The organism is Actinacidiphila guanduensis, from assembly GCF_900103985.1.
Classification (GTDB): Bacteria; Actinomycetota; Actinomycetes; order Streptomycetales; family Streptomycetaceae; genus Actinacidiphila; species Actinacidiphila guanduensis.
In genome coordinates this window covers 571,573-629,243 of the sequence record NZ_FNIE01000003.1, presented here as the reverse complement: position 1 = coordinate 629,243, position 57,671 = coordinate 571,573, and the positions used below count along the sequence as shown (strand labels likewise).

The window sequence follows — 57,671 nt, the reverse complement described above, 5'->3', positions numbered from 1 at the left end:
GACCTGCCCCTGCCTGTCTCCGGCCATGTGATCCCGGTCCTTTCGTGGAGTGCCCACTTCCCATCATCGGGCTCGCATACTAATTTGTTCAACAGTCTGACGAATAGGAGCCGACCGCGATGTCTTCCGAGACGAACCTCACCCCTACCCCCGAGCACAAGTTCACCTTCGGCCTGTGGACGGTCGGCTGGCAGGGCCGTGACCCCTTCGGCGACGCCACCCGCGCGCCGCTGGACCCCGTCGAGTCCGTCAACCGCCTCGCCGAGCTGGGCGCGTACGGCGTGACCTTCCACGACGACGACCTGATCCCCTTCGGCTCCTCGGACGCCGAGCGGGACGCGATCGTCAAGCGCTTCCGGCAGGCGCTGGACGCCACCGGCATGAAGGTGCCGATGGCCACCACCAACCTGTTCACCCACCCGGTGTTCAAGGACGGCGGCTTCACCGCCAACGACCGCGAGGTCCGCCGCTACGCGCTGCGCAAGGTCATCCGCAACATCGACCTCGCGGTGGAGCTGGGCGCCACCACGTACGTCGCCTGGGGCGGCCGGGAGGGCGCCGAGTCCGGTGCCGCCAAGGACGTGCGCGTCGCGCTGGACCGGATGAAGGAAGCCTTCGACATCCTCGGCCAGTATGTCACCGAGCAGGGCTACGACCTGCGGTTCGCCGTGGAGCCCAAGCCCAACGAGCCGCGCGGCGACATCCTGCTGCCCACCGTCGGCCACGCGCTGGCGTTCATCAACTCCCTGGAGCGGCCCGAGCTCGTCGGCGTCAACCCCGAGGTGGGCCACGAGCAGATGGCCGGCCTGAACTTCCCGCACGGCATCGCCCAGGCGCTGTGGCACGGCAAGCTCTTCCACATCGACCTCAACGGCCAGAGCGGCATCAAGTACGACCAGGACCTGCGCTTCGGCGCCGGTGACCTGCGCTCCGCCTTCTGGCTGGTCGACCTGCTGGAGCGGGGCGGCTACGAGGGCCCGCGGCACTTCGACTTCAAGCCGCCGCGGACCGAGGACTACGACGGCGTGTGGGCGTCGGCGGCCGGCTGCATGCGCAACTACCTGATCCTCAAGGAGCGCGCCGCCGCCTTCCGCGCCGACCCGGCCGTCCAGGAGGCGCTGCGCGCCTCGCGCCTGGACGACCTGGCCCGCCCGACCCTGGCCGCCGGCGAGACGCTGGCCGACCTGCTCGCCGACCGCAGCGCCTACGAGGACTTCGACGCCGACGGCCTGGCCGCCCGCGGCATGGCCTTCGAGGCGCTCGACCAGCTCGCGATGGACCACCTCACCGGCGTGCGCTGACCCCTCGGCGGCCCGCGGCGCGACGCGCTCCGCCGCGGGCCGGACCGCGGCCCGGCCGCGGACACAACCCAACGGAGAAGAGTCCCGGCCGGACCTGGGAACGGCCTGTGGACAGGCCCATAGCGGACTGTCCAAGGAAGAAATCATCCCCGGTTCAGCCGGGCCTCATCTCCGCGCGGTAGAACTCAGCACACGCTCACCTCGACCTCAGTGCGCCCTCAGCGCCGGTTCCTAGCGTGGCACGGCAGCGGGGCTCCCTTTCCGGAGCCGACCGCCACCCACCTGCCAACGACGAGGAATCGGATGTTCTTCACCTATCTGCGGCGCGAGTTGCGCCGCCGCCGCAAGGCGGCACTCGTGGTCGCCCTCGGCCTCGCGCTCGGCATCGGCCTCGTGATCACCGTCGACTCGGTCTCCTCCGGGATGGACCAGGCCCAGGGCAAGGTGCTCAAGTCCCTGTACGGGCTGGGCACCGACATGACGGTCACCAAGGCGGCCTCGGCGGCGAGCGCCACCACCCGTCCCCAGTTCAACTTCAACGCGAACAGTTCGGGAAGCTCGCAGAGCAGCGACCGGGTCCTGGTCCAGGGCTTCCAGACGCTGGCGTCCTCCACTGCGACCGAGGTCGGGGCCCAGCCGCACGTGGCCAAGGCCGTCGGCGGGCTCAACCTGCAGGTGCTGAAGATCAACGGCACCTTCACGCAAGGGCAGTTCCAGCCGGGCCAGGGGTCGGGCCAGGGTTCGAGCCAGGGCGGTCCTGGCGGCGGCCAGTCCCCGCAGGGCCAAGTCCGTGGCGGCGGCGCCCAGTTCGACGCCAACAGCTACTCCGTCTACGGCGTGGACGTCTCCGACCTCACCCTCGGCCCGCTCAGCTCCTCCAAGATCACCTCCGGTGCGGGGCTGACGGCGGCGGACGCCAAGGCCGCCGACGCCGTCGTCGACGCCTCCTACGCCAAGCAGAACAAGATCGCGGTCGGCTCCCAACTGACCATCAAGGGAACCAAGTTCAAGGTCGTCGGCATCTCCACCGCGGACAGCGGCGACGCGGCCGCCGACGTCTACCTGCCGCTGTCCCGGGCCCAGACGCTCGCGGACGCCAAGGACAAGATCACCACCGTCTACGTCAAGGCGTCCGACTCCCAGCAGATCTCCGCGGTGAAGTCCGCGATCCAGAAGGACGTGCCCGGCACCACCGTCACCACCTCCGCCGACCTCGCCTCCACCGTCTCCGGCTCGCTGTCCACCGCCTCCTCGCTCGCCTCCAACGTCGGGCGCTGGCTGTCGATCGCGGTCCTGATCGCCGCCTTCCTCGTCGCCGGACTGCTCACCTCCTCCGCGGTCAGCCGCCGGGTGCGCGAGTTCGGCACGCTCAAGGCGCTCGGCTGGAAGAGCGGCCGGGTCACCCGGCAGGTGATGGGCGAGGCCCTGGTCAACGGGCTGATCGGCGGCGCCCTCGGTATTGCGCTCGGCCTGGCCGGCGCCTACGCCGTCACCGCGATCAGCCCCACCCTCACCGCCCAGCTCGGCGGCGGGGGTTCGGCCCCTGGCGGCGGTGGACCCGGCGGGTTCGGCGGCGGCGCCCGGCAGGCAGCCGCCAGGACCGTCGACATCGCGCTGACCGCGCCGGTGAGCGTCGCCACCATCGTGCTCGCCGTCCTGCTCGCCCTCGGCGGCGGCCTGATCGCCGGCACCTTCGGTGGCTGGCGCGCCTCGCGCCTCCGCCCGGCCGACGCGCTGCGCCGGGTCGAGTAAGGGCCTGTCGCTCCGCACTCCCCAACGACCGCGACCTCCGCAGGAGTTCACCCCATGTACCAGCTCACCGGCGTCACCAAGCGCTACCGGCGGGGCAAGGACACCGTCGACGCCCTGCGCGGCATCGACCTCGCCATCGCCGACGGCGACCAGCTCGTCATCCAGGGCCCCACCGGCGGCGGCAAGTCCACGCTGCTGCAGATGCTCGGCGGCCTGGACCGCCCCACCAACGGCTCGGTGCTGCTCGACGGCACCGACCTGGCCCGCCTCGGCGAGACCCGGCTGACCCGCGTGCGGGCCCAGCAGATCGGGTTCATCTTCCAGAGCTTCAACCTGATCCCCACCCTCACCGCTCAGGAGAACGTGGAGACGGCGCTGGTGCCGCTCGGTGTCCACCCCGGGCAGCGGCGCCAACAGGCCGCCGAGGCACTGGAGTCGGTGGGCCTCGGCGAGCGCCTGTCGCACCTGCCCTCGGAGTTGTCCGGCGGCCAGCAGCAGCGCGTCGCCATCGCCCGCGCCCTGGTCAAACAGCCCAAGGTCCTCCTCGCCGACGAGCCCACGGGCAACCTCGACGAGGCCACGCGGGACGACATCATGTCCCTGCTGGAGGGCCTCTGGCGCGACCGCGGCCTCACGTTCGTGATCGTCACCCACGACTCGGCGATCGCCAAACGGGCCCCCCGCCTCGCCACGATCCGCAAGGGCACCCTGACGGTGCGGGAGTCGACCCCGAGCTGAGCGGTCCCCTGTGGGCGGGGGCGGCTCCCCGCCGCGGCGATTCGGCTACGGGGCGGCTAATCGCCGCTGGGGTTCGCCGTCGCCGCCGCGTGCAGCGGCGATTGGGCGATGGGGCGGCTAATCGCCGTTGGGGTTCGCCGCCGTCGCCGCGTGCAGGGCTCCTCCGACTGGTCGCGCAGTTCCCCGCGCCCCTGTACAGCCTGCCCTTGCGCGCAAAGCGAGCCCCGTACCACCCAGGGGCGCGGGGAACTGCGCGACCAGCCCAGGACCGGCCTGCGGCCGGGGACGCGGAGAAGCCCCTACGGCGGGTTGCCGTTGTTAGGGGGCGCTGGGGGCACCCCCAGGCGAAGCTCTGGGGGAGGAACTGCGCGACAAGCCACATCGGCGCGGCAGTCGGCAACGGCGGGGAACCCCAACGGCGAGAAGAACCCCCGCCTGCCTAAGCGGAGCGAAACGCGTTGTCGCGCAGCAAGCAGTAGTACGCCCCCGTACGTGCCGCGTAGCGCCAAGGCGTGGCCCCGATCCACCCGTCCACGTGGCGGAACTGCTCCACCGCCTCCGCGTAGCGCTGCTGCCGGTAGAGGTAGTACGCGAGGAGGTGGCGCAGCATGCGGACGCCGACCGTCTCGTGGGTGGCCGCGGCGGCGTCGGCGAGGCCCGCGTCGATGAGGGCGGTCAGCTCGGGGGAGCGGTCGTCGGGCGACGCCTTGAGGAACGGGCGGTGCTCGAACCAGCTGGTCAGCGGCAACCGGCTGAGCCCGGCGCCGGCCGGGGCGTACGCGGCTGCCTGCCGGGCGAAGGAGTCCGCCAGCTCCTTCGACCCCCGCCACTTGCCGCACCAGTACTGCAGGGCGCTGTCGTGGGCCGACTGGTGGTGCGGGTCCCGGATCACCACCTCGGTGAACAGCGCGCGCATCCGCTCGTGCGAGTAGCCCAGCCCGTACGCGGCGGGCAGCTCCACGGCGTACGGCGTCGGGTCGTTCGGCGCCGCCAGCTCCGCCGCACGGCGGCACGCGGCCTCGGCCTGCGGCAGCACCCGGCGGAACCCCCCGAACTGCTCCGGCGTCGTACCGGCCGCGCTCTGACCGCCGCGCAGCTTCCAGGCGAGGCGGATCAGGCCGTCCGCCTCGACGAGGGCCGCCCCGGGGTCGTCGGGGCGGGCCTGCTGCCACTGCCGGAGCCAGCCGTCGTCCTCGGCGGCGACCCGCCCGAGCGCGTACACCAGCGAGGCCCGCCGCTCCCAGTCCTCGCCGATCGCGGTGAAGAGATCGGCCGCCCGCGACCAGTCGCCCGCGCGTGCGGCGTCGGCGGCGGCCGTCTTCGCGGGGTCGGGCGGGAGCACGCCCTCCGTCATCTGGCGCTCGGGCGGCAGCATGCCGGGAGCAGGCGGGGCCGGCGGCAGGGCGCCCTTGTTACGGAGAGCGCGAGGACTGCGGAACAGGTCGAAGAAGGTCACGAGCGGGGTCCGTTCAGATGGTCGTCGTCGGCTTCACCGCGGCCCGGCCACCCGCCGACCCGGGGATCAGCGATCCCGCCCTCGCGGACGGGTACGGTGCCGGGCTCGGCCGGCTGCGCGCCGGAAGGGTGCCGCGGGCTCGGCGTGGTGGAAGGAAAGTCCGGGGCGGCGGCTCGGCTCGGCTGTGCGGCGGGGCGGGCAGGTGCGGCCGGTGCCGTGCCGGAGCCCGGTGCCGGGAGCCCGATCTCGGGGCCGGGCGCGGGGCTTGCTTCGTACGGGGGCTGAACTCCCGTGGGCTGCGGACCCGTTGCGGCAGCGAGCAGCGCGCGCAAAGGGGCCGTGTCCGGGAGGTCGGCGACAGCGGCCTCGACTGCCGGGCGCAGCGCCGTGTCGAAGCGGGCCGGGCGAACGCGGCGGACCGGGCCGGCGGACCAGGAGAGTTCGAAGCGGGCCGTCGAAGCGTCGACCAGGCCGATGAGGGCGTCCACCAGGGTGCCGCGGGCGAACTCGCGCGCCGCGCGCCCGGTCGCCGCGCCCGCCTCCTTCGACTTCGGCAGCCGCTCGGCAATCGCCCACAGCCGCCCGGCCTCGATCTCAGCGAGTACGGCGTCCAGCGAGACAGCACCTCCCGCAGCACCAGCACGGCCGGCCGGAGCCGCCCACCCACCAGGCCCGCCCGCAACACCCTTGCCCGGCAGCGGAGTTACCGGCCCTGTCACAGTCGAGCTCGGCCCCTTGCCCCACGCTGCTGCGGCGACCCCACTGCCCGGCGGCCGCGCCCACCCCGCGTGCGCCGGCCGCGCCGAGGCCCCGGCTGACATCGCCGCCCGCAGCGGCTCCGCCCGCTTCAGGCTTGCCGCGCGGCCCGCGTGTTCGGCCAGCTGGGCCCAGGGGACGCGGTGCATGGCGGCCGCGCGGTCGACCAGGGTGGCCGATTCGAGGGCGGTCAGGACGGCGGCGGGGGAGCGCAGGAGGCTCAGGGCGAGGGGGGCAGCGGGGTCGTCGGGGCGGCCGTCCGGCGGAAGGGACTCAATCAGGCGGACCCGGTCGGCGATCGGCGGGTGGGAGTCGTACGGCAAGAGCGGTTCGGCGGGCAGATCGGCGCGCAACGCGGCCACCTCGGCGGCTCGTTCGGGATCGGCGAGCAGCCGGCGGAAGCCGCCGTAGAACTCCCCGGCCGGTGGCAGCAGCGCGCTGTCCCAGCCCGCGGTGGCGTACCGCTCGACGTAGAAGTCGAACGCCCCGCTCAGCGCCGGGATCTCGCGCAGCGCCGCCGCGGTGGTGTCGCGCCCGCCCAGCCGCGCGGCGACCTGGTCCGCGGCCAGCTCCTGACGGCGGGCGACGGACTGCGAGACCCGCAGGTACATACGGGCGTAGCGCACGTACAGGTTGCCGACCGCCACGTGCAGCCGGTTGCCGCCGCGCGCGCTCGCACCGAAGGCGTCCACCGTGCGCAGGACACCCTCGCGGCCGCGCATCGTGACGCCGGACAGCCGCGTGTCCTGGTGGCCGTAGTGTCCGAACTCGTGGGCCAGCACCGAGCGCAGCCGCGGCAGCGTGAGTCCGGTGAGCAGCGGGACGCCCAGGTACATGCGGCGCTTGCCGCGGATCAGGCCGAGCAGGTGGGCGCGCTCACCGACGGCCGCGTTGACGTCCCCGGTGAGGGTGAGCGTGTCCGGCGGGCGGGTGCCGGCGGCACGGGCGGCGGCGCGCACCTCCGCCCACAGCTCGGGCTGCTCCCCGGGCGTGACCGGCACCCCGGCCGGGCCGTCCGCGCGCGGCCGCCGGAAGGCGAACATCCCGCGCACGATCGGCACGGTCACCGCCAGCGACACCGCCACCAGCTTGACCACGGCGAGCACCGCGTGGCCCTTGAGCCCGGCGACGACGAGGAAGGTGTCGAGCCCCAGCACCGCGGCCAGCAGCACCACACCCATCAGATAGAACCCGGCGAGCAGCAGCAGCGCCCGGAAGGCGCGGAACGTGGCAGCGGCGGCCCCAGGCGCGGATGCGGACGCGGGGACGGGCGCAGCGACGGGCGCGGCCACCGACGGGGTGCCGGGTACGGCCGCGGGGGCGGCGACCGGAGCCACGCCCGGCCCGGGGCCGTACGCGGGTGCGCCGGGACCGTACGGCCCGGCTTCGGGCGCCGTTTCCCCTACGGTGCCGGGCCCGGCTTCCGGCGGCGCTTTCCCTGCGGCGGCGGTACCGGCCTCGGGCCGCGGCCCGGATCCGGGCATGGACGAAGAGTCGGATGTGGCACGTGCCATGAGTGCTGGTCCCCCCCGGGACGTCGAAGAACCCCACCGCGGCCCCGCCCCCACGGGAACCGCCGTTCGATCGCCAGCGGATCATACGGCCACCGGATGAACGCCGCCTCCGGATTCCCGCACTCCGCCCCACCGTCCGCCCGCAGGGCCGCCCACCAACCCCCGCCCGGCCGCCCGCGGGGCACCGCGGGTGCGACATCGCGCCGCCGTGGCCGGTTAGGCTCGGCGGCATGAGCGACAGCGATCAGCCCACCCGGCAGAACGACGAGCACCCCTACCGGCACTTCGAGACCCTGGCGATCCACGCCGGTCAGCCGGCCGACGCCGCCACCGGTGCCGTGGTGACGCCGATCTACCAGGTGTCCACGTACAAGCAGGACGGGGTCGGCGGGCTGCGCGGCGGCTACGAGTACAGCCGCTCGGCCAACCCGACCCGCAGCGCCCTGGAGGAGAACCTCGCCGCGCTGGAAGGCGGCCGGCGCGGTCTCGCCTTCGCCTCCGGGCTCGCCGCCGAGGACTGCCTGCTGCGTACGGTGCTCTCGCCCGGCGACCACGTCGTCATCCCCGACGACGCCTACGGCGGCACCTTCCGGCTGTTCGCGAAGGTCGTCGAGCGGTGGGGCGTGCAGTGGTCGGTGGCCGACACCTCCGACGTGCAGGCGGTGCGTGACGCGGTGCGGCCCGAGACGCAGCTGATCTGGGTGGAGACCCCCTCCAACCCGCTGCTCGGCATCACCGACATCGCGGCCCTGGCCGGGGTGGCCCGGCACGCGGGGGTGCGCCTGGTGGTGGACAACACCTTCGCCAGCCCCTACCTGCAGCAGCCGCTCGCCCTCGGCGCGGACGTCGTCGTGCACTCCATGACCAAGTACATGGGCGGGCACTCCGACGTGGTCGGCGGCGCCCTGGTCACCTCCGACGCCGCGCTCGGCGAGGAGCTGGCCTACCACCAGAACGCGATGGGCGCGGTGGCCGGCCCCTTCGACGCCTGGCTGGTGATGCGCGGGCTGAAGACGCTCGCGGTGCGCATGGACCGGCACAGCGACAACGCCGGGCGGATCGCCGAGATGCTCGCCGCGCACCCGAAGGTCACCCGTGTCTACTACCCGGGGCTGCCCGAGCACCCCGGCCACGAGGTCGCCGCCAAGCAGATGAAGGGCTTCGGCGGCATGGTGTCCTTCCGCGTGGAGGGCGGCGAGCAGGCGGCGGTCGAGGTGTGCAACCGGGCGCGGCTGTTCACGCTCGGCGAGTCCCTCGGCGGCGTCGAGTCGCTGATCGAGCACCCCGGGCGGATGACGCACGCCTCCGTGGCGGGCTCCGCGCTGGAGGTCCCCTCCGACCTTGTCCGCATCTCGGTGGGCATCGAGGCGCTGGACGACCTCGTCGCCGACCTCCGCCAGGCGCTGGCCGGCTGAGCCGCCCGGCCCCTTCGGCACCACCGGCCGGCCCGCGGGACGAACCGCGGGCCGGCCGTTGCGCGCCTCCCGCGGGCCCCGTGCGCCCCAAGGTCCACTATTGACATGCATACCTCAGGTGCCACCTAATGGTCCCCTGGTGGGCACCGGTCCCGCCGGCGCCCCACGTGCGGGTGGGCAGCCTCTTCGCGCGTCGAACGGGAGTCCTCCGTTGCGGGTGTTACGTGCACGCATACCGGCCGGCGGCCGGCGTGGTTCCGCCGTCGTGGCCGCTCTCGGCGCGGCGGCGATTGCCGTCCTGGGGCTGTCGGCGCCGACCGCCTCGGCCCGGCCGGCCACCGCCGCGTCCTCCGACGTTTCCGCCGCTTCGTCCACCACCGCCGATGCCCCCAAGGGCGCCTTCGAGCGCACCTGCGACGCCGCCGGGCCCGGTGAGTTCTCCTGCTTCGCGCTGCGGCGCACCGATGTCGGCTCCGCCAAGGGGCTGCGCCCGGCGCTCGCCGCGCCGACCGGCTTCGGCCCGGCCGACCTGCAGAGCGCCTACGGCCTGCCGGCCGACGGCGGCGCGGGCCGCACCGTCGCCATCGTCGACGCCTACGACGACCCGACCGCCGAGGCCGACCTCGCCGTCTACCGGCAGCAGTACGGCCTGCCGGCCTGCACCACCGGCAACGGCTGCTTCCGCAAGGCCGACCAGCGCGGCGGCACCGGCTACCCGGCGCCCGACAGCGGCTGGGCCGGCGAGATCTCCCTCGACCTGGACATGGTCTCGGCCATCGCCCCCGACGCCCGCATCCTGCTGGTGGAGGCCGACGACTCCAGCGACACCGCACTCGGCGCCGCCGTGGACGAGGCGGTCGCGCTCGGCGCCCAGTACGTCTCCAACTCCTACGGCACCGACTACCGGTTCGGCAGCGGCGAGGACCCCTCGCAGACCACCGCGCTCGACCCGTACTACGACCACCCGGGCGTGGCGATCGTGGCCTCCTCCGGCGACTACGGCTACGGCGTCTCCTACCCGGCGGCTTCCCCGTACGTGACCTCGGTCGGCGGCACCTCGCTGGTGCGCGACCCCTCGGCCGCCCGCGGCTGGAGCGAGTCGGCGTGGAACGAGGCCGGCTCGGGCTGCTCGCTGTACGAGCCCAAGCCCGCCTTCCAGACCGACACCGGCTGCGCCGACCGTACGGTCGCGGACGTCTCCGCGGTGGCCGACCCGGCGACGGGCGTGGCCGTGTACCAGACCTTCGGCGCGGGCGGCTGGTCCCTGTACGGCGGCACCAGCGTCTCCTCGCCGATCATCGCCGGGGTGTACGCGGACGCCGCCGCCCCCGCCGCCGGCACGTACCCCAACTCCTACCCGTACGCCGCCGGTACGGGCCTGAACGACGTCAGCGGCGGCAGCAACGGCGACTGCTCGCCCTCCTACCTGTGCCACGGCGCCGCCGGCTACGACGGCCCCACCGGCCTGGGAACCCCCGCCGGCCTGCAGGCCTTCCGCACCGGCCCGCACGGGCAGCTGACCGGCACGGTCACCGACCGGGCGAGCGGCAAGGCGCTGGCGGGCGCGGTCGTCAGCGACGGCACCGATGTGGCGCGCACCGACGCCCAGGGCCGCTACACCCTGACCCTGCCGGCCGGCCGCCAGGACCTGAAGGTGACCGCCTTCGGCTACGCCGACGGCACCGCCTCGGGCGTCACCGTCACCCAAGGCGCCACCGCCACGAAGGACTTCGCGCTGCGGCAACTGCCCAGCGAGACCGTCTCGGGCACGGTGGCGGACGGCTCGGGCCACGACTGGCCGCTGTACGCGAAGATCACGGTGGACGGCAACCCCAACGCGGCCTTCACCGACCCCGTCACCGGCGCCTACCGGCTGACGCTCCCTCAGAACAGTGACTACACCCTGCACTTCGCGGCCGACGCGCCCGGCTACGACGCCGTCACGAAGGACATCCACGTCGCCCGCGCCTCCGTGCGAGCCGACGTGCCGATGACCGCGAACCCCTGGACCGCCACCGCCCCCGGCTACCGCCTCGGCCTCACCGGGCCCACCACGCCCTTCGACTCCACCACGTCCGCGCCGGACGGCTGGACCGTCGCCAACGCCCCGGACACCGACGGCGGATGGCAGTTCGACGACCCGGGCGGCCGGACCAACGAGACCGGCGGCACCGGCGGGTTCGCCATCGCCGACAGCAATCACTGGGGCTTCGGCAGCCACGTGGACACCTCGCTGATCAGCCCGGTGTTCGACTTCTCCGCCGACACCACGCCCGAAGTCGCCTTCGACACCATGTGGACGATCAACCCCACCTACGAGTCCTTCGGCATCGACGCCTCCGACGACGGTGGCGCCACCTGGAACAGCGTCTGGACGCCGGACCTCAGCGGCAACACCTACATCGCCACCGACGACCACCTCGACATCCCGCTCGCCGCCTACGCCGGCAAGTCCGCCGTCCAATTGCGGTTCCACTACGTCGCCAACGGCGGCTGGTACTGGGGACTCGACAACGTCTTCGTCGGACAGCGCGACTACCTGCCGGTCCCCGGCGGCCTGGTCACCGGCACCGTCAGCGACGCCAACACCGGCCAGGGCGCGGTGGACGCCACCGTCGCCGACCACGCCGACCCCTCCGTGCAGGCGCCCACCGTCCGCACCCCCGACGACCCCGGCCTCCCGGACGGCCACTACTCGCTGTTCGTCCCCGGCGCCGGCAGCCACCGGCTGACCGCGGCCAAGTTCCACTACTCCACCGCGGCCGAGACGGTGAAGGTACGCGGCAACAGCACCGTGGCCGCCTCCTACCGGTTGGCCGCCGGGCGGCTGCGGATCACCCCCGGCACCCTCGACGCCACCGCCGCCCAGGGCCGGCACACCACCCGGCAGGTGCGGATCACCAACACCGGGACCGCGACGGCCACCCTCACCGTCGGCGAGCAGGCCGCGGGCGCCCGGCCCGACGCCCCGGCCGGCGCCCCGGTGCGGCGCGTCACCGGCGACCACCCGACCGGCTTCATCCGGCCGCAGGCTGGACCCCCGACCACCACGTCGACCACCACGTCGACCACCACGTCGACCACCACCGCGGCCGAGCCGGCGGCCGTACCCGCCGCCGACCCCTGGCAGAGCGCCCCCGCGCTGCCCGTGGCCGTGATGGACAACGCCCTCGACAGCCACGACGGCAAGCTCTACTCGTCCTTCGGCGACGTGGGCCTGACCTTCAACGGCGAGGGCACCTTCTCCGACCTCTACGTCCTGGACCCGGCGGCCGGCGCCTGGACCCACCTCGCCTCCGCCCAGGACCCGCGCCAGGCCCCCGGCCACGGCTTCGTCGGCGACCGGCTCTACATCGCCGGCGGCTGGGGCACCGACGGCAACCCCGACCCCAAGCTTGAGGTCTACGACACCGCGAGCAACACCTGGACCACCGGCGCGGACGAGCCCCGCCCGCACGCCGGCGCCGGCAGCGCCGTCCTGGACGGGAAGCTCTACCTCGTCGGCGGCTGCGACATCGCCTGCGGCACCACCGACGTGAGCGCCTACGACCCGGCCACCGACAGCTGGACGCAGGCCGCGCCCTACCCCGAGCCCGTCTCCTGGACCTCCTGCGCGGGCATCGGCGGCAAGCTGTACTGCGCCGGCGGCGTCACCGACGGCGGCGACGTCCAGCACGCCTACGTCTACGACCCGGCGGCCGACGCCTGGTCCGCGCTGCCGGACATCCCGCTGCCGCTGTGGGGCTCGGCCTACGCCGCGGCGAACGGCCAACTGCTGGTCTCCGGCGGTGTCGACGGCGACGCGGTCACCAACCAGGGCTTCGCCTACGACCCCGCGGCCGGCACCTGGTCCGCCCTGCCCAACGCCACCACGCCCACCTACCGCGGCGGCGGCGCCCTCGGCTTCTACAAGGCCGGCGGCTCCACCGGCGGGGTCACGCCCACCACGGCCGTCGAGGCGCTCCCCGGCTTCGGCGTCGACACGGCGACGGACGTGCCCTGGCTCGGTGAGCGCACCCAGCGCCTCACCCTGCGCCCGGGCGCGAGCACGACACTCACGGTCTCCTTCGACGCCAAGGCCACCGCGCCCGGCGACCACACGGCCGCCCTGACCTTCGGCAGCACCACCCCCTACCCCCTGCCCGCCCTGCCGGTCACCTTCCACGTGACCAGGCACTGACCCCGGGGCCCTGCGGCCCTTCCACCGAACCCCCGCTGCCGGGCGCCCTGTCGAGGCCGCCCGGCAGCGGCGTTTCCGGTGCATCCCGCGGCTCGGGGCCGGTCGGGTCAGTTCTGCGGGGGCCACCAGGTGCCGGGCTCGGCCGGGGGAGGGGAGGACGGCCACATCAGGGCGGCCAGGACGATCGCAGTGACCACCGCGGCCAGCAGCAACGTCCACAGGGCTGCGTGCACGGCGCGGCGGCGGCGCAGGATGCGGTGGCCGCGGGCGGTGGCGGCCGCGGCCAGGCCCGCGGGCAGCAGCGGGTGCGGGGTGTCGAGCATGCGGCGGATCTCGTCGTCGCGGCGGTTCGGCGGGCTCATCGCGGCACCGCCCGGGTGGCGCCGAGCGGGGCGGGGCGGTTCGGCCGTGGGGCCGCGCTGCGCAGCGCGGCCGTCGCCCGTGCGGCGATGGCCCGCACCCGGTCCTCGGGCAGGCCCAGTTGGGCCGCGGCCTGCTCCTCGGCGACGCCCTCGAAGAACCGCAGGGTCACCACGGTCCGCTCCTGCGGCGAGAGCCCGTCCAGTACGCCGCCGTGCGGGCGGCGCCACCAGGGCCGGTGGACGAAGCGGCGGAACAGCTCGCGACGGGCCAGCTCGTAGGGGTCCTCGCCCCGCATCCGCAGCCAGCCCGCGTGCACGGCGGCCAACGTCGGCAGCAGCAGCCGCTCGGCGGCTGCCGGGTCCCCTGTGAGCAGAGTGGCGGAGTGCAGCAGGCGCCCGCCCGCACCCGCGACGAACGCCGCGAACTCGGCGTCCCTGCGGGTCTCCGCTGCCTCCCGGCGCCTGCCCACGCCCCCATGGCACGGCACCGGAGCCGCCAGGTCAAGGGTTCTGCACCCCTTGCCCCGCCGCCCGGCCCGCCCGTGCCCGCAGGGGCACCGCCGCCGCGCCGAGCCGGCCGCTCGCGGTCGGGCCGCCCCGCTGTCCCGGCCGCCGCAAGGAGCCCCCGCGCCGTACCGGCTCCGTTGCCGGGTGGTGCCGGCTGTCACCCGCGGTCAGCTGCGGAGTTCCGGCCCGTACCGGCTCTGCCGCCGGGCCGACTCGGCCACCGCTCGACGTTCGGCCGCCGTCCCGGCCACCGCGGGGCTCCGCCCGTACCGGCTCCGCCGTTCGCACCGGCCGGTACGCCGTTCGCCGCCGCCCCTGCCACCGCGAGGCGCCTGCACCCCGGCCGGCGGGCGCCGTTCAGGCGCCGCGGCCCACCGGGCTCGACTCGGTGTCCTCGCGCAGGCCCGCGTGCCAGTCGGCGAGCGCGCTGTTGAAGCGGACCAGCAGGTCGGTGAAGACCTCGCGCTCCTGGGGGGACCAGTCCTCGGTCACCTCGGCCATCAACTGGCGGCGGGAGGTGCGTACCTCCTCCAGCCGGCCGCGGCCGCGCGGGGACAGCGCGAGGACCACCGCCCGCCCGTCCTCGGGGTGCGAGGTCCGCTTCACCAGCCCGGTGTCGACCAGCGGCGCGACCTGCCGGGTCACTGTGGAGGAGTCGATGCCCATGGCCTCGGCCAGCGCCTTGACGCCCATCGGCCCCTCATGGTCGAGGCGGTTGAGCAGCAGGTAGGCGGCGCGGTCCATGGAGTTGCGGGCTCTGCCGACGCCGCCGAGTCTGGTCTGCTCGGCACGTCGGGCGAAGAGGGCGACCTGGTGCTGGAGGCGCTCGAGGAGTTCGGTCGAGGTCTCCGGAGGGTTGGACATGGCCTGGAAGCTCGCGTTCTGTCGTCGGGCCGGTGAGGGTTGGCGCGAAGGTGTCTTGTGGCTGGGACCTGGCGGGAGGTTGGGAGAAGAGTACGCGGACCCGGTGCCGGCGGGGTGCTTCTCGGTGAGTTCCCGCCGCCGCTCCCGCCGGGGCCGGGCCCGGGCGGGAGCCGCGGGGGGCTGCGACACTGTGCCCATGGACAACACGCCACCCCGGAGGATCACCCTCGACGACGTCCGCGGGGCGCACAAGATGCTCTCCGGGGTCGCCCGGATCACCCCCATGGAGACCTCGCGGCACCTGTCGTCGCTGGTCGGGGCGCCGGTGCACCTGAAGTGCGAGAACCTCCAGCGCACCGGCTCGTTCAAGATCCGCGGCGCCTACGTGCGCATCGCCGCGCTGCGGCCGGAGGAGCGCGCGGCCGGGGTCGTCGCGGCCAGCGCGGGCAACCACGCCCAGGGCGTCGCGCTCGCCGCCTCGCTGCTCGGGGTCCGCTCCACCGTCTTCATGCCGGTCGGCGCCCCGCTGCCGAAGATAGCCGCCACCCGCGAGTACGGCGCCGAGGTGCGGCTGGCCGGCGCGGTGGTGGACGAGACGCTGCGGGCCGCGATCGAGTACGCCGAGGAGACCGGCGCGGTCTTCATCCACCCCTTCGACCACGAGGACATCATCGCCGGTCAGGGCACCGTGGGGCTGGAGATCCTGGAGCAGTGCCCCGAGGTGCGGACCATCGTGGTCGGCATCGGCGGGGGCGGGCTCGCCGCGGGCATCGCGGTCGCGGTCAAGGCGCTGCGGCCGGACGTGCGGATCGTCGGCGTGCAGGCGGCGGGCGCGGCCGCCTACCCGCCCTCGCTCGCCGTCGGCCGCCCGCTGGCGCTGGACGCGGTGGCCACCATGGCCGACGGCATCATGGTCGGCCGCCCCGGCGACGTGCCGTTCGCGCTGATCAAGGACCTCGTCGACGACGTGGTCACCGTCTCGGAGGACGCCCTGTCCTCGGCGCTGCTGCTCTGCCTGGAGCGGGCCAAGCTCGTGGTGGAGCCGGCCGGGGCGAGCCCGGTGGCCGCGCTGCTGAGCGCGCCCGGCGACTTCGAGGGGCCGCTGGTGGCGCTGCTGTCCGGCGGGAACGTCGACCCGCTGCTGATGCAGCGCATTCTGCGGCACGGCATGTCCGCGGCCGGCCGCTACCTCTCCCTGCGGCTGCGGCTGACCGACCGCCCGGGCGCGCTGGCGACCCTGCTGGCCGTGCTGTCCGGCATGGACGCCAATGTGCTGGACGTCAGCCATGTGCGCACCGACCCGCTGCTCGGCCTCACCGAGGCCGAGGTCGAACTGCACCTGGAGACCAAGGGCCCCGAGCACCGGGCGTCGGTGGCCGCGGCCCTGGAGGACGCCGGCTACACGGTCATCGGGTGAGCGCGGCTTGAGATGCGCGGAGGCCGCCGCCCCGACGGGCAGCGGCCCCTGCATCCTTCCCCCTCCGGCCGCCGTGGCGCGGTCAGGCCGTCGCCGAGCGGTACTTGCGGACGGCGAGCGTGCGGAAGACGGCGATGATCACCACCGACCAGATCAGCGACGCCCACACCGGGTGCACCATCGGCCAGGCGTCGGAGGGCACCACACCGGGGTTGCCGAACAGCTTGCGGCACGCCTGCACGGTGGCGCTGAAGGGGTTCCACTCCGCGACGTGCCGCAGCCAGGGCGTCATGCCCTCCGGCGAGACGAACGCGTTGGAGACGAAGGTCACCGGGAACAGCCAGATCAGGCCGCCGGAGGTGGCCGCCTCCGGGGTGCGCACCGACAGGCCGATCAGCGCACCGATCCAGGAGAAGGCGTAGCCGAGCAGGAGCAGCAGCCCGAAGGCGGCGAACATCTTCGGCACGCCGTGGTGGATGCGCCAGCCGACCAGGACGCCGACCACGGCGAGCACCACCACGGTCATCGCGGTCTGCACCAGGTCGGCCAGGGTGCGGCCGGTGAGCACCGCGCCGCGGGACATCGGCAGCGAGCGGAACCGGTCGATCAGGCCCTTGTGCATGTCATCGGCGATGCCGGCGCCGGCGCCCGCGGTGGCGAAGGTGACGGTCTGCGCGAAAATGCCGGCCATCAGGAACTCGCGGTAGTCCGAGGCGCTGAAGGAGCCGCCGATGTTCACCGAGCCGCCGAAGACGTAGCTGAAGAGCACCACGAACATGATCGGCTGGAACAGGCCGAAGATGACGACCTCGGGGATGCGCATCATCCGCAGCAGGTTGCGCTTGGCGACGACCAGCGAGTCGTGCGCGGAGCCGAGCAGGCCGCCGCGCGCGGTCGGCGCGAGGGTGGGGCGGGGGGTGCCGGTGACGGCGCTCACTTGGCTGCCTCCTGTACGGCGGGCTCGGCGTCCTCGGGACCGGTGGACTCGGCGGTGGCTTCGGCGGCGTGGCCGGTGAGCGAGATGAACACGTCGTCCAGGGTGGGGCGGCGCAGGCCGATGTCGTCGATCTCGATGCCCTGGGCGTCCAGGTCGCGGATCACCTCGGCGAGCAGCTTGGCGCCGCCGCTGACCGGGACGGTGATCCGCCGGGTGTGCCGCTCGACGGAGGCATCCCCCTCGCCGTGCCGGGCGAGCACCTCGGACGCCTCGGCGATCCGCTGCGGGTCGTGCACGACGACCTCGACGCGCTCGCCGCCGGTCTGCGCCTTCAGCTCGTCGGAGGTGCCGCGGGCGATGACCAGGCCGTGGTCGATGACGCAGATGTCGTGCGCCAGGTGGTCGGCCTCCTCCAGGTACTGGGTGGTGAGCAGCAAGGTGGTGCCGCCGGCGACCAGTTCCTGGATCACCTCCCACAGTTGCTGGCGGTTGCGCGGGTCGAGGCCGGTGGTCGGCTCGTCCATGAACATCACCGGCGGGCTCACCACCAGCGCCGCGGCCAGGTCGAGCCGGCGGCGCATGCCGCCGGAGTAGGTCTTGGAGACGCGGTTGGCGGCGTCGGCGAGGTTGAAGCGCTCCAGCAGCTCCTCGGCCCGCCGCCGGGCGCTCTTGGCGTCCAGCTGGTACAGCCGGCCGACCATCTCCAGGTTCTCCCGGCCGGTGAGGTACTCGTCGACCGCGGCGAACTGGCCGGACAGGCCGATGTGCCGCCGCACCTCGTTGGGGTGCTTGAGCACGTCGATCCCCGCGACCGTGCATGTGCCGCTGTCGGGGCGCAGCAGCGTGGTCAGCACCCGCACGGCGGTGGTCTTCCCCGCGCCGTTGGGGCCGAGCAGGCCGAGCACGGTGCCCTCCGGCACGTCGAGGTCCACACCCCCCAGTGCCCTGACATCGCCGAAGGTCTTCACCAGACCCTCGGCATGGATAGCACCCGGCATGTCTTTGGCTCCCGTTGTCGTCGTCTCGAACGTTCCCGGCCGGCCGCTCGGCGCGGCTCGTGCCTCTTCGACCGGCCCCGCGGCCGGAACTCATCGCTCCGCGGGTGCCGGGGTTGCGCACCCGTGCTGCCACGGGTACGCGTCCTCGCGATGGGACGCGAGCATGGCAGACGCGATATATCGCGTCAACTCCTTTTCTGGTACCGGTTGCGGGCTTCGGCGAAAGCGCAGGTCAGAGGGAAAACGGAAGGGCCCCGTCCAAGCGGACGGGGCCCTTCGAGGCGTGTTTCGGCTCAGCCCGTGTAGGGCTTGACGTCGAGGATCCGCACCGAGGCGGTCTTGCCGTTCGGCAGCTCGTAGGTGGCGTCCTCGCCGGTCCGCTTGCCGGTGACGCCCTTGCCGAGCGGGGACTGCGGCGAGTACGTGTCGATCTCGCCGCCGACGCCCTCGCGGGAGCCGAGCAGGAAGGTCATCGTGTCGTCCGGGTCGCCGTCGAAGGCGATGGTGACGACCATGCCGGGGGCGACCACGCCGTCGTCGGCGGGCGCCTCGCCCACCTTCGCGGTCTCCAGGATCTGGGTGAGCTGGCGGATGCGCAGCTCGAGCTTGCCCTGGTCCTCGCGCGCCGCGTGGTACCCGGCGTTCTCCTTGAGATCGCCTTCCTGGCGGGCTTCCTCGATCTTGGCGACGATCTCGGCGCGCGCCGGACCAGACAGTTGCTCCAGCTCGGCCTTGAGCTGGTCGTACGCCGCCTGGGTGAGCCAGGTGACGTTGTCGCTGGTCTGGGTCACAGGTGCTCCTCGTCGGTACATGTGGTGCCGTGTGCCTGTCCTGCGGGCCTTCCGCGGACGGTACGCTCCCCGCGCTCCGGTACGGATTCCATTGCCAAGGGCACAGGGGGCGAAACCACGAGCCTAACAATTGCGCGGCCGCTGTGTCGCGAGTGCGGCTCCCCGCCGCGAGGGTTCCTGTCCCGTCGCCGGCAACCGCACCGATGCGGGCACCGGCGGGTGGTCCCGATGCCGGCCGAAGAGGGCTGGGCGGGGGACACCCCGCCACCGACGTGCGCTCAGTGGGCCTTGGAGCAGCCCACGAGTTCCCCCGTCGTGCCACGGGCGGTCGTGCGGAGGGTGATCACCGTGTCGATGTGGGAGCCGGTCTGCGTGATACGGACGGTCTTACGGCCGACCTCGTCGTGGTCCGCGTCCTCGGAGCGCACCGTGCACACCGCGTCGGTGTGCTTGCCCTTGTCGACCTCGAGGTGGATCTCCAGCGACTGGTCCGACACGGCCTGGAAGGCGACGACCTGCGCGCTGATCCTGCTCGCGTCCAGCGCCCGCCACCCGAAGAACACCACGGCGATCGCGGTCAGCGAGCCCAGTACGATGGCGGCGGCCCGCAGCTTGCGGTCCGCCCGGGCGTCTGCGGCGGCCCCGCCCCCGTAGCGGCCCTCGGGCACGGACGGCGCCGGACCCGGCTGCACGGCCGTCATGATCGTTCCTTCCGGTCGGAAACCGCGGAATGAAAGCCCCTCGTCTCCCGTCACTATAGGAGGCGACCCCACCGGCCGTGGGAGGGGGTCGAGACCGCCGTGAAGACCGGCATGGACCCGGTAGAGCCAAAGGGATCAGCCTTGACAGAGAAGCTTCGACTGATGGCCGTTCACGCCCATCCCGACGACGAGTCGAGCAAGGGCGCGGCCACCATGGCCCGGTACGTGGCCGAGGGGGTGGACGTCCTGGTCGCCACGTGCACCGGCGGGGAGCGCGGCTCCGTGCTCAACCCCAAGCTCCAGGGCGACCCGTACATCGAGGAGCACATCCACGAGGTGCGCCGCAAGGAGATGGACGAGGCGCGGGAGATCCTGGGCGTGCGCCAGGCCTGGCTCGGCTTCGTCGACTCCGGCCTGCCCGAGGGCGACCCGCTGCCGCCGCTGCCCGAGGGCTGCTTCGGCCTGCAGGACGTGGACACCGCCGCGGGCGCCCTGGTGCGCCTGGTACGCGAGTTCCGCCCGCACGTCATCACCACGTACGACGAGAACGGGGGCTACCCGCACCCCGACCACATCATGACGCACAAGATCTCGATGGTGGCGTTCGAGGCCGCGGGGGACCCCGAACGCTACCCCGAGGCCGGCGAGCCGTGGACGCCGCTGAAGCTCTACTACAACCAGGGCTTCAACCGGGAGCGGACCGTCGCCCTGCACGAGGCGCTGCTCGCCCGCGGCCTGGAGTCCCCGTACGGCGACTGGCTCAAGCGGTGGGACGAGTCCGACCGGCCCGAGCGGCAGATCACCACCCGGGTGCCGTGCGCGGACTACTTCGAGATCCGGGACAAGGCGCTGCTCGCGCACGCCACCCAGATCGACCCCGACGGCGGCTGGTTCCGGGTGCCGATGGACCTGCAGCGCGAGGTCTGGCCGACCGAGGACTACGAGCTGGCGCAGTCCCGGGTGGACGTCTCCCTGCCCGAGGACGACCTGTTCGCGGGCGTGCGCTGAGCCCGGCCGGGGGCGGCCGTAGATCGCCGGGGGGCTGAGCGACAATGGAGGGCGTGACTGACACGTACGCCCTCCACCAGCTCGTCCCGCTCGCCAAGGAGCTGGACGAGAACAAGGTGACGCCGGGGCTCCTCGGGTTCGTGGTCTTCGCCGTCCTCGCGGTCGGCGTCTGGTTCCTCATGAAGAGCATGAACAAGCACATGAAGCAGGTCGACTTCGAGGAGGAGCCGGCGCCACCGGCGGAGGCCGGGAAGGCGCCCGCGCCCCGCCGCTGAGCCGCCCCCACCGTCCCCGTCCGCCTCCGGAACGGCCCTGCGTCCGCGCGTCAGACCGCGGGGACGGACATCGTCATGCGGGCGCCGCGGGCCGGGGTCATGCCCAGCCGCCAGGCCTCCCAGGGGGAGCCGGGGACGATCGAGCCCCGGTCCAGCAGCAGGGCGTACGCCTCGGCGTACTCGGCGAGGTCCGGGTCCCGCGCGGGGTGGGGCGCGGCCAGCAGCGCCGCGAGTTCGGCGCTCGCGCGGGCCGCGCCGTCGGGCGTCGCCGGGTCGGGCGCGAGCAGCGGCAGCACCGTCGCCCGCAGGAAGACCGCCCAGTCGCGGCCGCGCAGGTCGCCGAGCCCGTCGAAGAGGTCGTACGCCTGGTCCAGCAGGGTGAGCGCTTCGAGCAGCCGCCCGTTGCCCGCGTCGATCACCGCCAGCTCCACGCACGACCACGCCTCGCCGTGGTCCACCCCGATCCGCCGGAAGTCCTGCCGCGCGTCCTGGAGCAGCTGGCGGGCGAAGCCGCTGTTGCGCAGATTGCCGGTGCGCTGCGCCCGCTGGTCGCGGGTGACCCGCGCCGAGTGGTGCCGGGCGCAGGCCAGCCCGTAGACGTCCCGCATCCGGGAGAACATGCTGCGCGCCCGCTCCAGGGTGCGCAGCGCCGCGTCCGTCCCGCCGCTCTCCTCCAGCGCGTGCCCGAGGTAGTACAGCGTCCACGCCTCGCCGCGGGCGTCCTCGGTGGCCCGGTGCCGCTGCACCGCCTCGTCCAACTCCCGTGCCGCCTCCCGTGCTTCGCCGCGCAGCAGCCGGGCGCGGGCCTGCTGGGTGAGGGTCCAGGCGGTGCCGCGCGGGTCGCGGGCCAGCGCGTACGCCTGCCCGGCCGCCCGCAGTTCGGCCTCCCCCTCCTCCACCATGCCCAACTGCAGGTACGCCTGGCCGAGTTGCAGGTGCGCCCAGCCCTGGCCCTGCACGCTCTCGTTCTCCCGGTGCAGCGCCAGGGACTCGCGCAGCAGCGGCAGCGCCTGGCCGATCCGGCCGGCGTCGCGCAGCACCGCGCCCAGCGCGTGCATCGTCCACGCCCGGTCCTCCTCCAGGCCGGGCGCTGACTGGATCTCCAGCGCCTCGCGCAGCCTGGCCTCCGCCTCACGCAGGTTGCCCTGCTGGTGCAGGGTGATGCCCAGGCTGTTGAGGGTGCGGGCGGCGCCCGAGGGGTGCTGCGCCTCGAAGTACAGGTCCACCACCGCGCTCAGGGTGGACTTCGAGCGGTCCAGCTCGCCCAGCTGCCGGGCCGCGATGCCGGTGCGCCACTGCACCGAGCGGACCAGCACCGAGCGGTCCTCGTCGCCGGAGCGGTCGCCCTGCTGGGCCTGCGCCATCTCGCTGATCTCGCCCAGCCGGTAGAGGTCCCCGCGCAGCAGGCAGTAGTCGCACAGCGCGCCCAACAGGGCTTGAACGGCGGCCGGTTCGACGCCCTGGGTGTCGCGCAGCGCCGCGGTGATGAAGCTGGACTCCTCGTCCAGCCAGCGCAGCGCCGACTCCAGCGAGGAGAAGCCGTGCTGGCCGAAGCGGCCGGCCCGGGTGGAGGTCTTCCCCTCCACCAGGCGGATCACGGTGTTGGCGAGGTCGGCGTAGGAGCGGATGAGCCGCTCGTGCGCCGCCGCCCGCTCGACCGGGTCCTCCTCGTCCAGCAGCCGCTCGGCGGCGAAGGCGCGCACCAGGTCGTGCGGGCGGTAGCGGCTGCCGCGGACGTGCTCGAGCAGGCCGGCGTCGGCGAGTTCGGCCAGCCGGCGGCCCGCCTCCTGCTCGTCGGTGGCCATCAGGGCGGCCGCCGCGGCCGCGCCGAAACTGGCCCGCCCGGCGAGGGCGAGGCGGCGCAGCAGCCGCCGGCCGGGCTCCGGCTGGTCGTGGTAGCGCAGCGCCAGCACCCGGTCCACGGCGTCGCGCGGCCCGAACACCTCGATGTCGTCGGCGAGTGCGGTGGCGCCGCCGTGCAGCGCCAGCCCCGAGGCGCAGATCCGCAGCGCGATCGGCAGCCCGTCGCACAACTCCCGCAGCCGCTCGGCCTCTTCGGGCCGCGGCGTGTCGGTGCCCGCCGCGTCCGCGATCTCGCCCAGCAGCTCGAAGGTGTCGTCCAGGTCCAACGGCCCCACCGGCAGGGCGTGCACGACGGCGTTCGGCAACCGCAGGTCGAAAGGCTCGCGGGCGGTGACCAGCACCAGGCTCTCGGAGCGCTCGGGCACCAGCGGGCGCACCTGCTCGGCGTCGGTCGCGTCGTCCAGGACGATCACCACCGGCACGCCGGTCAGGTGCTGCTGGTACTGCTCGGCCAGCCGGCGCAGGTGCTGCTCCTGGTTCTGCCGCTCCCGGAACAGCAGTTGGTCGCGCGGGGCGCCCAGCCGGTTGAGCAGGTGCAGCAGCGCGTCGCGCACCGGCAGCGGCGCGGGTCCCGCGCCGCGCAGGTCCACCACGCACGCGCCGCGGAACTGGTCCTTCAACTGCCGTGCCGCGCGCACCGCCAGGGTGCTGCGGCCACTGCCCGCCGGGCCGTGCAGCAGCACCACGGTCGGGCGGACCGCCGTGGACACCCGGGCCTGGTGCACCCATTGGGCGATCTGCGCGAGGTGGCCGCGGCGTCCGGCGAACGGTCCCTGGCTCTCCGGCAGTTGGGTGAAGGACTGCTCCAGCAGGGCGCGGGTGCGGGCGGCCGCGCTGCGGTCGCCGACAGAGCGGCGCGGCGGCGGGACCGGGGCCTTCGCCGCTTCCTTCACCGGCTGGGGGTGCTTCGCCGGCGGCTGCGGCGGGCGTTCGGCGGCCGTCGCCTCGGCCACGAACGGCCGGATGCCGCGCTGCTCCACCGCGGCCAGCCACGCCGCTCTCGCCCGTACCGCGGCCTCCGAGTCCGGGGCCCTGCGGCCGCGGCCGCGCAGCGCCGCGGCGCCGAAGGTGGCGGCGCCCGTCGCCGCGCCCGTCACCACCGCGGCGCCCGCGGACAGGCCGTGCCCGAAGTCCACGCCGAGCGAGACCGCGGCGGCGACCACCGCGGCCACGGCGGGTACGCCCGAGGCAGGCGCCCCCGCCTGCCGGGCCGCCCGGTACGCCTCGTGCTCCGCCTCCGCCGGGCCGGCCAGCGCGTCCAGCCGCCGCCGTCCCCGGTCCATCAGGGCCCGGGCCGCGTCCCCGCCGGTGCTCTCGGCGACCACGCGCCGCAGCACACGCTCCACCTCGACGCGGTCGTCCCCTCGCAACGCCCTTCGTGTGTCCGCCACTTCCCCTCCCGCCGCCGCACCCCGCTCCCACCCCCGAGGACACCCTCCGGGTCCTATGGGGTTCCCGCCCACACGTCCCCCCAACCCCTCACGGCGTTCCGCCTGCGCGGTACGGGGTTCCGCCTGCGCGGTACGAGGGCGGCATCCCACCGCCGGGGTTCCCGTCTCGTTGCCGACAGCCGCGCTGTTGTTGTTACGGTGCGGCTGCCCGCCGCGGGGGTTCCTGTCTCGTCCCCGCCTGCGGCCCGGTGCCTGGCTTGTCGCGCAGTTCCTCCGCCAGAGCTTCGCCTGGGAGGTACCCCCAGCGCCCCTTTCGGGGTCGCGTCTGCCCCCACCTGGCCGTTCCCGGCCGCGGGCCGGTGGCCGGTTGCTCGCGCAGTTCCCCGCGCCCCCAAGAACGGCAACCCGTCTGCCCCAGGGGGTCCGATCCCGTCGCAAGGCCGGTGGCCAGTTCCCGCGCAGTTCCCCGCGCCCCTTTCGGGTACGCGTTTGCCCGGACCTCGCCGTTGCCGGCTGCGGCCCGGTCCTGGGCTGGTCGCGTAGTTCCTCCTCCAGAGCTTCGCCTGGGAGGTACCCCCAGCGCGCCCTTGGGCGGTATCGGCTCGCTTTGCGCGCAAAGGGCAAGCTGTAATAGGGGCGCGGGGAACTGCGCGACCAGCCACGATGGCGCGGTACTCGGACCCATGGAGGAACCCCGGCGGCGGGGAGCCGCATCCGCACCGCCTGGCGGTAGTCGGCACCGTGGAGGAACCCCGGCGGCGGGGAGCCGCACCCGCACCGCCCCGGCGGAACGCCGCCTCAGTGGAGCGCGGAGCGCAAGGCGCGGGGGTCGGAGGTGGGGGCGTCGCAGACGAAGCGGCGGCAGACGTAGGCCGCGGCGCGGCCCCCGCGGGTGGGACGGTCGAGCAGGAGCGGGAACTCCGTGGAGCCCTCCTCGCCGAGCGCGACCACCGCGCCCGGCGCGGAGCCGAGCAGCGCCGTGCGGTGCAGCTCGTCGGTGAGCGCGTCCCCCGTCGGCCCGACGATCGCGACCTCGCGCGGCCCGTCGAGCGCCGCCTCGGCGACCGCGAGCCCCCAGCCGGCGAACCGCGGCGCCCGTTCGGCGAGCGTGCCGACCACGCCGAGCGCCCGCTCGGCCGCGGCCCGGTGCCGCTCGGACCCGGTGTGCGCGGAGTAGCTGAGCAGCGCGCCCGCCGCGGCGTTCCAGCCGGAGGGCGTCGCGTTGTCGGTGGGGTCCTGGGGCCGGCGGATCAGCGTCTCGGCGTCGTCCGCGGTGTCGTAGAGCGAGCCGTCGGCGCCGGTGAAGTGCCGCAGCACGGACTCCAGGAGCAGCCCGGCGAAGTCGAGCCAGACGCCCTCGCCGGTGACGGAGGCGAGCGCGAGGAAGCCCTCGGCGACGTCCCCGTAGTCCTCCAGGACGCCGGCGTGGACGCCCGCGGTGCCGTCGCGCGAGGTGCGCAGCAGCCGGCCGCGGTCGTCCAGGTGCTCGCGCACCAGCAGGTCGGCGGCGTCGACCGCGGCCTGCACCAGGTCGGGCCGGTCGAAGTAGGCGCCGGTCTCGGCGAGTGCGGCGATGGCGAGCCCGTTCCAGGCGGCGACCACCTTGTCGTCGCGCCCCGGGCGCGGCCGCCGGGCGCGGGCGGCGAGCAGCCGCTCGCGGACGGAGGCGACCCGGTCGGCGTCCACCACCCCGTTGCCCTGCGGGAGTTGCAGCACCGAGGCACCCTTCTCGAAGGTGCCCTCGTCGCTCACGCCGAAGTACGCGGCGGCGAACTCCCCGTCGGCCTCGCCGAGTTCGGCGGCCAGTTGGCCGGGCGTCCAGACGTAGAAGGCGCCTTCGACGCTGTGCCCGCTGCCGTCGTCGCTGTCGGCGTCCAGCGCGGAGGCGAACCCGCCCTCGGGCGTGGACAGTTCGCCGACGACGAAGTCCGCGGTCTCCAGGGCGACCCGGCGGGCCAGGTCGGAGCCGGTGGCCCGCCACAGGTGGGCGTACACCCGCATCAGCAGCGCGTTGTCGTAGAGCATCTTCTCGAAGTGCGGGACCGTCCAGGTGCGGTCGACGCTGTAGCGGGCGAAACCGCCGGCGAGCTGGTCGTAGATGCCGCCGCGGGCCATCGCCTCGCACGTGTCGCGGACCATCTGCAGCGCGCCCTCGGCGCCGGTGCGCGCGTGGTGGCGCAGCAGGAACTCCAGCGCCATGGACGGCGGGAACTTCGGGGCGCCGCCGAATCCGCCGTGCCGGGCGTCGTAGTCGCGGGTCAACCCCAGGAGAGCGGCGCCCAGTTCGCGCTCGCCCACCGCGCGGTCGGTGGTGCCGCCCAACGCGCCGGAGCGCTCGGAGAGTTCGCGCACGATGCGCGCGGCGACGTCGGCGACCTCCTCACGGCGGTCCCGCCAGGCGGCGACGACACCCTGCAGCACGTCCATGAACCCGGGCAGCCCCTGCCGGCCGGTGGGCGGGAAGTAGGTCCCGAAGTAGAAGGGCTCGGCCTCGGGCGTGAGGAAGACGGTCATGGGCCAGCCGCCCTGCCCGGTGGCCGCCTGCACCGCCTCCATGTAGACGGCGTCGACATCGGGCCGCTCCTCGCGGTCCACCTTCACGGCGACGAAGTGCTCGTTGAGGTACGTGGCCGTCGTCTCGTCCTCGAAGGACTCGTGCGCCATCACATGGCACCAGTGGCAACTGCTGTACCCGACGCTGAGCAGCACGGGCACCCCGCGCTTGCGCGCCTCGGCGAACGCCTCTTCGCCCCAGGGCCACCAGTCCACCGGATTGTCCGCGTGCTGCAGCAGATAAGGGGAGGTCGCACCAGCCAACCGGTTCATACGGCCCAGCCTCTCACAATGCCCGCCCCGGCCGGTGAGCCCGCGCGCCCACCACCCCACCCGGCCCAACCACCCCGCGTTCCCCGGGCCGCTTCCTCCCGACGGCACCGACCCCAGAGCCTCGGGACAGTAGGCTGAACCGAGCAGCGCCGGCCGCGCGGAAGCCCTTCGAAGGAGGTACACCGTGACCGCCGAGATGCTGGCGCCCGCGTGGATGCGTACGCAGATCAGCGCGGAGCAGTACGACTCCTGGTCCGAGGATCAGTGCGCGGGTATCGAGATCGTGGACGGGATGGCCGTCGTGCGTCCGAGCCGGTCCAAGCGGCACAACCGCTTGGCCAGGGTCCTGGCCAACGCGCTGGACGCCGCCGTGGGCCCGGAGTGGAACGCGGACACGGACTTCGACGTCCGGCTGCAGGACGTTCCGCTCACCAACCGCCGCCCTGACGTCGCCGTCTACCGTGCGGAGACCATCGACTTCACGCCGACCCGCCCCGAGCACGTGCTCCTGGTCGTCGAGGTCGTGTCGCCCGGCTCGGAGACCACCGACCGGATCGTGAAGGTGGACCAGTACGCCAAGGCCGGTATCCCCTTCTACTGGCGGATCGAACAGGCCGCGACCGGTGTGCCGATCGTCTGCACATACGTCCTCGACCCGGCCACCAAGGCCTACCGGGAGGGCGAGATGTTCATCGGCGTGATCAAAGCCGCCGCCCCCTTCCCCGTCACCGTGGACCTGGGCACCATCTGACAGCTCCCGTGACAGCTCCGGCATCCGTGCCGGCGCCCGGCCGCTGCCCTCCCCTGCGGTCGGGTGCCGTCCGGCCCTTCAGCGGGGGGAGGCCGCCGTGGGCGGCCTGAGCCGGCAGCCCGGCCGTGTCCAGCCGGTCCCGGTAGCCGGCAGCGACCGCGCTGCCGAGCAGCGCGACCACGATCGCCGAGCCGGTCTGCCGCAGCGTCTGCAGCAGGCCGGATCCGCTGCCGGCCCGGTCCCTGGGCAGGGCGCCCAGCGCGCTGTGTCCATCGCCGGCATCAGCGCCGTCCCGAAGCCGAAGCCGGCCACCGTCTGCCACAGCGCGCAGGCCCCGTACCCGTCGCCGCCGCCGGTGCCCGCGCCGAGGAAGGCCGCCCCGGCCAGGACGAGCAGCCCGGCGGCGACCACCGGACGCGGCCCGAGCCGCCGGGCCGGCACCCCGCTGATCCGGGCGGCGACCGCCAGGCCGCCCAACGTCGGCAGCAGCCGCACCCCGGTGCCCAGGGCGCCGTTGCCGAGGACCGTCTGCACGTAAGAGGGCAGGACGAAGAGCGGGCCGGTGAGGACGAAGGTGACCAGCGAGGCGGCCACCGCGTTCCCCAGGAAGCCGGGGCGGGACAGCAGCGACAGGTCCAGCATCGGCCGCCGCACCCCGCGATCGCGCAGCACCAGCCCCGTGATCAGGGCGGCCGCGCAGGCCGGGGCGAGCAGCACCAGCGGCCAGCCTTCGGCCAGCGACGGTCAGCGGCCACCGACTGCGACGGGTCGCCTGGGCGCCGGGCACGGCAAGAGCCCGCACCGCACCGCAAGGCCCCGCACCCCCAGTGCACCGCAAGGCCCGCACCCGCAGCGGCACGGCAAAGGCCCCGCACTCCGGGACGGGAGTGCGGGGCTTTCGGGGACGAGTGTCGAAGCCCTACCTGTGGGTGTACGCCACCAGCGAGATCCCCACGTAATGGATGATGAACGCGGCCAGCGTGAACGAGTGGAACACCTCGTGGAAGCCGAACCAGCGGGGCGAGGGGTTCGGCTTCTTGAAGCCGTAGACCGCGGCCCCCGTGCTGTAGAGGATGCCGCCGACGATCACGCACACCATGACGGCGACGCCGCCGGTGCGCATGAAGTCGGGCAGGAAGAATATGGCCACCCAGCCCAGCGCGATGTAGCAGGGCGTGTAGAGCCAGCGGGGCGCGCCGACCCAGAACACCCGGAAGGCGATGCCCGCCAGCGCGCCCGCCCACACCAGCCACAGCAGCAGCTCCGATGTGCCTCCCGGCAGCAGCAGGATCGTCAGCGGTGTGTAGGTGCCGGCGATGATCAGGAAGATGTTCGCGTGGTCAAGCCTGCGCAAAATTCCTGCGCCGCGCGGGCCCCAGTTGCCCCGGTGGTAGAGCGCGCTGACGCCGAAGAGGGCACACGCGGTCACCGTGAAGACGGCGCACGCGACCCGTCCGCGGGTGCTCTGCGCCATGGCGGTCAGCACCACCCCCGCTATCAGCACAGCGGGGAACATGCCTGCGTGCAACCACCCTCTGAGCTTGGGTTTCAGCGACTTCGGCAGGTCGACGGAATCGACGGCGGAGGGCACGTCGTCAGGTTCGTCCACGACTGTCATGCCGCAATGCTATCTACGTCACCGTAAGTTACCCATAAGTAGGAAGCTGACAGGGTGAGTGGCCCTGCTCACTTCGGGTGGTCTGGACAGAATCATTTGAAGGGGACCACACTCATATGAGTGCGATCGGTACCGGATGAGCGCCCGTCAGTCTCGCGCAGCCTCGCGCACGCGTCCGGACCGCAGCCCCCAAGGGGCCGAACAACACCCTCAACCCCACGCCGGTTCTGTGCGGACCCGGCGGAACGGAGCGATCGTGGCGCGCGGCATTACGGCTCCCACCAACCACGCAGAACTGATCCGCTGGGTCGGCGAGATCGCCGAACTCACCCGGCCCGACGAGGTCGTCTGGTGCGACGGCTCCGAGGAGGAGTACCGCCGGCTGGCCGGCGAACTCGTCGCCAAGGGCACCTTCACCCGGCTCGATCCGACCCTGCGCCCCAATTCCTACCTCGCCGTCTCCGACCCCACCGACGTGGCCAGGGTCGAGGACCGCACCTTCATCTGCTCGGCCCGCGAGGCCGACGCCGGGCCCACCAACAACTGGATGGCGCCCGACGAGATGCGCGAGGTCTTCACCGGCCGCGGCGGTGAGGGCGGCCTCTTCCGCGGCGCGATGCGCGGCCGGACGATGTACGTGGTGCCCTTCTGCATGGGCCCGCTCGGCTCCGAACTGTCCGCGATGGGCGTGGAGATCACCGACTCCGCCTACGTCGCCGTCTCGATGCGCACCATGACCCGCATGGGCAGCGCCGTACTGGACGCCCTGGGCACCGACGCCCCCTTCGTCAAGGCCGTGCACTCCGTGGGCGCCCCCCTCGCGCCCGGCCAGGCCGACGTGCCGTGGCCGTGCAACGCCACCAAGTACATCTCGCACTTCCCCGAGGACCGCGAGATCTGGTCCTACGGCTCCGGCTACGGCGGCAACGCGCTGCTCGGCAAGAAGTGCTACGCGCTGCGGATCGCCTCGGTGATGGGCCGCGACGAGGGCTGGCTCGCCGAGCACATGCTCATCCTCAAGCTCACCCCGCCGCAGGGCACCCCCCGCTACGTCGCCGCGGCCTTCCCCTCCGCCTGCGGCAAGACCAACCTCGCCATGCTGGAGCCCACCGTCTCCGGCTGGACGGTGGAGACCATCGGCGACGACATCGCCTGGATGCGCTTCGGCGAGGACGGCCGGCTGTACGCCATCAACCCCGAGGCCGGCTTCTTCGGCGTCGCCCCCGGCACCGGCGAGCACACCAACGCCAACGCGATGAAGACGATGTACGGCAACGCCGTCTTCACCAATGTCGCCCGCACCGACGACGGCGACGTGTGGTGGGAGGGCATGACCGAGGAGCCGCCGGCCCACCTCGTCGACTGGCGCGGCCAGGACTGGACCCCGGACAGCGGCACACCGGCCGCCCACCCCAACGCCCGCTTCACCGTGCCGGCCGCGCAGTGCCCGATCATCGCGCCCGAGTGGGAGGACCCGCGCGGCGTGCCGATCTCGGCGATCCTGTTCGGCGGCCGCCGCGCCTCGGCGGTCCCGCTGGTCACCGAGTCCTTCGACTGGCAGCACGGCGTCTTCCTCGGCGCGAACGTCGCCAGCGAGAAGACGGCCGCCGCCGAGGGCAAGGTCGGCGAACTGCGCCGCGACCCGTTCGCGATGCTCCCCTTCTGCGGCTACAACATGGGCGACTACTTCGCCCACTGGCTGCGGATGGGCAAGGAGCACGACGCCTCGAAACTGCCGCGGATCTACTACGTCAACTGGTTCCGCAAGGACGCCGCCGGGCGGTTCGTGTGGCCGGGCTTCGGCGAGAACAGCCGGGTGCTGAAGTGGATCGTGCAGCGCCTGAACGGCGAGGCCGAGGGCGTGCGCAGCCCCATCGGTGTCCTGCCGGCCGAGGGCGCCCTGGACCTCGACGGGCTGGACCTCAGCGCCGAGGACCGCGAGCTGCTGCTGACCGTGGACCCGGCCGTCTGGCGCCAGGAGGCCGCGCTGATCCCGCCGCACCTGGAGACCTTCGGCGACCACACCCCGCCCGAGCTGTGGCAGGAGTACGAGTCCCTGGTCGCGCGCCTGGGCTGAGCCCGGACGCCCGACAGGGCCGCAGCGCGACGACCGGCTCCGGGCGGTGCCGCCGCCCCGTGCCGGTCGCCCGCGCCGGCGGGGCGCTACGGCTGCGAGTAGCCGTCCAGGAAGCGCCCGATGCGCTGGATCGCGCTGCGCAGGTCCTCCGCCCGCGGCAGCGTCACGATCCGGAAGTGGTCTGGCTCGGGCCAGTTGAACCCGGTGCCGTGCACGATCATGATCTTCTCGGCGCGCAGCAGGTCCAGCACCATCTGCCGGTCGTCCTTGATCTTGTAGACCTGCGGGTCGAGCCGCGGGAAGGCGTACAGCGCGCCCTTCGGCTTGACGCAGGTGACGCCCGGGATGTCGAGCAGCGCCTCGTAGGCGGCGTCGCGCTGGGCGCGCAGCCGGCCGCCGGGCAGCACCAGCGAGGTGATCGACTGGTGGCCGCCGAGCGCGGTGGCGATCGCGTGCTGGGCCGGCATGTTGGCGCACAGCCGCATGTTCGCCAGGATCGTCAGGCCCTCGATGTAGTTGGCCGCGTGCTGCTTGGGGCCGCACACCGCCATCCAGCCGCTGCGGTAGCCCGCCACCCGGTACGCCTTGGAGAGCCCGTTGAAGGTGAGGGTGAGCAGGTCGGGGGCGATGGCGGAGGTGGGAGTGTGGGTGGCGTCGTCGTAGAGGATCTTGTCGTAGATCTCGTCGGAGCAGACGATCAGGTTGTGCCGGCGGGCGATGTCGGTCAGGCCGCGCAGCATCTCGTCGTCGTACAGGGCGCCGGTGGGGTTGTTGGGGTTGATGATCACCAGGGCCTTGGTGCGGTCGGTGACCTTGCGCTCGATGTCGGCGAGGTCCGGCATCCAGTCGGACTGCTCGTCGCACCGGTAGTGCACCGCGGTGCCGCCGGCCAGCGAGACCGAGGCCGTCCACAGCGGGTAGTCGGGGGCCGGGACGAGCACCTCGTCGCCGTCGTCGAGCAGCGCCTGCATGGACATCTGGATCAGCTCGGAGACGCCGTTGCCGAGGTAGATGTCCTCGACGTCGAGCGGGATGCCCTTGGTCTGGTAGTGCTGCATGACGGCGCGGCGGGCCGACAGCAGGCCCTTCGCGTCGCCGTAGCCGTGCGCGTCGCCGAGGGTGCGCAGCATGTCCTCGAGGATCTCCGGCGGGCACTCGAAGCCGAAGGGCGCCGGGTTGCCGGTGTTGAGCTTGAGGATGCGGTGCCCGGCCGCCTCCAGCCGCATCGCCTCCTCAAGAACCGGACCCCGGATCTCGTAGCAGACGTTGGCGAGTTTCGTGGACTGGATCACCTGCATGCCGGTCACCTTAACGACAGGTTTCGGCGGCCGCGCGGTGTTTTCCACCACGTGGACGGCGCGGACGGCGCGGGCACACGGTCGCGGCCGGGCCGCTACGGGCGGGCGGGGTTTCGCGGGCGGCGGGTTCTGGGAGACTGCGGGCATGGCGTCTCCACCGTCGCGGACCGGGCTGTCCGCCCCGGCCGCGGCCCCCTACGACGGCGCCGCCGGTTACGCGCGCGGGGCGCTGCTGGGCGACGAGCCCGTCTCCCGGCGCGAGGCGGACCTGCTGGGCGCGTGGACGGCCGCCGAGCAGCTGGCCACCCTGCTGGTCGACTCGCGCGCCTCCACCCCCTTCACCCTCGCGGTGGACGCCGGCTGGGGCATGGGCAAGAGCAGCCTGATGCGGATGGTCGACGCGCGCTTACGCCAGCACGGCGAGGTGCACACCGTCTGGTACAACGCGTGGAGCTCCACCGGCACCGACGCCCTGGAGGGGCTGATCAAGTCGGTGCTCGGCCAGTTCGACCGCAACGTGCTGCGGCGGGCGCTGCGCCGGGCCCGCGAGGGTGGCGCCCTGGTGCGCGCCGCCCAGCTGCTGAGCCTGCTGGTGGCCGGGCCGCTGGGGGCCGGCCGCCTGGTGGACGAGCTGTGGCGCAGCCTGTCGGTGGACGCCACCGCCCGCAACGGCATGCGCGACGCGCTGCGCCGGCTCGTCGACGAGTGGACGCGGAACGTGCCGTCCGGCACCCCGGACCGGATGCTCGTCGTCTTCATCGACGACCTCGACCGCTGCTCGCAGCCCACCGTGCTCGCCCTGTGCGAGGCGCTGAAGGTCTACCTGGACGTGCCCGGGCTCGCCTTCGTCATCGGCTGCGACAAGGCCGCGATCAGCCCCGACGGCCTGCTGCGCAACCTCGACCCGGCCGGCGCCGCCTTCATGGAGAAGATCTTCCAGACCAGCTACCGCATCCCGGCCGCGGGCAGTGCCGAGATCCACGGCTACGTGCGCTGGTGCGCCGCCCAGGCGGGCCTGGACCACCTGCTCGACGAGCGGCTGGTGCAGCTGCTCGCCGAGCGCGCCGCCCGCAACCCGCGCCGGGTCAAGCGCCTGGTCAACGGCCTGCTGCTGGAGGCCCGGCTGAACCCGATCTGGGCCGACATCCGGCTGGAGGCGGTGATCGGCACCCTGCTGGTGCAGTACCTCTACTCCGACTTCTACCGGCTGATGACCACCCCGGGCGGCTCCCGGCCCGGCACCGACGTCGTGCACGAGTTCCTCGGCTACCTCGACGTGCGCGGCAGGCTGCGCGGCACCGGGCCCTGGACCGAGCAGACCACCCGCGAGGTCGAGCGCTTCCTGAGCCCCTACGCCGTCCCGGTGCCCGACGTGCAGGGCCGCCCGGACGCCCTGGCCAACCTGGAGGGCCAGCTCCCCGAGGTGTTCCCGCAGCTCGCCGACGACCCCTCCTTCGTGGCGCTGCTCGGCGAGCTGATGGGCCTGTCCGAGATCGCCACGGTGCTGCGCCGGCTGCGCTACGGCATGGACGGCCCGGCGGCCGGCGGCTCGCCCTGGACCGGGGGAACGCAAGCGCAGGTGACGGGGCCACCGGATTACCCCACCGGCTACCCCACTGGCTATCCCGCCGGCTACGCCGCCGGCCCGGCGCTGCCCGGGCCGCGCGGGGCCGCGCCCGCCGGCACCGCGGGCGGCCGCCCGCAGACGGTGGCCTCCGGGCTCGACGACCTCGACGGCCCTGACGGGCGCGACGCGCGCGACCCCGGCCCGTACCCGCTCTATCCGCCACCCGGCGGCCTGCCGCAGCCGGGCGGCCCGCGGGCCGGGGGGAGCACGGTCCAGGCCCCGACCGTGGTACTCGCCGGCTTCACCGGCGCCGCCGCGGGACAGCTCGACTTCGCGCTCCAGCAGGCGGGCCTCGCGGTGGACTTCGCGTTCAACGACGTGGTGTGGCAGGCCGCGCTGCGGCGCGGCCCGCAGGCGGTGCTCTGCCACACCGGGGCGTTCACCGAGCGCGACCACGGCTTCGAGCTGGTCCGGGCCGCGCGGGCGGCCGGCTACAACGGCCCGGTCGTCTTCTACACCCCGCGGTTGACCCCCAACGAGCGGCGCGCGGCCGAGGAGCTGGCGGCCGCGGCGATCACCGACGACACGGAGTCGGCGGTGGCCGCCGTGGTCGCCGCCGTCGGCCCGGTGACCCCGGCCGCGGCCGCCGGGCCGCGCCCGTACGGCGACTCGGACGGTGCCGGGTTCAGCGCCGGTCCCCGGTCCGGTTCGACCGGTGGGCAGGGGTCCGGGCCGCGGCCGGACGGGCCGGTGCCCTCCTGACCGAGCGCCCCGCCAGCACCCCGGTGCGCCGGCCGTCCCGGACCGCGAAGCGGCCGTCCACCAGCACGTGCGGGATGCCCACCGGCAGCGCGCGGGGCCGCTCGAAGGTGGCGCCGGAGGCCACCGTGTCCGGGTCGAAGAGCACCAGGTCGGCCCGGTGGCCCTCGCGGACCAGGCCGCGGTCGGGCAGCCGCAGCCGGGCCGCGGGCCGCCCGCTCAGGTGCGCCACGCACTCCTCCAGCCCGAGCACCCCCAACTCCCGTACGTAGCGCCCCAGGTACTCGGGGAAGGTGCCGTACGCGCGCGGGTGCGGCTTCGCGCCGTGCAGGATGCCGTCGGAGCCGCCGGTGTGGGCGCGGTGCCGCATGATCGCCGCCACGTTCGCCTCGTCGCCCACGTGCTGCAGCACGGTGGTGCCCAGCCGGTCGGCGAGCAGCAGCGCACGGGCGGTGGCCCAGCTGTCGAGCCGGGTGCCGACGCGGCCGGCCAGCGCCGGGTCGCCCACCCCGGAGATCTCGATCGTGGACCAGTCCATGGGCACGCCGTGGCTGCCGTCGGAGCCCTCGACCTCCATGGCGTGCCGGATCGCCTCGGCCGTCGTCTCCTCGCGCAGCCGCTCCAGCGTCGCCGCCGGGCCGCCCTCGGCGGCCCAACTGGGCAGCAGCGCGGCCAGGGTGGTGCAGCCGGGGGTGTAGGGGTAGCTGTCGAGGGTGATGTCGGCGCCGTCGTCCAGGGCGCGGTCCAGCAGTGCCAGCAGGTCGCCGGCCCGGCCCCGGTTGACGTCGAAGTTCATCGTGGCGTGCGCCAGGTGCAGCGCGCAGCCGGCCGTGCGGGCGAGCGCGACCATCCCCTCGTAGGCGGCGAGCGCGCCCTTGCCGTAGGAGCGGTGGTGCGGGCAGTAGTAGCCGTCGTAGGCGGCCACCACCCGGCACAGCTCGGTGAGTTCGCCGTCGGAGGCGTACATGCCCGGGGTGTAGGTCAGGCCGGACGACATGCCGACGGCGCCCTCGGCCAGGCCGCGGGCCACCAGCTCCTTCATCCGCTCCAGCTCGCGCTCGGTCGGCGGCCGGTCGGCCCAGCCCATCACCACGGCCCGCACGGTGCCCTGCGGCACCAGGTAGGCGGCGTTGACGGCCACGCCCTCGTCCAGCCGGTCCAGGTACTCGCCGACCCCGCGCCAGGTGAAGTCGGCGTCCTCGCCGGGGCCGTTCCAGCCGGCGATCTGCTCGCGCAGCGGCGGCAGGACGGCGTCGTCCACCGGGGCGTAGGAGAGCCCGTCCTGGCCCAGCACCTCCAGCGTGACGCCCTGGGCGACTTTGGCCTCGTGGGAGGCGTCGGTGAGCAGGGCGAGGTCGCTGTGGGCGTGCATGTCGACGAAGCCGGGGGCCAGCACCAGCCCGTCGGCGTCCAGCACCTGGGCGGCGGACGGCCGGCGGCCGCCGCCTTCCGGAACGATCCGCGCGATCCGCCCGCCGTCGATCGCCACGTCGGCGGTGAACGCGGGCGCGCCGCTGCCGTCCACCACCCGGGCCCCGCGCAACACCAGCTCCATGAGCAGCCATCTTCCCCCACCGCCAGGAAAGGTACGTACCAATCCTGGCGGCGGGCCGTTTCTCTCGGGTCTCTCAGGTCTCTCGGGTCTGTCGGGTCTCGCGGGTCCGTTCGGTCCTCCGCGCCCGCTGCGTTCTCCGGGCTCTCCGCGTTCTTCGCGTTCTTCGCGCGCTCGGGGTCAGAAGAAGGTGCGGACGTAGGAGGTGACGGCGCCGTCCGCCGTCACCACCGGGATCAGCTGCCACTTGTCGAAGGTCGTGCACGGGTGGGACAGGCCGAGGCCGACCAGGTCGCCCACCTCCAGCCGGTCCTGCGGCGGCACCTGCAGCCAGGCGTGCTGGTCGGAGAGCTTGACCACCGCGAGCCCGCCGGGGGCCTCCCGCTGCGACCCGTCGCGCCCCGAGCGCACCAGCAGCGGCCGGGGCAGCCCGAGGTCGTAGGGGACGTCGCGCTTGCCCGCGTTGAGGAACGCCTGGTCGGGGGCGGGGCGGGAGACGACCTGCGCCCACAGCCGGAAGGCGGGCCGCAGCGCGCCCTCGGCGGGCACCCGGTTGAAGGGCGTCACCGCGCGGTAGTGGTCGTCGTCGTGCGTCAGATAGGCGCCCGAGCGCAGCAGCGGCAGCACCGGCCGGGACAGCTCGGGCATCTTGGCGAAGACGTCGGCGACCACGTCGAACCACGCCGAGCCGCCCGCGCTCACCACGATCGTGCCGGCGGCGGCGAAGTGCCCGGCCCGGTCCAGGGCCGCGGTCAGCGCCAGCAGGTCGCGCAGGTAGGCCGCCACCCGCTCCGGGTCGGCCTGCGGCACCTCGGCCTCGTAGCCGGCGACACCGACCGGCCGCAGCGTGGTCGTGGCCGCCGCGGCGGCCACGACCGCCGTCGCCTCGGCCGCAGTCCGCGCCCCGGTGCGCGCGCCTTCCCCGGCGCCCACCTCCACCACGACGTCCAGCCGCCGCTCGGTCCCCGCCGTGCGCAGGGCCGCGTCCATCAGCTCGACCCCGCGCACGGAGTCCACGTAGACGACGAGTTCGAAGTCCGGGTCGGCGTCCAGCTCGGCGCCGATCCAGCGCAGGGCGGCGGCGTCCACCACCTCGTTGGCCAGGAAGATCCGCGGCACGCCGAACGCCCGGGCCACCCGCACCTGGTGGGGCTGCGCGAGGGTGATGCCCCAGGCGCCGCGGGCGAGCTGGTCGGCGAAGAGCTGCGGGGCCATCGACGTCTTGCCGTGCGGGGCGAAGCGGAGTCCGTGCCCGGCGGTGTAGCGCTCCAGCTGGCCGAGGTTGTGGTCCAGTGCCTCCGCGGAGAGCGTGAGGACCGGGGTGGTGAAGCCGCCGTCGAACAGGCCGCGGCGCTGCGCGGCAAGTTCGGCCACAGTGAGCCCCTCGGCGTCCGGCGGGGTGCCTTTGAAGCGGTGGTCGACCCGCTCCTGGCCCAGCGCGGCCACCCGCTCGTCGATCTCCATCCACTCTCCTCATCCGTTGCACATGGTGCAACGGTCGTTGCGTATGCTGGCTTGAGCTGTCTAACATCCGAGTCGGCGCCGGGTCAACGGCGGCCGTGTGTCCGTCCCGAGGGGAGCGAGGCCCGCGTTGAGCGCAGCGAACACCTCGACGAACGCCGATGCGGGCGAGGCCGGGGACAGGACGGCCGGGCCCGGGGCGGGTGGCGCGGCCGGGGGCGTGAACGGCTCTGCGGCCGGCTCGGTGACTGGCTCTGCGGCCGGTGCAACTCCCGTCGCTGCGCCGGAGCTTGGGGTCGGCCACGCAATCGGTCACGCGGTCGGTCGTGCGCCCGGCCCTGTGCCCGGTCCCGCGCCCGGCGGCCCGGACGGGGGCGGGCCCCTCGACGTCGTCTGCCTCGGCGAGTCCATGGTCACCTTCGTACCCACCACGCCCGGCCCACTCGCCGACGTGCCCTCCTTCGACCGGGCGATCGGCGGCGCCGAGTCCAATGTGGCCTGCACCCTCGCCCGCGCCGGGCACCGGGTGCGCTGGGTGAGCCGGGTCGGCGCCGACGGCTTCGGCGACCACCTGCTCGCCGCCATCGCGGCCAGCGGGGTGGACGTCGGCGCCGTGCAGCGCGACCCGCACCTGCCGACCGGGATCTACTTCCGCACCGCGGGCGAGCGCAGCCAGACGCTGTCCGCCGAGCCCGGCCGCGGCGAGGTCGTCTACTACCGCAAGGGCTCGGCCGCCGCCGCGATGGCGCCCGGCCTCATCCGCGACGAGGACGTGTACGCCGGGCGGGTGCTGCATCTGACCGGCATCACCGGAGCGCTCTCGCCCACCTGCCGCGACCTGCTGCACCGGCTCACCGCCCGCACCCCGGGCCGCCCGCTGGTCTCCTTCGACGTCAACCACCGGCCCGCCCTGTGGCACGGCCAGGACCCGCTGCTGCTCGCCGAGTTCGCCCGCGGCTGCGACATCGTCTTCGTCGGCGAGGACGAGGCGCAGGCCGCCTGGGGCCTGCCCGACGCCGACGCGGTACGGGCCGCGCTGCCGGAACCGGCGGTGCTGGTGGTCAAGCAGGGCGCGCTGGGCGCGACGGCCTTCGCCTCGGCCGGGGCGGCGGCTGCGACCGGGACGGGCGCCGCCGAGACGCAGGGCAACGACCTTGTGGGGTACGGCAGTTCGGGAAGCACCACCGCGGGCGCCACCGCTTCCGGCCTCCCCGCTCCCGGCCGTACGGCCTCGGGCGCCGCTGCTGACCCCCGCGGTACAGGCCCCGCCGCTTCCGGCCGTACGGCCTCGGGCTTCGGCGTGCACCCCGACGGTACGGGCCCCGCCGGTTCCGGCTCCGCGGTCCCGGGCCGGGCTTCCGACGTACGGCTGCACGTGCCCGCGCCCGTCGTGGACGTCGTCGCGCACGTCGGCGCGGGCGACGCTTTCGCCGCCGGTTTCCTGTCCGCCACCCTGCGCGGACTGCCGCTGCGCGACCGGCTGCGGCACGGGCACCTGATGGCCGCGGCCGCGCTGACCGTGCCCGGCGACCTCGCGGAGCCACCCGCCCGCGACCGGGCCGACGCGCTGGTCGCGCTCGACGACGAGGCATGGGCCGCGCTGCACTTGGCGCCGGGCTGGACGACGGGGGAGGCGGGGTGAGCCAGACCGTCGACCGCGCGCTGAGCATCCTGCCGCTGCTCGCTGAGGGCCCGGCCGGGCTCGACCAGGTCGCCCGGCGGCTCGACGTGCACAAGTCCACCGCCCTGCGGCTGCTGCGCACCCTGCATGCGCACGGCCTGGTCCACCGCCAGCAGGACCAGCGCTACCGGCTGGGCGCCGCCCTGTTCGCGCTCGCCCAGCAGGCCATGGAGAGCCTCGACATCCGCGAGATCGCCCACCCCCACCTGGTCGCGCTCAACGAGGCCACCGGCCACACGGTGCACCTGGCGGTGCACGAGCAGGGCGAGGTGGTCTACATCGACAAGGTCGACAGCCGCTATCCGGTGCGGATGTACTCCCGGGTCGGCCGGCCGGTGGCGATCACGGTGGCCGCGGTGGCCAAGCTGCTCCTCGCCGACCTGCCCGAGCCCGAACGCCGCGCGCTCGCCGAGCGGTTGGAGTACCCGCGCTACACCCCCGGCTCCACCCCGGACGCGGCCGCCTTCCTCGCCGAACTGGCCCGGGTCCGCGAGCAGGGCTGGGCACAAGACCTCGGCGGCCACGAGGAGTCCATCAACTGCGTGGGCGCGCCGATCCGCGGCCCCGACGGTCGGGTGTGCGCGGCGATGTCGATCTCGGCGCCCAACGTCGTGGTCACCGCCGAGGAGTTGCTGCGGCTGCGGCCCCAAGTGCTGCGCACCGCCGAGGCGATCAGCCGCGAGCTGTCCGGGACCGCACCCGCCGGGCCCGCGAACTCCCCCTAGCCTCCGGCCCCTTGGCACTTCGGCCCCTCGACGGCTCCGTCCATTGCCGCGCTGTCGGCCGTGTCTGCCCGCCCCGGACTGCCTGCCCGAACCGCCCTCCTCCGCACCCTACTTCCCTGCCGCGCACACTCCGCTGCGAACTCTCCCGCTACGAACCACCGAGGACACCGACCGTGAGCGACCTGACCAAGACCGCGATCACCCCGCCCACCCACACCGCGCCGCCCGCGCGGTTCTCGCACGGCGTCCGCAAGGGCAACATCCTCCAAGTCGCGGGCCAGGTCGGCTTCCTGCCCGCGGTGGAGGGGCAGCCGCCGACGCCCGCGGGCCCGACGCTGCGCGAGCAGGTCCTGCAGACCCTGGCCAACGTCCGCTCCGTGCTGGAGGCCGGCGGCGCCACCTTCGAGGACGTCGTGATGGTCCGCGTCTACCTCACCGACACCGCGCACTTCGCGGAGTTCAACGCCCTCTACGACGACTTCTTCGCCGAGCTGGAGCAGCCGCCCGCCGCCCGCACCACGGTCTACGTGGGCCTGCCGGCCGGTCTGCTGGTCGAGATCGACGCGCTGGCCGTCCTGGGCTGACCCCGGACCGGCCGCCGGTCCGGTCGAACGGCCCGGCTGCCGGACCCGCTGCCGGTCCGAACACGCCGAACGGCGCCCCCCCGTTGCGCGGGGGACGCCGTTCGGTTGTTCCGGCCCTACTGCCGCACTGCTCCTGCGTTCTCGGGCGTTCTCGTGCGCTTTCGGGCGTCCCCGGCTTCCGCTCAGGCCATGCCGTGGACGTGCGCGCCCACCGTGTTGGACCAGGAGTTGCCGTTCGACGCGTCCCAGTTGGTGGACCAGGTCATCGCGCCGCGGATGGTGGGCCACTTGGCCGGCGGGTGGAAGGAGCCGCAGCCGGTGCCCTGGGCGAGGCAGTCCAGCGCGTTGTCCACCACGGACGGGGAGACGTAGCCGGAGCCGGCCGCGCTGGTGGACGCCGGGGTGCCGATGCCCACCTGCGAGGGCGCGAGGCCGGCCTGGATCGCGGTGCAGGCGAGCGTGGTGATGAAGTCCACCGTGCCCTGGCTGTAGACCCCGCCGTCGCAGCCGTTCATCGAACCGCTGTTGTAGTACTGGGTGTTGACGACGGTGAGGATGTCCTTGATCTTCAGCGCTGTGGCCAGGTAGTCGCTCGACGGCGAGAGCATGTCGATGGTCTGCGGGGCCATGGTGATGATCAGGCCCGAGCCCGCCTTCGCGCTGAGGTTGCGCAGCGCCTGCGACATGTACGTCGGGTCGATGCCGTTCTCCAGATCGATGTCGACCCCGTTGAAGCCGTAGGTCTGCATCAGGCTGTAGACACTGTTGGCGAAGTTGGTCGCCGAGGCGGAGTCGCGCACCGAGATGGTGCCGTTCTGCCCGCCGACGGAGATGACGACCTTCTTGCCGGCCGCCTGCTTGGCCGCGATGTCCGCCTTGAACTGCGCCGTGCTGTAGTTCAGCGACGGGTCAAGGGTGAAGGAGACCGCGCCGGGCGTGGTCGTGGCGTCGGCGAAGGCCACCGCGATGATGTCGTACTGGTTCTGCACCTGCGCGATGGTTTGCACGGCGGCGCCGTTGTTGAAGTCCTGCCAGTAGCCGGTCACCACGTGCTTGGGCAGGTTGCCCGCCGGCGGCGAGGTCGGGGGAGTGGTGGGCGGCGTCGTGGGCGGGGTGGTCGGCGGCGTGGTGGGGGGCGTGGTGGGCGGCGTCGTGCCGGTGCCGCCGGGGCCGGAGAGCGTCACGTCGTCGGCGTAGTAGGCGGGTTGGGCGTACCAGCCGTGGGTGTAGACGGTCACCGAGGTGGTGCTCGCGCCGGTGGTGAAGTTCACGCTGAGCTGGGTGTACGAGGAGGCGCCCGGGGTCCAGGTGGACGGGTCGGTGCCGCCGGTGCCGGTGGCGCCGAGGTAGACGTAGGAGCCCTCCACCCAGGCGCTCAGCGTGTACTGGGAGTTGGGCTGCACGCTGATCGTCTGCGAGCACTGGGCGTCGTCGCTGCCCGACGGCGTGGCCTTCAGCGCCGAACTGCCGGAGTGCACGGGGCTGCTGACCGTGGTGCCGCTGCCGGCACTGCACGTCCAGCCGGAGAGCCCGGACTCGTAGCCGGAGTTGGCCACCAGGTTGGTGGTGGCGGCGTCGGCGCTGCCGACGGTGACCAGGGCGACGCCGGAGCCGATCACGGCGGCGCCGCTCAGCCCGGCGAGCAGCCGGCGCCTGACGAGGGATCTGGAGCGGGCGGGGCGCCCTTGCTCTGCGTGCGGAGCACGTTCCACGACTGCCTCCTGGGGGCAAGGAGTTGGGGAGTGGCGGGGTGCGCGGGTGACGGGAGGGCGGATGGCGCGACGGACATGGAGGGCATCGATGGCATGGACACGAGGAACAGGGCCACCATGGAGAAAGCTGGTCCAGACCAATGGGGTTGTCAAGACCTCTGCCGGACACCGTCCGTTCACGGACCGATCCGCGACTTTCCGCGCCCGGCCCGCTACACATCGATAAGCTGACGACCGCGTATGGCCAGGTGGACCCCGTCGGACGGGTCCGCCGCGCGCAGATGGGGAGGGGAGCCGTATGCCGAGCGTGTTCACGGTGACCTCGGAGGACCTCGCGCTCCCGCTGGAGGAGCACATCATGCGCGCCTCGGCCGCCCTCGACGCGCACGGGCACGTCATCGCGCTCGCCCCCGACGACCCGGCCGACCCCGCCCGGCGCCGGATGCACACGGTCCGCTCCGCCCTGGAGGGCGACCGGATCGCGATCGTGCCGCTCACCCTGCCGCCGCTGGCCCGCACCCTGCTCGGCGAGCAGCTGCGCCAGCTGTCCGGCACCGACCTCGGCCCCGGCGTGCTCGCCGGCGCCGCCCGGCTGCTCTCGTACTACCTGCACTCCGGCGCGCTGCTCGCCTCGGTGGCCCGGCTCGACCGGGTACCCGTCGGTGTGGGCACCCACATGAAGTCCCTTGTGCCCGGGCGGCACTTCGCCGTCCTCGCGCACCCCGAGCCCTACCTCGGCGAGGCCGACCCCGCCCACGTGCCGCCCGGACCCTCGTACCGGACCCAGCTCGCCGTCGCCGGCAACGCCCTGGACCCCGCCTGGATCGCCGGCCCGCTGGCCGCCGGATGGGGCACCCAGCACCTTCGCGAGCTGCCGCTGCCCCCCGACTCCGCCCGCTGGTGGGGCACTTCGCGCCTGGTGGAGTTCACCGCCTACATCGGCGACGTCGGCATGCTCTACCAACTGGTCACCTCCGTACGGCGGGACACCTGCACCTGGTGCGGCCTGGAGGTGATCGGCGACCAGTGCCTCTTCTGCGCCACCCGGATCGGGGAGCGCGCCGCCCCGGCCAAGCACGCGGCCGCCGCCCGGCAGTCCGTCGAGACACCCCGCCGCCCCCAACTCGAACCCCACAAGCGATAGGTGCGACCGCACATGAACTCACGTCAGCGCCGTGGTGCCGTCCTGCTGGTGGTCTCCGTGATCTGCGCGGTGGCCGCCTTCGCCGGGGTCGTCGCCGTCGTCGGCGACGCGCGCTCACAGGTCGGCTCGAAGGTCACGGCGTACGAGTTGTCCGCGGACGTGCCCGCGTACACCGCGCTGGACACCGCCAAGCTGCACCGGATATCCGTGCCCAAGCGCTGGCTGCCCGACACCGCGGTGCGCGACCTCGGCCAGCTGCAGGGGAAGATCGCCGCGGTGCCGCTGAAGAAGGGCTCCCTGCTGGAGTCCGACATGGTCGCCGCCCGGCCCCGGCTGACGCCCGGCCAGATGGAGATCGCCATCATGATCGACGCGGAGACCGGTGTCGCCGGCAAGATCACCCCTGGCGCCCGGGTGAACATCTTCGCCACCTTCGCCGGCCGCAAGGACACCGACCCCGACGTCTCGAAGATCATCGTCACCGACGCGCAGGTGCTCGACGTCGGCGAGATCAAGGCGTTCGACAAGAACCAGGACGCTCAGCGGCTCTCCGAGGAGGGCGTCCCGATCACCTTCGCGCTCGACGCCGAGGACGCCCAACGCGTCGCCTACGCCGAGTCGTTCGCCGAACACGTCCGCCTGGCGCTGGTCGCCCCCGGCGACACCGCAGTGCCGCCGCAGAGCCAGCGCACCTACACCCTGGCCGGGGACACCGCCGGGAGCACCCGATGAGGCCCGGCCGGCCGCTGCGCCCGGCCGGCGAAGGGAGGCAGCCGTGACCGTGCGCATCCTGCCCGGCACCGGCGACGCGGACGCGGCCCGGGCCCTGACCGGGCTGCTCGGGCAGTTGCCCGGCGCCGAACCCGCGCCCCCCGCACGGGACTCCACCGCGCTGCTCGACACCCTCTCCCGCGCTGCCGAGACCGGCCTGGACGAACTCCCCGAGGTCGTCGTCGTCCACGACGTGATCGGCCCCATGCCCGCGCTCGACCTCGTCCGCGAGGTCGCCCTGCGCTTCCCCGCGGTCGGCGTGGTGCTGCTCACCGCCGACCCCGGCCCCGCCACACTCGCCGCCGCGATGACCGCCGGCGCCCGCGGCGTCGTCGGACTCCCGCTCAACTACGACGAGTTGGGCGCCCGCGTGGAGGCCGCCGCGTCCTGGGCGGGCGGCGTACGGCGGCACCTGGCCCCCGGCCGCACCGCCCTGCCCGCCGTCACCGGCGGCACCATGGTGGCGATCGCCGGCGCCAAGGGCGGGGTCGGCACCACCGTCATCGCCGTCCAACTCGCCCTGGCCGCCCACGCGTCCGGCCGCTCCACCGCCCTGGTCGACCTCGACCTGCAGGGCGGCGACGTCGCCTCCTACCTCGACGTGCAGTTCCGCCGCTCGGTCGCCGACCTCGCCGACATCGCCGACGTCTCCTCGCGCGTCCTCAACGACGCCATGTACGTCCACGAGTCCGGCCCCGCCCTGCTGCTCGCCCCCGCCGACGGCGAGCGCGGCGAGGAGGTCACCGACCGCTCGGTCCGGCTGGTCCTGGCCGCCCTGCGGCAGCGCTACGAGGTCGTCATCGTGGACTGCGGCACCCAGATGACCAGCGCCAACGCGGTCGCGGTGGAAACGGCGGACGCCGCCGTGCTCGTCACCACGCCCGACGTCGTCGCGGTGCGCGCGGCCAAGCGGATGGTCCGCATGTGGGACCGGCTGCAGATCCGCAAGCCGCAGGACACCACCTCGGTGGTCAACCGCCACACCCGCGGCAGCGAGATCCAGCCCTCGCTCGTCGCCCGCATCACCGGCACCCGCGTGGCCGGCTCCGTGATCCCCGCCGCCTTCCGGGAGTTGCAGGCCGTCATCGATGCCGGGCGCCTCCACGACCTCGACGCGCGCTCCACCGTACGGGCCGGCATCCGCGCCCTGGCCGGCGAACTCGGCCTGGCCACCGGGACGGCGCCGCCCGGCCGCCCCGGCAAGCGGCTGCGCCGCTCCGAACGCGACCGCGGCCAGGTCGTCCTGGAGACGCTCGGGATGACGCCGATCATCCTGATCACGCTCATCCTCGTCTGGCAGGCCGTCCTGGCCGGCTACACCTTCACCCTCGCGGGCAACGCCGCCGACGAGGCCGCCCGCGCCGCCGCCGTGGGCGCCGACCCCGGCGCCGCCGCCCGCAGCGACCTCCCCGGCGCCTGGTCCTCCTCCCTCCAGGGCCCCGACATCACCCACGACTCCGCGACCGCCCAGGTCACCGCCACCCTCGGCCTGAAGGTCCCCGTCCTCTTCCCGGGAGCCGTCGACTTCCCCCTCACCATCCACGCCCACGCCAGCACCCCCGACGAACAGCCCCCCACCCCATGACCGGCCCCAGCACGAGCTCACACGTCGGTTCGCCCTCCCCGACGAACCGCCCCGCGGCCGGAACGGGGACGAGCCCGAACTTGGGGTTGCCGTTCTTGGGGGCGCTGGGGGTACCTCCCAGGCGAAGCTCTGGGGGAGGAACTGCGCGCCCGGCCACGGGCGGGCCTGGGGTCGGGGACCGGCGGAAGTCGAACGGCGGGGCGCCGCAAGGGGCGCGGGGAACTGCGCGCCAAGCCACGAACCGGCCTCCGGCCGGGGAGCGGCGGAAGTCGAACGGCGGGGCGCCGCAAGGGGCGCTGGGGGTACCTCCCAGGCGAAGCTCTGGGGGAGGAACTGCGCGCCAAGCCGAGACGGACCGGCACCCGGCAACGGGGCCGAAGGGGCACCCCCTTCACCGCCCCCGCACCGACAACGGAGTGGCCTCGCTCGAATACCTCGGCATGCTCCCCTTCCTCCTCCTCATCGCCCTCGCCGGCATCCAGCTCGGCATCGTCGCCTACTGCGGCTCCCAGGCCGCGACAGCGGCCCGCACCGCGGCCCGCACCGCCGGCGAGGCCGGCCAGTACGGCGGCCCGGCCGCCGGCCGCGCCGCCGGCAGGGCGGCCGTCAGCGGCTGGGTGAAGCCCGCCATCGACTACCCCCGCGAGGACCCCGGCAGTATCACCGCCAGCGCCACCGTCCGCGTCCCGTCCGTCCTGCCCGGCGTGCACCTCTTCAAGCCGATACACCGCGACGCCACCATGCCGAAGGAGGACACGCCATGAGCCTGCGCGCCCGCCTGGCCGTGGAAGAGGCCGCCCCGCAGACGCAGGAGGGCCACCTCGTCGCCGTCTACCGGGCCAAGCTGCTCCAGGAGATCGACCTCGCCGAGATGTCCGCGCTCGCCCCCGCCGAGCGCCGGGCCCGCCTGGAGCGCGTGCTCGGGCACATCATCAGCCGCGAGGGCCCGGTCCTGTCGACCACCGAACGCGCCGCCCTGATCCGCCGCGTGGTCGACGAGGCACTCGGCCTCGGCATCCTCGAACCGCTGCTGGAGGACCCCAGCATCACCGAGATCATGGTCAACGGCCCCGACCGCATCTACGTCGAGCGCGGCGGCCGCGTCGAACAGGTCCCGGCCCGCTTCTCCTCCGCGGAGCAACTGCTGCAGACCATCGAGCGCATCGTCTCCACCGTCAACCGCCGCGTGGACGAGTCGAATCCGATGGTCGACGCCCGCCTGCCCTCCGGCGAGCGCGTCAACGTCATCATTCCGCCGCTCTCGCTGACCGGCCCCACCCTGACCATCCGCCGCTTCCCGCGCGCCTACACCCTGGCCGAGCTGATCGAACTCGGCACGCTGGACGAGCACATGCTGATGCTGCTCTCCTCCTTCGTGCGCGCCAAGTGCAACATCATCGTCAGCGGCGGCACCGGCTCCGGCAAGACCACCCTGCTCAACGCCCTGTCCGGGCTCATCCCCGACGGCGAGCGGATCATCACCGTCGAGGACGCCGCCGAACTCCAGTTGCAGCAGGAGCACGTGATCCGGCTGGAGTCGCGCCCGCCCAACGTCGAGGGCGAGGGCCGCGTCACCATCCGCGACCTGGTGCGCAACTCGCTGCGCATGCGCCCCGACCGGATCATCGTCGGTGAGGTCCGCGGCGGCGAGACCCTGGACATGCTCCAGGCGATGTCCACCGGCCACGACGGGTCGCTCGCCACCGTGCACGCCAACTCCGCGGAGGACGCGGTGCTGCGGCTGCAGACGCTCGCCTCCATGAGCGAGGTCAAGATCCCCTTCGAGGCGCTGCGCGACCAGATCAACTCCGCCGTCGACGTCATCGTCCAGCTGCACCGGCACGTCGACGGCACCCGCCGGATCGCCGAGATCGCCGCCCTGTCCTCGCGCGGCCGCTCCACCTTCCAACTCACCTCCGCCACCCGCTTCCGCGCCGAACCCCTGGGCGTCGACCGCATCGTGCGCGGCTGGTACGAGCACCACCCCGTCCCCCGCGAACTGGGCGAACGCCTCTACCTCGCCGGCGAGCACGTCCCGGCCGCCTTCGGCATCGGTGCCAGCGAACTCGAACTCGACAGCCGGGAGGCCAAGTGACCCCCGCCACCGCCGTGCCGGCGTCCGCGACCTGGACCACCGGCGCGGCCCGCTTCTCCTCCGGGCCCTACCCGCTGCTGGTGCTCGCCGCCACCGTGCTCGCCCTGGTGCTGGGCGTGTGGGGCCTGCACGCCTGGCGCGGCGGCCGCGCCGACCGCGCCGCCTTGGTCGAGCGGCTCGCTGGCGACCTCGGCGAGGAGCGGGCCCGGCAGCCCGCGTTCGCCGCCCTGGACCGGCGGGTGCGCCGCTACGCCTGGGGCCGCCGACTGGCCGGCCGGCTCGCCGCCACCGGAAGCACCCTGACCCCGGGCCAGTTCACCGCCGCCTTCGCCGGCATCGTGGCCGGCGCCTGGATCATCGCCGCCGTGGTGTTCGCGCCCTTCTTCGGGCCGATCGCCGCGATCCTCGCCGGGTGGGCCGGTTACTCCTACCTGGCCTGGCGGCGCCGGGTGCGCACCGAGCGGTTCATCGCCCAACTCCCCGACCTGGCCCGGGTGCTGGCCAACGCCACCCAGGCCGGCCTCGCCCTGCGCACAGCGGTCTCCATGGCCGCGGAAGAGCTGGACGCCCCGGCCGGCGAGGAGTTGCGCCAGGTCGCCGACGCCATGGCGCTCGGCCACTCCGTCGAGGACGCCCTCGGCGAACTCCAACTGCGCCTGCCCAGCCGGGAGCTGATCGTCCTGGTCTCCACCCTCGTGCTCTCCAGCCGGGCCGGCGGCTCGGTGGTGGAGTCCCTGCGCAACCTCACCGTCACCCTGGAGGAGCGCAAGGAGACCCGGCGCGAGGTGCGCACCCAGATGTCCCAGGTCACCGTCACCGCCTACGCGGTGCCCGTGATCGGCATCGGCTCGCTGCTGCTGCTCGACCGCATCATGCCCGGCTCGCTCGCCGCCCTCACCGGCTCCACCGTCGGCCGGATCTGTGTCCTGGTCGCCCTCGGGCTGTACGTGGTCGGCTTCGCCCTCATCCGGCGCATGTCCCGGATCGACGTGTGAGGAGCCCGCGATGACCCTGATCGGAGCCGGACTCGCCCTGTTGGCCGCCCTCGCCGTCGCCGGCGTCGTGTACGGCGTCGGCATGCTGCGCTCGCAGGTGCGCCTGCCCGACGACCTCGCGCTCGCCCTGGAGGTCGGCAGCACCCGCACCACCCGCGCCGGCAACGCCGTCGACCGGCTCGGCATCCGCTGGGCGCCCATGGTGATGCGCATGATGGGCCCGGCCCGCAACGCCAAGATGCGCGCCCGCATCGACCACGCCGGTCACCCCTACGGCCTCACCCTGGAGCGCTACGCCGCCCGGCGCGCCGTCTACGGCGCCCTCGGCGCCCTGGCCGCCCTGGTGCTGGTCAGCCGCGGCCACTGGCTCCTGGCGCTGCTGCTGCTCGCGTACGGCTGGTGGTGGGCCGACCTCGGCATCTGGCTCGCCGTCCGGCGTCGCCGCGAGGACATCGAGCGCACCCTGCCGGACTTCCTCGACGTGCTCGCGGTCGTGGTCAGCGCCGGCCTCGGCTTCCGGCAGGCACTGGAGCGCGTCACCGCGGTCTACGAGGGCCCCTGGTCCGACGAGATCCGCATCGCCCTGCGGCAGATGGACGTCGGGGTCAGCCGCCGCGACGCCTTCGACCAACTGCGCCGGCGCAACCGCAGCGACCAGGTGGGCCAGTTCGTCACCGCGCTCCAGCAGGGCGAGGAACTCGGCGCGCCGATCGCCCGCACCCTGCTCCAGATCGCCACGGACATGCGCAGGACCGAGGCGCAGAACGCCCGCCGCCGGGCGGCCCGCATGGTCCCGCGCGCCACCGGCGTCATCACCGTCCTGCTGGTGCCCGCCACGATGATCCTGCTGATCGCGGGCACGATCATCGGTTCGCAGATCCACTTCGGCGACGTCTTCGGGGGCGGGTGAGGACGTTGTTTTGCGTGAACGTGGTACGACACAGCGTGATTTCGCGGCATGCTGGCCGTCAGGGTGCGTCTCGGCCCGACACGACCAGCGAAAGGCGGTGCGCCGTGGACCTCCTCCCAGCCGATCGGCGGGGCACGGGCACCGCACGCAGCAGCCAGGTGATCAGGAATGGGGCGAGCAAGCATGAACAGGTGGCTACTCCACCGCTACACGGCGACCGAGATCTGGCTCCGCGCCCAGACCGACCGTCTGACCGACCGTCTGACGACCTCCACCCGGGGGGACCGCGGCCAGACCTCCTTCGAATACCTGGGCATCGCCGTGGTGATCGCAGTGATCATCGGCGTCCTGGCGGGGACGACGGACATCGGCGACAAGATCAAGAACGCGATCACCAGGACCATCAACAAGATCACCAACGCGGGCTGAGACGCCGTCCGCTGGGCCTGGGCGGCGATGGCGGGCAGACGGTGGGCATCTACATCGTGTCCATCGCGGCACTGTTCTTCCTGGCTTTCGCGTACTTCGCGGTGGGTCAGGCGGCGGTCAAGCGCAATGGGGCGCAGACCGCCGCGGACGCCGCCGCACTGGCCGCCGCGCGCGAGGAACGGGACCAGGGCAAGGACGCGTTCCTCGCCGCACTGAGCGCGGGAGACCTCGACGCCATCGGGAAACTGCTCGGTGGCGACAGCGGTGGCGGCGGCTGCGCGGGGGACATCGGCAGCGCGGCCTCCTCTCTGGCGGGCGCCAACGACGCCGAGGTCACCTCCTGTTCGGTGGTCGCCGGACCGCCGGGTGTCACAGTGTCCGTCCGCACGCTGAGCGCGGTGGGCAAGTCGGTGATCCCCGCGACCTCGACCCGGCACGCCGTCGCGTCGGCGACCGCGCTGATCGAACCGAGGTGCACCATCGGGGGGAAGCAGGGACACGGCATCCGGTTCAGGTGCGACGGCGGACCGTTGACCATCGATCCCACGGTGAACGGCTTCCGTCTGGACCTCTCGCAGCTCTACGCCATCCACCTCAGCAAATGATCCACGAACAAGCAGCCAGGGAACGGGGAACGATGGGACACGCGCGCAGGGCCACGACCGCCGTGACACTCGTCGCCGCCGCGGCCATCACGCTCACCGCGTGCGGCGGAGGCGGCGGCGGGTCGGACGACAAGCCGTCCGCCTCCTCGAACACGACGGTGAAGGCATCCAGCGGCAGCAAGGGAGGCGCCACGCCCTCGGCGACCCCGACGCAGGTACTCGCCCAGATGAAAGGCGCCCAGGGCATCACGATCACCATCAACTCCGCGGTGCGCGACTCGAGCGGGTTCGTCACGGTGCAAGGCGTCCTCACCAACGACAGCTCGGACATCTACGACGCGAACGAACTGCGCGGCAACGAGACGGCACTGGTCGCGTCGGGTGCGTCCGTGGCGGGTGCGGTGCTGGTGGACGAAGCCGGCAAGAAGCGCTACTACGTGCTGCGTGACACCGACGGGCGCTGCCTGTGCACGATGGGACTGGAGGACATCGAGCCCCAGGCGAGCCGCCCCTTCTTCGCACAGTTCCCCTCCCCACCCCCCACCACCACCTCCGTCGAGTTCGAGCTGCCGACCATGCCCCCGGCCAAGATCTCCCTCTCGGAGGGGTGACGCACGCGTGAGGAGTAGGACGCGCAGGACGCAGCGGGCGGCCGCGGCCGCCGCCGGGGCCGCCACCGCGGCCGTCTTCGTGCTCGCCACCGCCGGACCGGTGCGCGCCGACACCAACCCCCCGCCCACCGCCGGGGACGCCGCCCCGACCGCACCCGTGCCGATCGACCCGAACGCCCCGGGGCTGCGGCTGCCCCCGGGCGCGACCCTGGCCCCGGCCAAGGTGCTGGACATCGTCTCGGTCACCGACCAGGGCTCGGTGTCGGCGAGCCAGCCGGAGGAGCGGCAGGAGACGTCGAACTCCACGGTGACGTACGCCCTGCAGTCCGAGGTGCTCTTCACCAAGGACAGCGCCAAGCTCTCGCCGACCGCCGCCGACCGCATCCGGGCCATCGCCGGCGACATCAGCGCCCGCCATGTCACCTCGCCCATCCGGGTGTTCGGCTTCACCGACAACCTCGGCAGCAGCGAGCACGGCACCGTGCTCTCCAAGCAGCGTGCGCAGGCTGTCTACGCGGTGCTGGCCGCCCAGCTGAGCGCTCTCGGCGACCCCGACCACACCTTCCAGGTGCGTGGCTACGGCGAGGACTACCCCATCGCCGACAATTCCACCGAAGCCGGGCGCCGGGAGAACCGCCGGGTGGAGATCACTTTCACGCCACCTGCCTCGTAGTGTTCGATGCCGCGGCCTGAACGCGGTACGGTGTAACCCCCCCTCGGGCCGGTTCGCTCTCCCCCCCCTGCGAACCGGCCCGTTTTTTGCGCCCGCGATTTCCAGCCGCGCGGCCGGAAGCCGAGGGGTCCGGGGGAGTCGGCCAGCCAGGCAGCGAGAGGCCGAGGGAGCCGACAGTCAGGCAACCAGGAGCCGGGGAAGCCGGCAGCCAGGACAGCGAAGGGCCGGCGGAGCCGAGGGGCCAGGACAGCCGGGGGAGCCGACGGCACCCCGCTCAGTCCACCGCCAGCACCGCACCCCGCACCACGCCCCACCCCGCCATCGCCCCCGCCTCGGCCTCCAGTACGTGCCGGGCCCGCAGCCGCGGCCGGCCCACCCGCCCGGGCGGCATCGTCCGCACCGCGAGCACCCGCAACCGCCGGTCCAGGTAGGCGACGTCGATGGCGAACCGCATCCGCACGGTGTGGATGCTGGACGCGGGGGTGAGCAGCAGCGCGCCGGTGATGCCGTCGCTGCCGAGCAGGCCGCGGGTGCGGGCGCGGTAGGAGGCGGCGACTCGCAGCGGCACCGGCCCGTTCGGGGTGCGCAGCACCCGCTCGCCGTCCTGCCAACTGCGCCGCACGGCCCCTCCCCTGGCTGACGGCCGTCCGTGTACGGTCGGCCCGGTGCATGTCTATCTGATCGTGGGCGCCGCCGTCTGGGGAATGGCGAGCGGGCTGCTGCTGCCGCGCGCGGCCTACCGGCTGGCGGTCCCCGCGGAGCAGCCGTGGGCGCGGGCGTGCCCGGCCGCGCACCCTGTGGCCGGCTGGCTGGGCCCGGCCCGCTGCCGCGCCTGCGGTCCCCAGGAGGAGCGGTACGGCGCCGGGTACGGGATCGCGCTCGCCTGCGCGGTGGTGTGCGGGCTGCTCGCCTGGCGGGCGGGGGCGCACCCGGAACTCGCGGTGTGGCTGCTGCTGACACCGGCCGGCATCCTGCTCGCCCGGGTGGACCTGGCGGTCCATCGGCTGCCGGACGTGCTCACCCTGCCCGCCCTGGCGCTGACTGCGGTCCTGCTCGGCGGGGCCGCGCTGCTGACGCGCCACCAGGGGGACTGGCCGCGGGCCCTGATCGCGGCGGCGGCGCTCTTCGTGCTCTACGGGGTGCTGTTCTTCGTCAACCCGGCCGGGATGGGCTTCGGCGACGTCAAGCTCGCCCCCACCCTCGGCCTCGCGCTCGGCTGGTACGGCTGGCCCGCCGTCGTCGGCGGCACCTTCGCGGGCTTCCTGCTGGGCGCCGTGGTCGGCCTGGCGCTGATCGCCACCCGCCGCGCCACCCGCAAGACCGCCCTGCCCTTCGGCCCGTTCATGCTCACCGGAGCGCTGCTGGCGCTGCTGCTCGCGGCGTGAAGGTCCACGGCGTGACCGTCGGCCGCGTCAAGATCCACCGCGGGGAGCCGCCGCCGGGCCGGCGCACCCGCCTGCGGGCCGGGAAAAGGAAGCTCCCCGCCGCAAGGAGCCCTCGTGAAGGGACCCTTGCGGCGGGGAGCGGCCGGCCCTAGGCGTCGCTGCTGACCGACCAGAGGTTCACGCCCTCGGGCTCGACGGCGTGGCGGTCGATCTCCGCGAGCTCCTCGGCGGTGAGCGGGGCGGCGCCCACCGCGGCGACGTTCGCCTCCAGCTGGGCCACCGACGAGGCGCCGATCAGCGCGGAGGTGACCCGCGGGTCGCGCAGCACCCAGGACAGGGCGAGCTGGGCGAGCGACTGGCCGCGGGCGGCGGCCACGTCGTTCAGGGCCCGCAGCCGGGCGGTCGTCTCCTCGTTGACCAGCGCCGGGTCCAGCGACTTGCCCTGCGCGGCACGCGAGCCCTGCGGGATGCCGTTGAGGTAGCGGTCGGTGAGCAGGCCCTGGGCGAGCGGCACGAAGCCGATGCAGCCCATGCCCTCCTCGGCGAGGACGTCGAGCAGGCCCTCGTCCTCGATCCAGCGGTTGATCATGGAGTAGGACGGCTGGTGGATCAGCGCCGGCACGCCCATCTCGCGCAGGATGCGGGCCGCCTCGCGGGTGCGGTCGGGGCCGTAGGAGGAGATGCCGACGTAGAGCGCCTTGCCCTGCTGCACCGCGGTGGCCAGCGCGCCCATCGTCTCCTCCAGCGGAGTCTCCGGGTCGAAGCGGTGGCTGTAGAAGATGTCGACGTAGTCCAGGCCCATCCGGCCGAGCGACTGGTCGAGCGAGGCGAGCAGGTACTTGCGCGAGCCCCATTCGCCGTACGGGCCGGGCCACATGTCGTAGCCGGCCTTGGTGGAGATGACCAGCTCGTCGCGGTAGGGGCGGAAGTCCTGCGCGAAGAGGGTGCCGAAGTTGGCCTCGGCGGCGCCGTAGGGCGGACCGTAGTTGTTCGCCAGGTCGAAGTGGGTGATGCCGAGGTCGAAGGCGCGGCGCAGGATCGCCCGCTGGGAGTCCAGCGTGCGGTCGTCGCCGAAGTTGTGCCACAACCCGAGGGAGACGGCCGGGAGTTTCAGGCCGCTGCGGCCGGTGCGGCGGTACTCCATGGAGTCGTAACGCCCGTCGGCGGCGCGGTAGAGGTCTCTGATGTTCACATTCTCTGCTTATCACGCGCCGGCGTCGGCCCCGTGACCTGGGGGATCGCGGAAGAATCACACTCGGGCGGCGCACCGGCGGCGGGGGCGGTCAGGCGGCCGTCGCCCGCATCCGCTCGCGGTGCTCGCGGGCGATCGCCGTGAGCCGGTCCAGGGCGTCGCGGGTGCGGACCAGTTCGTCGATGTGGGCGGAGAGCCGGTCGCGCTCCTGGGCCAGGCGCTCCAGGGCCGCGTCGGAGTTCTCCTCGCTGGGCGCGTCCACGCAGGGCAGCACCGAGGCGATGGTGCGGCTGGACAGGCCTGCCGCGTAGAGCCGCTGGATGAAGTGCACCCGCTCGATGTCGTCCTCGGTGTAGTGGCGCTGGCCGCTGGGGCTGCGGCTGCTGGTGAGCAGGCCCTGCTCCTCGTAGTAGCGCAGCGAGCGCACGCTGACCCCGGTCCGTGCCGCGAGATCGCCGATCCGCATGCCCGCTCCCGTCCGCCGCGGTCCCACCGGAACGCGACTTGCCTCTGACATCGATGTGAGGTTCTAGCGTACCGGGACCGCCCCGGATTCCGGCCGGGGCCGACCCGAGGAGCATCCGGCCGATGAGCCCTGCCACCCTGTTCACTCCCCACCGCCTCGGCGGCCTGACGCTGCCCAACCGCGTCGTGATGGCCCCGATGACCCGGGTCCGCGCCGCCGCGGGGGGCCTGGCCACCGCGTCCATGGCGACCTACTACGCCCAGCGGGCCACCGCCGGGCTGATCGTCTCCGAGGGGGTGCAGCCCAGCCTGCTCGGCCAGTCCAACCCCGGCACGCCCGGCCTGCACACCGACGAGCAGACCGCGTCCTGGCGGCAGGTCACCGACGCCGTGCACGCCAACGGCGGCCGGATCTTCGCCCAGCTGATGCACGGCGGCCGCGTCTCGCACCCCGACACCACCGGGCTGGTCCCGGTCGGCCCGTCCGCGGTGCCGGCCGAGGGCAGCGTCTTCACCCCGAGCGGGCCGCAGCCCGCGCCCGTCCCGCGGGCCCTGACGACCGAGGAGGTGCCCGAGCAGGCCGCCTCCTACGGCCAGGCCGCCCGACGCGCCGCCGAGGCCGGCTTCGACGGGGTGGAGCTGCACGGCGCCAACGGCTACCTGATCTCGCAGTTCCTCTCCTCCAACGCCAACCTGCGCACCGACCGCTACGGCGGCCCGATCGCCCACCGCATCCGGTTCGCCGTGGAGGCCGCCGAGGCCGCCGTCGACGTGATCGGCGCCGACCGCACCGGGATCCGCCTCTCCCCGGGCGGCACCTTCTGGGGTGTGCGCGACAGCGAGGTGCCCGAGCTGTACGCGGCCCTGCTCGCCGAACTGGCCCGCCTCGGCCTGGCCTACGTCCACCTGGAGGCCACCGCCCCCGAGGAGGTGCTGCTGGGCCTGCGCCGCGCCTGGCCGGGCACCCTCGTGGTGAACCCGACGGTGCCCATGGGCGCGAAGGTGACCGGGCGCGACGACGCGGACCGCTGGCTGGGCCTGGGCGCCGACCTGATCGGCTTCGGCCGGGCCTTCCTGGCCAACCCCGACCTGGTCGAGCGGCTGCGCACCGGAGTGCCGCTGGCACCCCACGACGAGGCCACCTTCTACACCGGCGGCGACGCCGGATACCTGACCTACCCGTCATACGCGTACACCGCCTGAAACGCGCTGCGGGCGGCCGGGAAACGGGCCGGGCCGGTGCCCCCGCGGGGCGCCGACCCGGTTCGCTGGCAGGGGTGTTGGCGAAGTAATGTGGCGGCCCGGGGCGACGAGCGCAGGAGGGCTGGTACGCGATGAATCTGCGCGACCTGGTGTACGGGATGTACTCCCGCAGGGTGGAGCGCCGGCTCGACGCGACCCAGGTGCCCAAGCACATCGGCGTGATCCTCGACGGCAACCGGCGCTGGGCCAAGGCGGCCGGCGGCACCACGGTGCAGGGCCACCAGGCCGGCGCCGACAAGATCGCCGAGATGCTCGGCTGGTGCGAGGAGACCGGCGTCGAGGTGGTCACGCTGTGGCTGCTGTCCACCGACAACCTGGACCGCCCGTCCGAGGAGCTGGTGCCGCTGCTCGGCATCATCGAGGACGCCGTGAGCCGCCTCGCCGCGAGCGGCCGCTGGCGGGTGCACCACGTGGGCACCATGGACATGCTGCCCACCCGTACCCAGCTGGTGCTCAAGGAGGCCGAGCAGGCGACCTTCGCCCACACCGGCATCCTGGTCAACGTGGCGGTCGGCTACGGCGGCCGGCAGGAGATCGCCGACGCGGTCCGCTCGCTGCTGCACGAGCACGCCGGGCGCGGCACCACCATCGAGGACCTGGCCGGGCTGCTGGACGTCGAGCACATCGCCGAGCACCTCTACACCCGCGGCCAGCCCGACCCGGACCTGGTGATCCGCACCTCGGGGGAGCAGCGGCTGTCCGGCTTCATGC

49 protein-coding genes (2 of these 49 only partly in view) are annotated in these 57,671 nt (G+C 73.8%); 28 read left to right on the top strand and 21 right to left on the bottom strand.

The features are described 5' to 3' along the window. Positions 1-27, bottom strand: partial view of a xylulokinase gene (gene xylB, locus BLR33_RS09000; RefSeq protein WP_093783742.1) — the beginning only. It extends 1,386 nt beyond the left edge of the window; the window shows 27 of its 1,413 coding nt (coding positions 1-27); it begins with the start codon at positions 25-27; its stop codon lies beyond the left edge, outside the window. A gap of 92 nt (positions 28-119) precedes the next feature. Between xylB and xylA the strand changes: the two genes are divergently transcribed. From xylA to BLR33_RS08985, 3 genes are all read left to right on the top strand, one after another. After that, complete coding sequence (gene xylA / locus BLR33_RS08995; RefSeq protein ID WP_093783741.1) at positions 120-1,301, top strand: xylose isomerase; 1,182 nt, start codon at positions 120-122, stop codon at positions 1,299-1,301. 303 nt (positions 1,302-1,604) lie between these two features. Then, positions 1,605-3,053, top strand: coding sequence for an ABC transporter permease (locus BLR33_RS08990; protein WP_093783740.1), 1,449 nt, complete (start codon positions 1,605-1,607; stop codon positions 3,051-3,053). Between the two features lie 54 nt (positions 3,054-3,107). After that, a complete protein-coding gene (locus BLR33_RS08985; protein ID WP_093783739.1) occupies positions 3,108-3,791 on the top strand; it encodes an ABC transporter ATP-binding protein in 684 nt (227 codons plus the stop codon). A 439-nt stretch (positions 3,792-4,230) separates the two neighbouring features. On the opposite strand, the gene BLR33_RS08980 is transcribed toward BLR33_RS08985, so the two are convergent. Together BLR33_RS08980 and BLR33_RS08975 are read right to left on the bottom strand one after the other, a co-directional pair. After that, positions 4,231-5,247 carry a hypothetical protein gene (locus BLR33_RS08980; protein ID WP_093783738.1) on the bottom strand — a complete coding sequence of 339 codons (1,017 nt, stop codon included), beginning with the start codon at positions 5,245-5,247 and terminating at the stop codon, positions 4,231-4,233. Beyond that, a complete protein-coding gene (locus BLR33_RS08975; RefSeq protein ID WP_093783737.1) occupies positions 5,244-7,340 on the bottom strand; it encodes a M48 family metalloprotease in 2,097 nt (698 codons plus the stop codon). Before BLR33_RS08975 ends, BLR33_RS08980 begins: the two co-directional genes overlap by 4 nt. Before the next feature lie 407 nt (positions 7,341-7,747). Here BLR33_RS08975 and BLR33_RS08970 point away from each other — a divergent pair, with 407 nt between their 5' ends. Together BLR33_RS08970 and BLR33_RS08965 are read left to right on the top strand one after the other, a co-directional pair. After that, the gene (locus BLR33_RS08970) at positions 7,748-8,932 is read left to right on the top strand and encodes a cystathionine gamma-synthase (protein ID WP_093783736.1); all 1,185 of its coding nucleotides are present in this window, start codon (positions 7,748-7,750) and stop codon (positions 8,930-8,932) included. Between the two features lie 265 nt (positions 8,933-9,197). Beyond that, positions 9,198-13,112, top strand: a complete 3,915-nt coding sequence (locus BLR33_RS08965) for a Kelch repeat-containing protein (protein ID WP_265737022.1) — start codon at positions 9,198-9,200, stop codon at positions 13,110-13,112. A gap of 107 nt (positions 13,113-13,219) precedes the next feature. Here the strand turns inward: BLR33_RS08965 and BLR33_RS08960 are convergent, their stop codons facing one another. From BLR33_RS08960 to BLR33_RS08950, 3 genes are all read right to left on the bottom strand, one after another. Continuing rightward, positions 13,220-13,474, bottom strand: coding sequence for a hypothetical protein (locus BLR33_RS08960; protein ID WP_093783735.1), 255 nt, complete (start codon positions 13,472-13,474; stop codon positions 13,220-13,222). Further along, complete coding sequence (locus BLR33_RS08955; protein ID WP_093783734.1) at positions 13,471-13,944, bottom strand: sigma factor-like helix-turn-helix DNA-binding protein; 474 nt, start codon at positions 13,942-13,944, stop codon at positions 13,471-13,473. Before BLR33_RS08955 ends, BLR33_RS08960 begins: the two co-directional genes overlap by 4 nt. A gap of 394 nt (positions 13,945-14,338) precedes the next feature. After that, on the bottom strand, positions 14,339-14,845 hold the full coding sequence (locus BLR33_RS08950; RefSeq protein ID WP_093783733.1) for a MarR family winged helix-turn-helix transcriptional regulator: 507 nt from the start codon (positions 14,843-14,845) through the stop codon (positions 14,339-14,341). A gap of 196 nt (positions 14,846-15,041) precedes the next feature. On the opposite strand from BLR33_RS08950, the gene ilvA reads away from it, so the two are divergent. Beyond that, positions 15,042-16,262 carry a threonine ammonia-lyase gene (ilvA, locus tag BLR33_RS08945; RefSeq protein WP_093783732.1) on the top strand — a complete coding sequence of 407 codons (1,221 nt, stop codon included), beginning with the start codon at positions 15,042-15,044 and terminating at the stop codon, positions 16,260-16,262. An 82-nt stretch (positions 16,263-16,344) separates the two neighbouring features. On the opposite strand, the gene BLR33_RS08940 is transcribed toward ilvA, so the two are convergent. The 4 genes from BLR33_RS08940 to BLR33_RS08925 all read right to left on the bottom strand — a co-directional run bounded on the left by BLR33_RS08940 (position 16,345) and on the right by BLR33_RS08925 (position 19,689). Beyond that, on the bottom strand, positions 16,345-17,199 hold the full coding sequence (locus tag BLR33_RS08940) for an ABC transporter permease (protein WP_093783731.1): 855 nt from the start codon (positions 17,197-17,199) through the stop codon (positions 16,345-16,347). Continuing rightward, positions 17,196-18,197 (bottom strand): ATP-binding cassette domain-containing protein, encoded by a 1,002-nt coding sequence (locus tag BLR33_RS08935; RefSeq protein WP_093783730.1) that lies wholly within the window; start codon positions 18,195-18,197, stop codon positions 17,196-17,198. The genes BLR33_RS08940 and BLR33_RS08935 overlap by 4 nt, the downstream gene beginning before the upstream one ends. 293 nt (positions 18,198-18,490) lie before the next feature. Continuing rightward, positions 18,491-18,988: a transcription elongation factor GreA gene (gene greA, locus BLR33_RS08930; RefSeq protein WP_093783729.1), complete on the bottom strand. Its 498-nt coding sequence runs from the start codon at positions 18,986-18,988 to the stop codon at positions 18,491-18,493. A 278-nt stretch (positions 18,989-19,266) separates the two neighbouring features. Beyond that, positions 19,267-19,689, bottom strand: coding sequence for a DUF4307 domain-containing protein (locus tag BLR33_RS08925; protein ID WP_093783728.1), 423 nt, complete (start codon positions 19,687-19,689; stop codon positions 19,267-19,269). A 141-nt stretch (positions 19,690-19,830) separates the two neighbouring features. On the opposite strand from BLR33_RS08925, the gene mca reads away from it, so the two are divergent. Together mca and BLR33_RS08915 are read left to right on the top strand one after the other, a co-directional pair. Further along, on the top strand, positions 19,831-20,697 hold the full coding sequence (mca, locus tag BLR33_RS08920; protein WP_093783727.1) for a mycothiol conjugate amidase Mca: 867 nt from the start codon (positions 19,831-19,833) through the stop codon (positions 20,695-20,697). Between the two features lie 44 nt (positions 20,698-20,741). Then, entirely contained in the window at positions 20,742-20,972 is a 231-nt protein-coding gene (locus BLR33_RS08915) for a hypothetical protein (RefSeq protein WP_093783726.1), read from the top strand. A 50-nt stretch (positions 20,973-21,022) separates the two neighbouring features. Here the strand turns inward: BLR33_RS08915 and BLR33_RS08910 are convergent, their stop codons facing one another. Together BLR33_RS08910 and BLR33_RS08905 are read right to left on the bottom strand one after the other, a co-directional pair. After that, positions 21,023-24,226 (bottom strand): tetratricopeptide repeat protein, encoded by a 3,204-nt coding sequence (locus BLR33_RS08910; protein ID WP_245771271.1) that lies wholly within the window; start codon positions 24,224-24,226, stop codon positions 21,023-21,025. A gap of 798 nt (positions 24,227-25,024) precedes the next feature. Next, entirely contained in the window at positions 25,025-27,052 is a 2,028-nt protein-coding gene (locus tag BLR33_RS08905) for a thioredoxin domain-containing protein (protein ID WP_093783725.1), read from the bottom strand. A gap of 184 nt (positions 27,053-27,236) precedes the next feature. On the opposite strand from BLR33_RS08905, the gene BLR33_RS08900 reads away from it, so the two are divergent. Continuing rightward, positions 27,237-27,803, top strand: a complete 567-nt coding sequence (locus BLR33_RS08900; RefSeq protein WP_093783724.1) for a Uma2 family endonuclease — start codon at positions 27,237-27,239, stop codon at positions 27,801-27,803. A gap of 78 nt (positions 27,804-27,881) precedes the next feature. Here BLR33_RS08900 and BLR33_RS08895 read toward each other — a convergent pair whose 3' ends face one another. Both BLR33_RS08895 and trhA read right to left on the bottom strand, forming a co-directional pair. Further along, positions 27,882-28,520: an MFS transporter gene (locus BLR33_RS08895; RefSeq protein WP_093783723.1), complete on the bottom strand. Its 639-nt coding sequence runs from the start codon at positions 28,518-28,520 to the stop codon at positions 27,882-27,884. Between the two features lie 202 nt (positions 28,521-28,722). Continuing rightward, positions 28,723-29,421 carry a PAQR family membrane homeostasis protein TrhA gene (gene trhA / locus BLR33_RS08890; RefSeq protein WP_093783722.1) on the bottom strand — a complete coding sequence of 233 codons (699 nt, stop codon included), beginning with the start codon at positions 29,419-29,421 and terminating at the stop codon, positions 28,723-28,725. Positions 29,422-29,677: 256 nt separating this feature from the next. Here trhA and BLR33_RS08885 point away from each other — a divergent pair, with 256 nt between their 5' ends. After that, positions 29,678-31,498 carry a phosphoenolpyruvate carboxykinase (GTP) gene (locus BLR33_RS08885; RefSeq protein WP_093783721.1) on the top strand — a complete coding sequence of 607 codons (1,821 nt, stop codon included), beginning with the start codon at positions 29,678-29,680 and terminating at the stop codon, positions 31,496-31,498. Positions 31,499-31,584: 86 nt separating this feature from the next. On the opposite strand, the gene BLR33_RS08880 is transcribed toward BLR33_RS08885, so the two are convergent. Further along, a complete protein-coding gene (locus BLR33_RS08880) occupies positions 31,585-32,796 on the bottom strand; it encodes a pyridoxal phosphate-dependent aminotransferase (protein WP_093783720.1) in 1,212 nt (403 codons plus the stop codon). Between the two features lie 145 nt (positions 32,797-32,941). Between BLR33_RS08880 and BLR33_RS35990 the strand changes: the two genes are divergently transcribed. Next, entirely contained in the window at positions 32,942-35,125 is a 2,184-nt protein-coding gene (locus BLR33_RS35990) for a KAP family P-loop NTPase fold protein (protein WP_265737021.1), read from the top strand. On the opposite strand, the gene BLR33_RS08870 is transcribed toward BLR33_RS35990, so the two are convergent. After that, positions 35,049-36,677, bottom strand: a complete 1,629-nt coding sequence (locus tag BLR33_RS08870; RefSeq protein WP_093783719.1) for an N-acyl-D-amino-acid deacylase family protein — start codon at positions 36,675-36,677, stop codon at positions 35,049-35,051. The two genes, BLR33_RS35990 and BLR33_RS08870, sit on opposite strands and share 77 nt — an antisense overlap. 177 nt (positions 36,678-36,854) lie before the next feature. After that, the gene (locus tag BLR33_RS08865) at positions 36,855-38,138 is read right to left on the bottom strand and encodes an alanine racemase (RefSeq protein ID WP_093783718.1); all 1,284 of its coding nucleotides are present in this window, start codon (positions 38,136-38,138) and stop codon (positions 36,855-36,857) included. Positions 38,139-38,475: 337 nt separating this feature from the next. Between BLR33_RS08865 and BLR33_RS08860 the strand changes: the two genes are divergently transcribed. From BLR33_RS08860 to BLR33_RS08850, 3 genes are all read left to right on the top strand, one after another. Beyond that, on the top strand, positions 38,476-39,777 hold the full coding sequence (locus BLR33_RS08860) for a sugar kinase (protein ID WP_265737020.1): 1,302 nt from the start codon (positions 38,476-38,478) through the stop codon (positions 39,775-39,777). Next, positions 39,774-40,541 (top strand): IclR family transcriptional regulator, encoded by a 768-nt coding sequence (locus tag BLR33_RS08855; protein ID WP_176930182.1) that lies wholly within the window; start codon positions 39,774-39,776, stop codon positions 40,539-40,541. The genes BLR33_RS08860 and BLR33_RS08855 overlap by 4 nt, the downstream gene beginning before the upstream one ends. A gap of 173 nt (positions 40,542-40,714) precedes the next feature. After that, a complete protein-coding gene (locus BLR33_RS08850) occupies positions 40,715-41,125 on the top strand; it encodes a RidA family protein (protein ID WP_093783716.1) in 411 nt (136 codons plus the stop codon). A gap of 182 nt (positions 41,126-41,307) precedes the next feature. On the opposite strand, the gene BLR33_RS08845 is transcribed toward BLR33_RS08850, so the two are convergent. Then, positions 41,308-42,837, bottom strand: a complete 1,530-nt coding sequence (locus BLR33_RS08845; RefSeq protein WP_245771270.1) for a chitinase — start codon at positions 42,835-42,837, stop codon at positions 41,308-41,310. Between the two features lie 298 nt (positions 42,838-43,135). Between BLR33_RS08845 and BLR33_RS08840 the strand changes: the two genes are divergently transcribed. From BLR33_RS08840 to BLR33_RS08795, 11 genes are all read left to right on the top strand, one after another. Continuing rightward, positions 43,136-43,981, top strand: coding sequence for a hypothetical protein (locus tag BLR33_RS08840; RefSeq protein WP_176930181.1), 846 nt, complete (start codon positions 43,136-43,138; stop codon positions 43,979-43,981). A gap of 12 nt (positions 43,982-43,993) precedes the next feature. Continuing rightward, complete coding sequence (gene cpaB, locus BLR33_RS08835; protein WP_093783714.1) at positions 43,994-44,713, top strand: Flp pilus assembly protein CpaB; 720 nt, start codon at positions 43,994-43,996, stop codon at positions 44,711-44,713. 43 nt (positions 44,714-44,756) lie between these two features. Next, positions 44,757-46,337 carry an AAA family ATPase gene (locus tag BLR33_RS08830; RefSeq protein WP_093783713.1) on the top strand — a complete coding sequence of 527 codons (1,581 nt, stop codon included), beginning with the start codon at positions 44,757-44,759 and terminating at the stop codon, positions 46,335-46,337. Positions 46,338-46,753: 416 nt separating this feature from the next. Next, positions 46,754-47,101, top strand: a complete 348-nt coding sequence (locus BLR33_RS36700) for a TadE/TadG family type IV pilus assembly protein (protein ID WP_265737019.1) — start codon at positions 46,754-46,756, stop codon at positions 47,099-47,101. Beyond that, positions 47,098-48,432, top strand: coding sequence for a CpaF family protein (locus BLR33_RS08820; protein ID WP_093783711.1), 1,335 nt, complete (start codon positions 47,098-47,100; stop codon positions 48,430-48,432). The genes BLR33_RS36700 and BLR33_RS08820 overlap by 4 nt, the downstream gene beginning before the upstream one ends. 74 nt (positions 48,433-48,506) lie before the next feature. Beyond that, on the top strand, positions 48,507-49,427 hold the full coding sequence (locus BLR33_RS08815; RefSeq protein ID WP_093783819.1) for a type II secretion system F family protein: 921 nt from the start codon (positions 48,507-48,509) through the stop codon (positions 49,425-49,427). A gap of 10 nt (positions 49,428-49,437) precedes the next feature. Beyond that, positions 49,438-50,337, top strand: a complete 900-nt coding sequence (locus tag BLR33_RS08810; RefSeq protein WP_093783710.1) for a DUF5936 domain-containing protein — start codon at positions 49,438-49,440, stop codon at positions 50,335-50,337. 183 nt (positions 50,338-50,520) lie between these two features. Further along, positions 50,521-50,766 carry a Flp family type IVb pilin gene (locus BLR33_RS08805; RefSeq protein ID WP_245771269.1) on the top strand — a complete coding sequence of 82 codons (246 nt, stop codon included), beginning with the start codon at positions 50,521-50,523 and terminating at the stop codon, positions 50,764-50,766. Between the two features lie 41 nt (positions 50,767-50,807). Then, on the top strand, positions 50,808-51,371 hold the full coding sequence (locus BLR33_RS08800) for a pilus assembly protein TadG-related protein (protein WP_245771268.1): 564 nt from the start codon (positions 50,808-50,810) through the stop codon (positions 51,369-51,371). 32 nt (positions 51,372-51,403) lie between these two features. Beyond that, the gene (locus tag BLR33_RS35980; RefSeq protein ID WP_245771267.1) at positions 51,404-51,982 is read left to right on the top strand and encodes a hypothetical protein; all 579 of its coding nucleotides are present in this window, start codon (positions 51,404-51,406) and stop codon (positions 51,980-51,982) included. Between the two features lie 7 nt (positions 51,983-51,989). Next, a complete protein-coding gene (locus tag BLR33_RS08795; protein WP_407639652.1) occupies positions 51,990-52,655 on the top strand; it encodes an OmpA family protein in 666 nt (221 codons plus the stop codon). Between the two features lie 274 nt (positions 52,656-52,929). On the opposite strand, the gene BLR33_RS08790 is transcribed toward BLR33_RS08795, so the two are convergent. Continuing rightward, complete coding sequence (locus BLR33_RS08790) at positions 52,930-53,277, bottom strand: DUF192 domain-containing protein (RefSeq protein ID WP_093783708.1); 348 nt, start codon at positions 53,275-53,277, stop codon at positions 52,930-52,932. A 43-nt stretch (positions 53,278-53,320) separates the two neighbouring features. Here BLR33_RS08790 and BLR33_RS08785 point away from each other — a divergent pair, with 43 nt between their 5' ends. Next, positions 53,321-54,040, top strand: a complete 720-nt coding sequence (locus BLR33_RS08785) for a prepilin peptidase (RefSeq protein WP_245771266.1) — start codon at positions 53,321-53,323, stop codon at positions 54,038-54,040. Positions 54,041-54,188: 148 nt separating this feature from the next. Here BLR33_RS08785 and mgrA read toward each other — a convergent pair whose 3' ends face one another. Both mgrA and BLR33_RS08775 read right to left on the bottom strand, forming a co-directional pair. After that, entirely contained in the window at positions 54,189-55,232 is a 1,044-nt protein-coding gene (gene mgrA / locus BLR33_RS08780; RefSeq protein WP_322987148.1) for an L-glyceraldehyde 3-phosphate reductase, read from the bottom strand. Between the two features lie 91 nt (positions 55,233-55,323). Further along, entirely contained in the window at positions 55,324-55,698 is a 375-nt protein-coding gene (locus BLR33_RS08775) for a MerR family transcriptional regulator (RefSeq protein WP_093783707.1), read from the bottom strand. Between the two features lie 122 nt (positions 55,699-55,820). Here BLR33_RS08775 and BLR33_RS08770 point away from each other — a divergent pair, with 122 nt between their 5' ends. Then, a complete protein-coding gene (locus tag BLR33_RS08770) occupies positions 55,821-56,900 on the top strand; it encodes an alkene reductase (RefSeq protein ID WP_093783706.1) in 1,080 nt (359 codons plus the stop codon). Between the two features lie 131 nt (positions 56,901-57,031). After that, positions 57,032-57,671, top strand: the 5' portion of a protein-coding gene (locus BLR33_RS08765) for an isoprenyl transferase (protein WP_093783705.1). Its footprint extends 122 nt past the window's final position; 640 of the gene's 762 nt are visible here — the first part of the coding sequence; the start codon lies at positions 57,032-57,034; the stop codon falls past the right edge of the window.

Coding starts and splice junctions, on each gene's coding strand:
- xylA (WP_093783741.1), top strand. CDS start 120: ATGTCTTCCGAGACGAACCTCACCCCTACCCCCGAGCACAAGTTCACC.
- BLR33_RS08990 (WP_093783740.1), top strand. CDS start 1,605: ATGTTCTTCACCTATCTGCGGCGCGAGTTGCGCCGCCGCCGCAAGGCG.
- BLR33_RS08985 (WP_093783739.1), top strand. CDS start 3,108: ATGTACCAGCTCACCGGCGTCACCAAGCGCTACCGGCGGGGCAAGGAC.
- BLR33_RS08970 (WP_093783736.1), top strand. CDS start 7,748: ATGAGCGACAGCGATCAGCCCACCCGGCAGAACGACGAGCACCCCTAC.
- BLR33_RS08960 (WP_093783735.1), bottom strand. CDS start 13,474: ATGAGCCCGCCGAACCGCCGCGACGACGAGATCCGCCGCATGCTCGAC.
- BLR33_RS08950 (WP_093783733.1), bottom strand. CDS start 14,845: ATGTCCAACCCTCCGGAGACCTCGACCGAACTCCTCGAGCGCCTCCAG.
- ilvA (WP_093783732.1), top strand. CDS start 15,042: ATGGACAACACGCCACCCCGGAGGATCACCCTCGACGACGTCCGCGGG.
- BLR33_RS08935 (WP_093783730.1), bottom strand. CDS start 18,197: ATGCCGGGTGCTATCCATGCCGAGGGTCTGGTGAAGACCTTCGGCGAT.
- BLR33_RS08925 (WP_093783728.1), bottom strand. CDS start 19,689: ATGACGGCCGTGCAGCCGGGTCCGGCGCCGTCCGTGCCCGAGGGCCGC.
- BLR33_RS08915 (WP_093783726.1), top strand. CDS start 20,742: ATGGAGGGCGTGACTGACACGTACGCCCTCCACCAGCTCGTCCCGCTC.
- BLR33_RS08905 (WP_093783725.1), bottom strand. CDS start 27,052: ATGAACCGGTTGGCTGGTGCGACCTCCCCTTATCTGCTGCAGCACGCG.
- trhA (WP_093783722.1), bottom strand. CDS start 29,421: ATGACAGTCGTGGACGAACCTGACGACGTGCCCTCCGCCGTCGATTCC.
- BLR33_RS08880 (WP_093783720.1), bottom strand. CDS start 32,796: ATGCAGGTGATCCAGTCCACGAAACTCGCCAACGTCTGCTACGAGATC.
- BLR33_RS35990 (WP_265737021.1), top strand. CDS start 32,942: ATGGCGTCTCCACCGTCGCGGACCGGGCTGTCCGCCCCGGCCGCGGCC.
- BLR33_RS08870 (WP_093783719.1), bottom strand. CDS start 36,677: ATGGAGCTGGTGTTGCGCGGGGCCCGGGTGGTGGACGGCAGCGGCGCG.
- BLR33_RS08865 (WP_093783718.1), bottom strand. CDS start 38,138: ATGGAGATCGACGAGCGGGTGGCCGCGCTGGGCCAGGAGCGGGTCGAC.
- BLR33_RS08840 (WP_176930181.1), top strand. CDS start 43,136: ATGCCGAGCGTGTTCACGGTGACCTCGGAGGACCTCGCGCTCCCGCTG.
- cpaB (WP_093783714.1), top strand. CDS start 43,994: ATGAACTCACGTCAGCGCCGTGGTGCCGTCCTGCTGGTGGTCTCCGTG.
- BLR33_RS08820 (WP_093783711.1), top strand. CDS start 47,098: ATGAGCCTGCGCGCCCGCCTGGCCGTGGAAGAGGCCGCCCCGCAGACG.
- BLR33_RS08810 (WP_093783710.1), top strand. CDS start 49,438: ATGACCCTGATCGGAGCCGGACTCGCCCTGTTGGCCGCCCTCGCCGTC.
- BLR33_RS08805 (WP_245771269.1), top strand. CDS start 50,521: ATGAACAGGTGGCTACTCCACCGCTACACGGCGACCGAGATCTGGCTC.
- BLR33_RS35980 (WP_245771267.1), top strand. CDS start 51,404: ATGGGACACGCGCGCAGGGCCACGACCGCCGTGACACTCGTCGCCGCC.
- BLR33_RS08775 (WP_093783707.1), bottom strand. CDS start 55,698: ATGCGGATCGGCGATCTCGCGGCACGGACCGGGGTCAGCGTGCGCTCG.
- BLR33_RS08770 (WP_093783706.1), top strand. CDS start 55,821: ATGAGCCCTGCCACCCTGTTCACTCCCCACCGCCTCGGCGGCCTGACG.